Origin of the sequence: Micromonospora sp. BL4 (genome assembly GCF_003667505.1) — a bacterium.
GTDB lineage: Bacteria > Actinomycetota > Actinomycetes > Mycobacteriales > Micromonosporaceae > Micromonospora.
Map to the genome: position 1 here is coordinate 1 of NZ_RCVJ01000053.1, position 55,815 is coordinate 55,815.

The 55,815-nt window shown below is 71.5% G+C and carries 53 protein-coding genes and 1 pseudogene (1 of these 54 only partly in view); 31 read left to right on the forward strand and 23 right to left on the reverse strand.

What is annotated here, in order from left to right; translation table 11 throughout:
* Positions 1 to 238: 238 nt before the first annotated feature.
* Complete coding sequence (locus EAD89_RS30195) at positions 239 to 1,126, reverse strand: hypothetical protein (protein ID WP_147458736.1); 888 nt, start codon at positions 1,124 to 1,126, stop codon at positions 239 to 241.
* A gap of 151 nt (positions 1,127 to 1,277) precedes the next feature.
* A complete protein-coding gene (locus EAD89_RS30200) occupies positions 1,278 to 3,335 on the reverse strand; it encodes a transposase (RefSeq protein WP_147458737.1) in 2,058 nt (685 codons plus the stop codon).
* 327 nt (positions 3,336 to 3,662) lie between these two features.
* Here EAD89_RS30200 and EAD89_RS02590 point away from each other — a divergent pair, with 327 nt between their 5' ends.
* From EAD89_RS02590 to EAD89_RS02595, 3 genes are all read left to right on the forward strand, one after another.
* The gene (locus EAD89_RS02590) at positions 3,663 to 4,805 is read left to right on the forward strand and encodes a helix-turn-helix transcriptional regulator (RefSeq protein WP_121674550.1); all 1,143 of its coding nucleotides are present in this window, start codon (positions 3,663 to 3,665) and stop codon (positions 4,803 to 4,805) included.
* Between the two features lie 113 nt (positions 4,806 to 4,918).
* Positions 4,919 to 5,080: a hypothetical protein gene (locus EAD89_RS30655; protein ID WP_199733387.1), complete on the forward strand. Its 162-nt coding sequence runs from the start codon at positions 4,919 to 4,921 to the stop codon at positions 5,078 to 5,080.
* The gene (locus EAD89_RS02595) at positions 5,067 to 6,221 is read left to right on the forward strand and encodes a helix-turn-helix domain-containing protein (protein ID WP_121674551.1); all 1,155 of its coding nucleotides are present in this window, start codon (positions 5,067 to 5,069) and stop codon (positions 6,219 to 6,221) included. Before EAD89_RS30655 ends, EAD89_RS02595 begins: the two co-directional genes overlap by 14 nt.
* A gap of 19 nt (positions 6,222 to 6,240) precedes the next feature.
* On the opposite strand, the gene EAD89_RS02600 is transcribed toward EAD89_RS02595, so the two are convergent.
* Entirely contained in the window at positions 6,241 to 6,942 is a 702-nt protein-coding gene (locus EAD89_RS02600; RefSeq protein ID WP_121674552.1) for a DUF4396 domain-containing protein, read from the reverse strand.
* Positions 6,943 to 7,116: 174 nt separating this feature from the next.
* Between EAD89_RS02600 and EAD89_RS02605 the strand changes: the two genes are divergently transcribed.
* The 4 genes from EAD89_RS02605 to EAD89_RS02620 all read left to right on the forward strand — a co-directional run bounded on the left by EAD89_RS02605 (position 7,117) and on the right by EAD89_RS02620 (position 9,963).
* On the forward strand, positions 7,117 to 7,512 hold the full coding sequence (locus tag EAD89_RS02605) for a VOC family protein (protein ID WP_121674553.1): 396 nt from the start codon (positions 7,117 to 7,119) through the stop codon (positions 7,510 to 7,512).
* 56 nt (positions 7,513 to 7,568) lie between these two features.
* Positions 7,569 to 8,204 (forward strand): TMEM175 family protein, encoded by a 636-nt coding sequence (locus tag EAD89_RS02610; protein WP_199733388.1) that lies wholly within the window; start codon positions 7,569 to 7,571, stop codon positions 8,202 to 8,204.
* A gap of 267 nt (positions 8,205 to 8,471) precedes the next feature.
* Entirely contained in the window at positions 8,472 to 9,107 is a 636-nt protein-coding gene (locus tag EAD89_RS02615) for a DUF6518 family protein (protein WP_121674554.1), read from the forward strand.
* A 412-nt stretch (positions 9,108 to 9,519) separates the two neighbouring features.
* Positions 9,520 to 9,963, forward strand: a complete 444-nt coding sequence (locus tag EAD89_RS02620; protein ID WP_121674555.1) for a DUF5990 family protein — start codon at positions 9,520 to 9,522, stop codon at positions 9,961 to 9,963.
* Positions 9,964 to 10,000: 37 nt separating this feature from the next.
* Here the strand turns inward: EAD89_RS02620 and EAD89_RS30375 are convergent, their stop codons facing one another.
* The 7 genes from EAD89_RS30375 to EAD89_RS02660 form a co-directional block, all read right to left on the reverse strand.
* The gene (locus EAD89_RS30375; RefSeq protein ID WP_158610697.1) at positions 10,001 to 10,936 is read right to left on the reverse strand and encodes a hypothetical protein; all 936 of its coding nucleotides are present in this window, start codon (positions 10,934 to 10,936) and stop codon (positions 10,001 to 10,003) included.
* A 99-nt stretch (positions 10,937 to 11,035) separates the two neighbouring features.
* The gene (locus EAD89_RS02635) at positions 11,036 to 11,410 is read right to left on the reverse strand and encodes a VOC family protein (protein WP_121674557.1); all 375 of its coding nucleotides are present in this window, start codon (positions 11,408 to 11,410) and stop codon (positions 11,036 to 11,038) included.
* Positions 11,411 to 11,682: 272 nt separating this feature from the next.
* Entirely contained in the window at positions 11,683 to 12,738 is a 1,056-nt protein-coding gene (locus tag EAD89_RS02640; protein ID WP_233578121.1) for a glycoside hydrolase family 43 protein, read from the reverse strand.
* Between the two features lie 82 nt (positions 12,739 to 12,820).
* Entirely contained in the window at positions 12,821 to 15,964 is a 3,144-nt protein-coding gene (locus EAD89_RS02645; RefSeq protein WP_121674559.1) for a GH92 family glycosyl hydrolase, read from the reverse strand.
* A gap of 143 nt (positions 15,965 to 16,107) precedes the next feature.
* Entirely contained in the window at positions 16,108 to 17,310 is a 1,203-nt protein-coding gene (locus EAD89_RS02650) for a hypothetical protein (protein WP_121674560.1), read from the reverse strand.
* Positions 17,297 to 17,818, reverse strand: coding sequence for an RNA polymerase sigma factor (locus tag EAD89_RS02655; RefSeq protein WP_121674596.1), 522 nt, complete (start codon positions 17,816 to 17,818; stop codon positions 17,297 to 17,299). The genes EAD89_RS02650 and EAD89_RS02655 overlap by 14 nt, the downstream gene beginning before the upstream one ends.
* Before the next feature lie 61 nt (positions 17,819 to 17,879).
* The gene (locus EAD89_RS02660) at positions 17,880 to 18,899 is read right to left on the reverse strand and encodes a trans-acting enoyl reductase family protein (RefSeq protein ID WP_121674561.1); all 1,020 of its coding nucleotides are present in this window, start codon (positions 18,897 to 18,899) and stop codon (positions 17,880 to 17,882) included.
* A gap of 95 nt (positions 18,900 to 18,994) precedes the next feature.
* Between EAD89_RS02660 and EAD89_RS02665 the strand changes: the two genes are divergently transcribed.
* Complete coding sequence (locus tag EAD89_RS02665; RefSeq protein ID WP_121674562.1) at positions 18,995 to 19,948, forward strand: helix-turn-helix domain-containing protein; 954 nt, start codon at positions 18,995 to 18,997, stop codon at positions 19,946 to 19,948.
* Positions 19,949 to 20,106: 158 nt separating this feature from the next.
* Positions 20,107 to 20,493: a DUF2267 domain-containing protein gene (locus EAD89_RS02670; protein ID WP_158609771.1), complete on the forward strand. Its 387-nt coding sequence runs from the start codon at positions 20,107 to 20,109 to the stop codon at positions 20,491 to 20,493.
* A gap of 35 nt (positions 20,494 to 20,528) precedes the next feature.
* On the opposite strand, the gene EAD89_RS02675 is transcribed toward EAD89_RS02670, so the two are convergent.
* Positions 20,529 to 22,337 (reverse strand): hypothetical protein, encoded by a 1,809-nt coding sequence (locus tag EAD89_RS02675; protein ID WP_147458738.1) that lies wholly within the window; start codon positions 22,335 to 22,337, stop codon positions 20,529 to 20,531.
* A gap of 268 nt (positions 22,338 to 22,605) precedes the next feature.
* Entirely contained in the window at positions 22,606 to 23,526 is a 921-nt protein-coding gene (locus tag EAD89_RS02680; RefSeq protein ID WP_233578130.1) for an LD-carboxypeptidase, read from the reverse strand.
* A gap of 324 nt (positions 23,527 to 23,850) precedes the next feature.
* Here EAD89_RS02680 and EAD89_RS02685 point away from each other — a divergent pair, with 324 nt between their 5' ends.
* Both EAD89_RS02685 and EAD89_RS02690 read left to right on the forward strand, forming a co-directional pair.
* Positions 23,851 to 24,192, forward strand: a complete 342-nt coding sequence (locus tag EAD89_RS02685) for an MmcQ/YjbR family DNA-binding protein (RefSeq protein WP_121674565.1) — start codon at positions 23,851 to 23,853, stop codon at positions 24,190 to 24,192.
* Positions 24,179 to 24,811 carry a GNAT family N-acetyltransferase gene (locus EAD89_RS02690; protein WP_121674566.1) on the forward strand — a complete coding sequence of 211 codons (633 nt, stop codon included), beginning with the start codon at positions 24,179 to 24,181 and terminating at the stop codon, positions 24,809 to 24,811. The genes EAD89_RS02685 and EAD89_RS02690 overlap by 14 nt, the downstream gene beginning before the upstream one ends.
* 7 nt (positions 24,812 to 24,818) lie before the next feature.
* Here EAD89_RS02690 and EAD89_RS02695 read toward each other — a convergent pair whose 3' ends face one another.
* Entirely contained in the window at positions 24,819 to 26,297 is a 1,479-nt protein-coding gene (locus tag EAD89_RS02695; protein ID WP_121653021.1) for a glutamate--cysteine ligase, read from the reverse strand.
* A 181-nt stretch (positions 26,298 to 26,478) separates the two neighbouring features.
* Here EAD89_RS02695 and EAD89_RS02700 point away from each other — a divergent pair, with 181 nt between their 5' ends.
* Positions 26,479 to 26,817: a DUF3817 domain-containing protein gene (locus EAD89_RS02700; protein ID WP_121674567.1), complete on the forward strand. Its 339-nt coding sequence runs from the start codon at positions 26,479 to 26,481 to the stop codon at positions 26,815 to 26,817.
* A gap of 41 nt (positions 26,818 to 26,858) precedes the next feature.
* On the opposite strand, the gene EAD89_RS02705 is transcribed toward EAD89_RS02700, so the two are convergent.
* Both EAD89_RS02705 and EAD89_RS02710 read right to left on the reverse strand, forming a co-directional pair.
* On the reverse strand, positions 26,859 to 27,719 hold the full coding sequence (locus tag EAD89_RS02705; protein ID WP_121674598.1) for an alpha/beta fold hydrolase: 861 nt from the start codon (positions 27,717 to 27,719) through the stop codon (positions 26,859 to 26,861).
* Between the two features lie 50 nt (positions 27,720 to 27,769).
* The gene (locus EAD89_RS02710) at positions 27,770 to 28,318 is read right to left on the reverse strand and encodes a hypothetical protein (RefSeq protein WP_199723301.1); all 549 of its coding nucleotides are present in this window, start codon (positions 28,316 to 28,318) and stop codon (positions 27,770 to 27,772) included.
* A 142-nt stretch (positions 28,319 to 28,460) separates the two neighbouring features.
* Between EAD89_RS02710 and EAD89_RS02715 the strand changes: the two genes are divergently transcribed.
* Genes EAD89_RS02715 through EAD89_RS02725 form a run of 3 tightly spaced genes read left to right on the forward strand, consistent with a single transcriptional unit; the run spans position 28,461 to position 32,467 of the window.
* Positions 28,461 to 29,585, forward strand: coding sequence for a Vms1/Ankzf1 family peptidyl-tRNA hydrolase (locus EAD89_RS02715; protein ID WP_121653009.1), 1,125 nt, complete (start codon positions 28,461 to 28,463; stop codon positions 29,583 to 29,585).
* The gene (locus EAD89_RS02720; protein WP_121674568.1) at positions 29,578 to 31,332 is read left to right on the forward strand and encodes a thiamine pyrophosphate-binding protein; all 1,755 of its coding nucleotides are present in this window, start codon (positions 29,578 to 29,580) and stop codon (positions 31,330 to 31,332) included. Before EAD89_RS02715 ends, EAD89_RS02720 begins: the two co-directional genes overlap by 8 nt.
* A 49-nt stretch (positions 31,333 to 31,381) precedes the next feature.
* Positions 31,382 to 32,467, forward strand: coding sequence for an iron-containing redox enzyme family protein (locus tag EAD89_RS02725; RefSeq protein ID WP_121674569.1), 1,086 nt, complete (start codon positions 31,382 to 31,384; stop codon positions 32,465 to 32,467).
* A 9-nt stretch (positions 32,468 to 32,476) separates the two neighbouring features.
* Here the strand turns inward: EAD89_RS02725 and EAD89_RS02730 are convergent, their stop codons facing one another.
* The gene (locus EAD89_RS02730) at positions 32,477 to 32,707 is read right to left on the reverse strand and encodes a CDGSH iron-sulfur domain-containing protein (RefSeq protein WP_121653012.1); all 231 of its coding nucleotides are present in this window, start codon (positions 32,705 to 32,707) and stop codon (positions 32,477 to 32,479) included.
* 245 nt (positions 32,708 to 32,952) lie between these two features.
* On the opposite strand from EAD89_RS02730, the gene EAD89_RS02735 reads away from it, so the two are divergent.
* Both EAD89_RS02735 and EAD89_RS02740 read left to right on the forward strand, forming a co-directional pair.
* Complete coding sequence (locus tag EAD89_RS02735) at positions 32,953 to 34,365, forward strand: hypothetical protein (protein ID WP_121674599.1); 1,413 nt, start codon at positions 32,953 to 32,955, stop codon at positions 34,363 to 34,365.
* Positions 34,366 to 34,588: 223 nt separating this feature from the next.
* The gene (locus tag EAD89_RS02740; protein WP_121653013.1) at positions 34,589 to 35,725 is read left to right on the forward strand and encodes a SigB/SigF/SigG family RNA polymerase sigma factor; all 1,137 of its coding nucleotides are present in this window, start codon (positions 34,589 to 34,591) and stop codon (positions 35,723 to 35,725) included.
* A gap of 71 nt (positions 35,726 to 35,796) precedes the next feature.
* Here EAD89_RS02740 and ctaD read toward each other — a convergent pair whose 3' ends face one another.
* From ctaD to EAD89_RS02765, 5 genes are all read right to left on the reverse strand, one after another.
* Positions 35,797 to 37,788: a cytochrome c oxidase subunit I gene (gene ctaD, locus EAD89_RS02745; RefSeq protein ID WP_121653014.1), complete on the reverse strand. Its 1,992-nt coding sequence runs from the start codon at positions 37,786 to 37,788 to the stop codon at positions 35,797 to 35,799.
* Between the two features lie 116 nt (positions 37,789 to 37,904).
* Complete coding sequence (locus EAD89_RS02750; protein WP_121674570.1) at positions 37,905 to 38,633, reverse strand: ATP-binding protein; 729 nt, start codon at positions 38,631 to 38,633, stop codon at positions 37,905 to 37,907.
* Positions 38,634 to 38,800: 167 nt separating this feature from the next.
* On the reverse strand, positions 38,801 to 39,259 hold the full coding sequence (locus tag EAD89_RS02755) for a DUF4383 domain-containing protein (protein WP_121653016.1): 459 nt from the start codon (positions 39,257 to 39,259) through the stop codon (positions 38,801 to 38,803).
* Between the two features lie 85 nt (positions 39,260 to 39,344).
* Entirely contained in the window at positions 39,345 to 40,502 is a 1,158-nt protein-coding gene (locus EAD89_RS02760) for a glycosyltransferase (RefSeq protein ID WP_121674571.1), read from the reverse strand.
* Positions 40,503 to 40,551: 49 nt separating this feature from the next.
* Positions 40,552 to 41,568 (reverse strand): glucosyl-3-phosphoglycerate synthase, encoded by a 1,017-nt coding sequence (locus EAD89_RS02765; protein WP_121674600.1) that lies wholly within the window; start codon positions 41,566 to 41,568, stop codon positions 40,552 to 40,554.
* A 193-nt stretch (positions 41,569 to 41,761) separates the two neighbouring features.
* Between EAD89_RS02765 and EAD89_RS02770 the strand changes: the two genes are divergently transcribed.
* From EAD89_RS02770 to EAD89_RS02800, 7 genes and pseudogenes are all read left to right on the forward strand, one after another.
* Complete coding sequence (locus tag EAD89_RS02770; protein WP_121674572.1) at positions 41,762 to 42,772, forward strand: Gfo/Idh/MocA family protein; 1,011 nt, start codon at positions 41,762 to 41,764, stop codon at positions 42,770 to 42,772.
* Positions 42,765 to 43,853 (forward strand): zinc-binding alcohol dehydrogenase, encoded by a 1,089-nt coding sequence (locus EAD89_RS02775; RefSeq protein WP_121674573.1) that lies wholly within the window; start codon positions 42,765 to 42,767, stop codon positions 43,851 to 43,853. The genes EAD89_RS02770 and EAD89_RS02775 overlap by 8 nt, the downstream gene beginning before the upstream one ends.
* A 52-nt stretch (positions 43,854 to 43,905) precedes the next feature.
* The gene (locus tag EAD89_RS02780) at positions 43,906 to 45,657 is read left to right on the forward strand and encodes an ABC transporter ATP-binding protein (protein WP_121674574.1); all 1,752 of its coding nucleotides are present in this window, start codon (positions 43,906 to 43,908) and stop codon (positions 45,655 to 45,657) included.
* Between the two features lie 86 nt (positions 45,658 to 45,743).
* Complete coding sequence (gene secA2 / locus EAD89_RS02785; protein ID WP_121674575.1) at positions 45,744 to 48,035, forward strand: accessory Sec system translocase SecA2; 2,292 nt, start codon at positions 45,744 to 45,746, stop codon at positions 48,033 to 48,035.
* Positions 48,036 to 48,223: 188 nt separating this feature from the next.
* Complete coding sequence (locus EAD89_RS02790) at positions 48,224 to 48,964, forward strand: GAF and ANTAR domain-containing protein (protein ID WP_121674576.1); 741 nt, start codon at positions 48,224 to 48,226, stop codon at positions 48,962 to 48,964.
* Positions 48,965 to 49,123: 159 nt separating this feature from the next.
* Positions 49,124 to 49,432, forward strand: a pseudogene (locus EAD89_RS31300) (DUF2231 domain-containing protein); the annotation flags it as partial.
* A 319-nt stretch (positions 49,433 to 49,751) separates the two neighbouring features.
* The gene (locus tag EAD89_RS02800) at positions 49,752 to 50,510 is read left to right on the forward strand and encodes a methyltransferase domain-containing protein (protein WP_233578126.1); all 759 of its coding nucleotides are present in this window, start codon (positions 49,752 to 49,754) and stop codon (positions 50,508 to 50,510) included.
* A gap of 36 nt (positions 50,511 to 50,546) precedes the next feature.
* Here the strand turns inward: EAD89_RS02800 and EAD89_RS02805 are convergent, their stop codons facing one another.
* The gene (locus EAD89_RS02805) at positions 50,547 to 51,497 is read right to left on the reverse strand and encodes a DUF3500 domain-containing protein (RefSeq protein ID WP_199733389.1); all 951 of its coding nucleotides are present in this window, start codon (positions 51,495 to 51,497) and stop codon (positions 50,547 to 50,549) included.
* A 32-nt stretch (positions 51,498 to 51,529) separates the two neighbouring features.
* Complete coding sequence (locus EAD89_RS02810; protein WP_121674579.1) at positions 51,530 to 51,922, reverse strand: ankyrin repeat domain-containing protein; 393 nt, start codon at positions 51,920 to 51,922, stop codon at positions 51,530 to 51,532.
* 65 nt (positions 51,923 to 51,987) lie between these two features.
* Here EAD89_RS02810 and EAD89_RS02815 point away from each other — a divergent pair, with 65 nt between their 5' ends.
* From EAD89_RS02815 to EAD89_RS02845, 7 genes are all read left to right on the forward strand, one after another.
* Positions 51,988 to 52,365 carry a signal peptidase I gene (locus EAD89_RS02815; RefSeq protein ID WP_121652266.1) on the forward strand — a complete coding sequence of 126 codons (378 nt, stop codon included), beginning with the start codon at positions 51,988 to 51,990 and terminating at the stop codon, positions 52,363 to 52,365.
* Positions 52,366 to 52,474: 109 nt separating this feature from the next.
* Positions 52,475 to 52,930: a cysteine dioxygenase family protein gene (locus EAD89_RS02820; RefSeq protein WP_121674580.1), complete on the forward strand. Its 456-nt coding sequence runs from the start codon at positions 52,475 to 52,477 to the stop codon at positions 52,928 to 52,930.
* A 232-nt stretch (positions 52,931 to 53,162) separates the two neighbouring features.
* Positions 53,163 to 53,465: a rhodanese-like domain-containing protein gene (locus EAD89_RS31305; protein WP_368666331.1), complete on the forward strand. Its 303-nt coding sequence runs from the start codon at positions 53,163 to 53,165 to the stop codon at positions 53,463 to 53,465.
* Positions 53,466 to 53,515: 50 nt separating this feature from the next.
* Positions 53,516 to 54,082: a winged helix-turn-helix domain-containing protein gene (locus EAD89_RS02830; protein WP_121674582.1), complete on the forward strand. Its 567-nt coding sequence runs from the start codon at positions 53,516 to 53,518 to the stop codon at positions 54,080 to 54,082.
* Between the two features lie 260 nt (positions 54,083 to 54,342).
* Complete coding sequence (locus EAD89_RS02835) at positions 54,343 to 54,948, forward strand: winged helix-turn-helix domain-containing protein (protein WP_121674583.1); 606 nt, start codon at positions 54,343 to 54,345, stop codon at positions 54,946 to 54,948.
* A 41-nt stretch (positions 54,949 to 54,989) separates the two neighbouring features.
* Positions 54,990 to 55,652, forward strand: coding sequence for a uridine kinase (locus EAD89_RS02840; protein WP_121674584.1), 663 nt, complete (start codon positions 54,990 to 54,992; stop codon positions 55,650 to 55,652).
* A gap of 162 nt (positions 55,653 to 55,814) precedes the next feature.
* Position 55,815, forward strand: a 1-nt sliver of a protein-coding gene (locus EAD89_RS02845) for a TraR/DksA C4-type zinc finger protein (protein ID WP_121652166.1). It continues 398 nt past the right edge of the window; only 1 of the gene's 399 nt is visible here; its start codon straddles the right edge of the window (only 1 of its three bases is visible, at position 55,815); its stop codon lies beyond the right edge, outside the window.

Sequence of the window (55,815 nt, forward strand, 5' to 3'; positions counted from 1 at the left end):
CTGCCTGGGGTTGCGCGGCGGGTGCTGTTGGCGACGGGGGAGGGGGTCACGGTGATGCGGGACCGGATCGAGCTGCCGGCGGAGACCGCGGCGATCGTGTCGCTTTGAGGTGTTACGCGTATGGAAGACCTATTTCCTCGGTGGAGGTAGCGATAGTGGTAGCCCACAAAGTTCGTTGTTAACCTCATGCCTTCAATACGCCGTTCCAGTTAACTCGAGCCTGGCGGCGGCCAGGCGTCTAGACATCTTCTGATGCTGCTCCAGCGGTGGTTGAATGGTGAGGTAGCAGAATCGCGAGCGCTACCTCCTTAGCTGCCGCATCCCGTGAATCGATCGATGCCTTATCCAGCAATCTTTCGGCGATCAGATACCTCGACAGTTCGAGTGGCTGGGCGAAGTAGGAGCGGAGGTGATTCGCAGATTCTTCTTGCGCCTTAACGAACGTTCGACCTACGTAAGCGGCGAGTCCCGCCCCGACCGCACCGAGCGCCCCGGCGATTGCGGCTCCGGTGCTGTTCTGCGCGCGGACGATAGCTACTGCTGCAACCACAATTACGGCGAAACCTACTATCATCGCGTATTGTGCGTTCCGAAAACTTTGGCGAGCCTGGGCGGTCGCTATTTCATGATAGTAATCAAGTCGCTTCTGGTTCACGTTCCATAGCTGGAAGAAGTCAGACTCAGATGCGCCCTCGCTGGCCGTTCGGAGCCCTTCTTCCGCCTGTTCGAGACGGTGATGTGCGTTGGAAAGTAACCTCGTGTCCCTAAAGTGTGATAACCGTTGCTTATAGATACGGAGCGCAATGGTGATTCCGACGAAAGACCAAAGCAAGCTGGCAGGGCCGGACTCGTAGGCGTTAAAGAAGTTGTTGGTCCATATCCCAAAAGCGCTACTGACGTTCCCGCTAGGCCTGTTCATGTAGAAGAATGCGAAGCTCAAGATCTGTGAGATCGATATAACCACGACTGCGAGGATTAGGGCCCCACGGCGGTCCCTTGACTTCCTCCAGGCTACCCGTTCCTGGGCTACCTCGAGGTCTGGGAGGGCATCTATCACCTTGGAACTCTCCTGTGACTTCGAAGAGTGGTTTCGTGCTGGTTGTGACTGGTTATCGAGGTCATTCACACTGGGGATGGTCCGTGATCTCGCAACAATCTCACTGCAACTGTCGCCTATCGGACAACATTTTGTGCGGCTCGCACCATCGGGGGCGTTGTCATTGCGGGGGCTTCGGTTGAATCCAGCCCGATAGCCGGGAACACCACCAGACGTACCCTTAAGAAATCGCACGCTGTGTCTCGTCGAGCCGCTCATAAAGATGCGTGTCCTTTGGCTTTCCATTCCGAGCTTGCCGAAGGAAAACCAGCAGGTCTTTGTCGCGTAGTAAGAGTACGATCCCATCTTTGGCTTGGCTCGTTCGCTTTACATGTTCGTAGTAGTGATTCTTCAGTTCACCCCGGTAGCAGATAAACACCAATCTTCCCGCAGCGTTTGTGATGTAATACTGCGCTTGGTGGAAGTCGCTAGCGCTGAGGTTTTCGTAGTTCTTACACTCAAAGATCACTTGGCTCGCTAGGTATCGGGTCTTAACAAGTTCCCAAAATCCGCTTTGGGCCCGGTTGCTGGCGACCCAGTCGCGTCTGATGGTGCCGTCTGCGTCCCGAACCTGGCTAACCACATTATCTAGGACTCGGAAGAAGCAGAGCTTGATAACCTCGCCGACCAGTTCTTCGAATGCAGTAGCGTCTTCATTCCCCGTCGGCAGCGCCTTGAGCTGCTCAATGAGACTGTCAAGCTTTGCTTGGTATTCACTGAATTCAAGAGCTCCGGGAAGTTCAGTCAAGAGGCCGACCTTCTGGAACTGCTCATCACTCGCGAAGTTGCGAACAAGCAGATCGCGAAGATCTAAAGCCTCCCAGTAACTCGGATGTATGACCATATCGGTCGAAGTGGTGACGGGGGGTGGCGTCGTATCGCGAGGGCCCAGAGAGCGATAGACAATTTGCTTATCTTGGCCTGATCGCTTCTTCTGCTCCAAGCCTAAAAATCCGATATTGTAGAGGAGTCGCACAAAAATCTGTGGGTCTGAATGTTCGTATAGCCAAGACTTGCAGGCACTCTCAACCTCTGCATCATGCATCAACCGCGTAAGGAATGCGCCCATTCCTCCGAGAGTCCACCGTTGACCGAGCCCATAGAATCTCCCGAGTACCAGCGATATCTGCGGATAGTTCTCCTGATATTCGTCTCCTAGGTCGTCCAGACGACTGGTGGAGAATCTCCGCCTCGCGTCCTGTAGGTCCTCAATCAGCACCTGTTCGTGCTTGTGGGACTGCGCTGTGTCGAGAGCGAGGCCAGTATAGGTGAGCACATCGCGGGGCCGATGTTGACACAGTGTAAAAACGTGATCCTGTGCATCTTGGCCCTCCTCGAAGAAGAGATTCCAGGTTAAGCCGTTGAGGGGGTATTTTGCGGTCAGTGGAGCATTTAAACGCCGTTCTACCATCTCAAGAAGCTGCTCCCTGCTCCAGTCAAGTCCAACAACACAGGTTTCGAGACGGGCAAACTCGCTGTCAACGATCCGCACCCGCTCGAAAATGTTCTCGCGTAGAAACATCAGAACCCGCATACCTGACATGTTGCTGTTAATTTCCACGCATGCATGCATCATCGCGGCCAGATAGACGACGGCCTGCTCACTCCCGTCCCAGGACTCATCGATGGCATCGAGGAGCACGCTATATGGCGAACGGCCCACCCCCTCTGATTCCATAGCCTTTGCAATCAACTTCGGCCTCTTGATTGCGCGGACCCATTCCTTGTCATCATTCTCGGCCAGGGGCTTTGTTAGTTCTTCTATAAAGGTCAAGGCCCGCAGATCGAAATCCAGATCCCCGGTCTCTTCGATCTCTTCTACTAATGTGGAAGACAGGGAACGCGAGTGAATCCCGCTCGCCTCCTGCCAGGTGAATAACACCTCGTCCTGTAGGCTGCGTCTGAAGGCTGCAACGAGCGACTTGAAGGGGCGCTGCTTCGCGTCTCTGAATTTGTCGAGGGAAAGTAGAGAGCTGCTGGGCGAAAATATTTCGGGGCGAATTACGATTACGTTCGACATCGTTGAGTCGATATACCGGGTGATCGTGGTCTTCCCAGTTCCCCGGCGGCCCACGAAGAAGCAGTGCGGATTGTGGAAGTCGGCCGCGGCATTGAGCGCGGGAGTATGAACGAAGACATCCCGTTGACGCAGAGTGGTATCGTATTCCGCGAACGATTGTCCGAGGTGTACCTTTTCAAGAGTTCGTCGCGGAAGTTTTTGCACTTTTTCTTTGACCATGACTCCGCGTCACCTTCCCGGCGAGAGTGCCAACGGTTCTGAGGATGGTATCGGTCAGACTGAAGTTCCGGCAGCACCTCACGGCCAGCAAAGTCAGCCGGTTTGGCGGCCGTGGCCGCGTTGCAGCGGGCCGTCGCAGGGTTCATGTGACTGGCGACTTGTAGTTGGATTGCCAACGGGTAGAGGGATCGCCGGTCTTATCGGCCACCAGGTTGCCAGATCCGGCCGTTATCGTGGACAACCTCGATCGTGCTGAAGGAGTACGGTGGATGGGCGACCGACTGTTGCTTAGTGATCACCATGGTCGTCTGAGGTAGGAGCCTTGCCGTGCCTCCACGCGCGAACACCATCGTCGATTCACGTTTCATTGCTGAGCTGCGGCGACTTCGGGAAGAGCGGGGCTTGTCCCTTCGGCAACTCGCCGCCGCAGTCAACTACGGCAAGAGTCTGATCCACCAGCTAGAAGCGGGGCAGACGAAGCCGACTGTGGGCATCGCCACCCGACTCGATGACGTCCTTGATGCGCACGGCGCCTTGGCTGCGCTGGTCGTCGATGCTCCTGCTGATATTGAGCGTTTGGCGTATGTGGCGGCGTGCCCGCGCCGGGTCGACCGTGCTGCCGCCGAAGCGCTTGCCGGACTTTTGGCCGGCTACCGCCGCCTAGAGGATGCCATCGGGCCGGGCCCCATCATGGAGCCGGTTCGTGCCCACCTCGACACTGTGACCGGTCTGCTGCGGGAAGCTCGAGACGACCTGCGGCCGCGGATCATCGACGTTGCTGGGCAGTGGGCACAGTTCGCGGGCTGGCTGAGCATCGCCCGGGGTGAGGAGCGCGCTGCCACAGCCTGGAACGCAAGGGCCTTGCGATGGGCCACTGAGGCCGGCAACACGGATCTGATCGCCACCGTGCTGTCCTTTCAGGGGCACCAGGCAGAGTTGCGGCACGACCTGCCGACCATGATCGAGTTGTCGCGGGAGTCACGGCGGGACGAGACGGTGAACACGGCGCTGCGCGCTTACTGTGCAGGGCAGGAGGCCAGGGGGCTAGCCATGGCTGGAGCAGCTAGCGCAGACGTACTCGCGCGGCTGTCGGAGGCGTTGGACCTCTCGGGTCAGGCGGCAGAGGAACCATTGTCCCCTTGGGGCTACTGGTACACACCATCGTTTTTCGCTGTTCAACAGGGCAGTGTCTGGCGTTACTTGGGTGCTGAGGACAGTCGTGCGAACGATCACGCGCTGGAACTGCTGACGGCCGGTGTCGCAGGCGTCAGCGAGGACGCCGGCGGCGCAGAATGGCACGGCCGCAACCTGGTGCATCTCGCCGTCGCTCAGGCGCAGGCCGGGGATGCGGCGGCGGCCCGCGAAACCCTGGCGGCGGCAGACGCCATTGCCCTGGCCACGGCGTCCCGAGAACTCGCCCGCCAGGTGACCGAGGCTGTCCACCATCTTCGACTGTCCGCTATGCCGTAACGGACGCGTTTCGCCTGGTCCGCCACCGATCGTCACATAGACGATGACGGTGGGTGACGGCGTTGGTGCTACTCAGAGACTGATGCCGCGCCCGCTGTTCGATGGAGGTGGGCATGCAAAACGACGAGTCGGCAAACAAGGGCGAGCAGTCCGAAGCTGCCGAGCGAGAAGCCGCCAAACAACGCCTCCTCGCCCAAGCCGAGGCGAAGCGCGTACCGGTGGAGGACACGACCCGCGCGGTCCCGGACCGGCGGTGGCGGCGTGGCCAGCGATGACCTGCCGATCGGCCGCCGGGTGGCACGCTGGCGGGTGCGGCGGTCGATGACCCAGCAGATGCTGGCCGACCGGCTCCGCAGGTCGAAGAGCTGGGTGGACAAGGTCGAGCGAGGCGTCCGCACTCTGGACCGGTACTCGGTGATCCAGGAGCTGGCCCACGTGCTGCGGGTCGAGCCGGAGGTGCTGCTCGGCCAGCCTCGGAGCACGCCTGCTGGCACGCCGGACGGGGTGGACGACATCCGGGCCGCTCTCGCCCGCTACGACACTCCACAAGCCCCAGCCCAGACAACTGAAGAGCTGCGAAGGCAGGTCGGGCACGCCTGGTTGACCTACCAGCACGCGCACTACGCGCAGTTGGTGCGGGTGCTGCCGGGTCTGCTCGACGCCGCCCAGGGCGCGCAGTCAGCGGAGCTGCTGGTGCAGGCGTACCGGATCACCTCGTCGGTGCTGGTGAAGCTCGGCGAGGCCGACCTCGGGTGGCTGGCGGCCGACCGGGCGATGGCCGTGGCGGGCGACGATCCGGTCCTCGCGGCGACGGCGGCCGTGTCGGTCGGGCAGGCGCTGCGCGCTTCGGGCCGCGACCGCCTGGCCCTCGCCGCGACGCTCGCCGCCGCGAACCGCATAACACCGACGCCGCGTCGGTCGGCGGGGGAGTGGGCCGTGGGTGGGACGCTGCTGCTCCAGGCCGCCTTGGCCGCCGCCGGCTGCGGCGACACCCGCCGCGCCGACGAGCTGACCGATCGGGCCGCGGGGATCGCCGCGCAGCTCCGGGTGTACGACGACCCGCACCGGACCAGCTTCGGGCCGATCGTCGTCGAGCTGGCGCGGGTGCTGGTGGCGGTCCTGCGGGGTGACGCCGCCGAGGCGGTGCAGCGGCACGTGGTGGTGATCCGGCGGGAGGCGTGGCGGCGGCTGCCGGCCGAGTATCGGGGCGCGTACCTCGTGGATGCCGCGCGGGCGTACCTCCAGGTTGGTGACCTGCGCGGCGCCGCACGCGCCCTCGTGGACGCGGACAGTGTCGCGCCGGCCGAGGTTCGGTGCCGGCCTCTGGCGCGTACCGTGATCGCCGACGTTGCCCGGGGTCACCCGGCGCCGGCCGGCGTGGCGCGACTGGCGACGCTGGTCGGCCTCACGCGCTGACCGGAAATCGTGCCCGCACCTACTGGTAGGGACGTCGGCTCGGTTCGATTTTGACCCCTCGGCCGAGCTGCCAGGAGGCGGTGGGCCACGCCGCGATGTAGCCGGCTACCAGTCCTATCTGGCCCGAGAACCAGAATGTTGGGTTGTCGGCTCGCATGAGTGGCTCCGGAAAGACGATGTGATGCGCCAGCGTCAGCCAGGCGAACAGGGCGAACTCGAAGGCGGTGATGGTCAGCAGTTCGGCCTTGACGACGGTTGACAGTGCGGGCCAGATCTTCGTGACGCCGCGGCCCGTCGCGCCGAAGTATCGGAAGAGAACAGCTATCGCCACCGCCGTCAGATAGTCGCCGGCGTAATCGACCCACAGCGTCTTGTGGCCATGCTCGGATTTGATGACGTACAGGGCGACCTCGGCGACGACGAAGCCGAGAGCGCAATGGGCGCCGCAGCGAGACACGTTGGTGGCGAGAATGCCGCGCCGGGGCCTTCGGAGCGGATCGTCGTGCTGCGGTCGCGAAAATGCCTCGGGCCTACCCCAGTTCCAGTAGAGCAGGATGGCTGCCGGGCCGATGTAGAGGACGGTCACCGGCCAGACGAGTTCCATGATCTTGACCGGCTGGCGGTGCCCGCGAAGATAGGTGTCGGCAACGACAGTCGCAAGGCTGATGAATCCAACCGCGAGCGACGCCCACGAAAGCGCCAGGAGCCAGGTCGGTTGCATTCCTGCCCCTTCCGCACGCTGGGCGCCGATGCGCCGTCCGTGGCCGGACGTGGGGGACCGCTGACCGGTGTGAAACGACCGAGGGCGTGTAGGTGATACTGGCCGACGCGCGAAGCCTCGCGCTGTCGAACGGGCGACATGATTTGAGCCCTGCTCACACTATCGGGGAGAGTCGTGACAAGTAGGTTCACCGAGTTGACCGTCGACTGCCACGATCCAGAGCGGCTCGCTGCCTTCTGGTGCCAGGTCCTGGATTTCCAGGTGATCGACCGGGGCGAGGGCAAGGTCGAGATCGGCTCCTGGGTGCCGACCGTCGAGGATGTGCGGGCCCGCCAGATGCCGCCCACCGTGGTGTTCATCCAGGTGCCCGAGGGCAGGGCCGGAAAGAACCGACTGCACCTCGACGTCAGCCCGATCGACGGCAGCACCGAGGACGAGGTGACCAGACTGCTCGGCCTCGGCGCCACCAGGACGGATGTGGGCCAGGGCGTTGGCCGGAGCTGGGTGGTCATGGCGGACCCGGAAGGCAACGAGTTCTGCGTCCTGCGCACCCTGGCACCGCAGAACTAGGCCGGCGCGGGCTGCGGTCGAGCACGGCGGAAGCGGACAAATAGCATACTTGGGGCATGCGTTCCAAGAGCGACGCCCCGCGGCTCGCACGTGGTCCGGGCCGACTGGTGGCCTTCAGCGACGCTGTCTTCGCCATCGCGGTGACGCTCCTCGTGCTGGAGATCCAACCGCCGGCAGACTTCGGGCACCTCCTGCGGGGCCTCGGGGCGCTGTGGTCGTCGTACCTGGCGTACGCGCTGAGCTTCCTGCTCATCGGGCAGGTGTGGGTCAACCACCACGTCATGTTCGACCGTGTCCGGCACGTCGACCACCGGGTCTTGTTCTTCAACACGTTGCTCCTGATGGTCATCGCGTTCCTGCCGTTCTCCACGTCGCTCCTCGCCGGCGCGTTGCGCGCGGAGGAGGGCCTACGCACGGCGGTCGTCGTCTACGGCAGCACACTGTGGACGGCGGCCGCCCTGTTCAACGTCACGTGGGCCCATCTCCGCCGCGCCGAACTGCTGGACCCCAGCCTCGGCCCCTTCGCCGCCCGGGCCATCGGCCGCCGATTCGCCCTCGCGCTGCTCTGGATCGGCTCCGGCATCCTCGTCGGCGCGTTCGTGCCGATCGCCGGCGTCGTCATCATCGCCGGCTTCCTCCCCGCCTACTACCTGCCCATCCGAGGCGAGTACGGCGAGGACGACGACGGTTGATTGACTGGCCGGCATCGCGGCCGGGTCGATGGTTTGCCCGCAGATCCCTGGCCCGACCGAGGAGGTGAAGCCCGTGAACGCAGTTCGCACGTGGTGCTGCTGGGTCGGGGTGGACGACACGTTTCTGTCCCGCCACCCGGGCCTGACCTGACCGGTACCGGCGTCCGGCGCGAGGCCGGGCGCCGGTACCGACAACATCACCAGGGCCGGTCGCGCGGACGAAGGGCCGACCAGGTCCGCAGGGCATACTCGGTATGCTCTGCGGCCATGCGACCTGGTGACCGCACGGTGGCGCTCGCCTCCGTGGTGGGCGGATTCCTGCTCGGCTTTCTCGACTTCTGCTGGATCAAGTGGCTGCCGTTTCCCCTGGCAGAACTCGGCAACTCCACCGCCACCTGGGCGGTCGCCGCCTTCTCCTTCGGGTACTGGGTGCGGTCCGGGCGGCTGCGCTCCGCACTCGGCGCCGCATTCCTGCTCGTCGTCGCGGTGCCCAGCTACTACCTCGCGGCGGCACTCCTGCAAGGCGACGACCTCGCCGTGCTCTGGGCGCCGACGTCGCTGGTCTGGATGTTCTTCGGCGTACTCGCCGGAGTGGTCTTCGGCACCGCCGGCACCTGGGCGCGCGGCGCGGGGTGGCGGCAGATCGTCGGGATGGCGCTGCCCGCCGCCGTGTTCTTCGAGGAGGCGGCCCGTTTCGCTCGCAAGGCGACCGACCCCGACCATCCGGCCGGCGCGTGGTGGAACGTGGCCATCGACCTCGCGCTGGGCCTGCTGATCGTGGCGCTGACCGGCGGATCGCTTCGTCGGCGGGCGCTCGCCGTCGCGGTGGCCGTGCCGCTGGCCGGCGCGATTCTGGTGAGCTTCGCGGTGGCCGGCGGGACCGTCTCGTCGGCCGGTTGGTAGGGCGCGCCGCACTCCCGCCAGCGGAATCTCGAACGGCGGCTGCCGCACAGGTACCGGGGCGGCCGAACGCGCCTGTCACCCGTAACCCACAGGGCCGCCGCCGACGGACCAGGTCAGCGTGTGGGTCAGGTCTTGCGAACCGCGCTGGTGAGATGTCGCGGGCGCCGGTCTTTGCGCTGGCCGCGGCCAAGGCCGCTGCGGGTGGATGTGGTCGTTAGGGATATACCTGTGAGTCATAAATATGCCTGTGAGGTATCACGCTCACTTGGGACATGACCCCCGGATCCGCCTCGCGGCGAGCCCTGGCGCCCGGCACCCCGCCAACGAGCACGCAGCGCTAGGACAATCCCGCCACGTCACCCGTTCTCAGCAGCGGAATATCGAACGACGCGGCCGTACTAGGGTCGGTGGAGTGCGGATCCGGATCGAGGGCAGCGACCTGCCGGGGCGGCGGGCCGGTGCGGAAGCCGACGCGCTGCGGCTCGGCAACGTGCACGTCGGGGTCCAGCGCAAGGCCGAGGTGGTTGATCAGGTGCCGGCCGACGCGGCGACGGCGACCTGGTCCTTCGAGGTGTCCAGCCGGGAGATCGACGGGGTGCTGGACGTCGGCGGACCGTGGGTGCATGGCCGCCCCGGAGCGCGGTTCCTGTATCTGAGCTGGGGCGCGGTGACCGACGACGGCTTCGCGATGTTCCGGCGGGCGAAGTTGATGTTCACGGACATCCCGACCGAGCTGCTGCGCGCCGCACACGAGGGCAACGGAACGCTGGCGGGCCGGGTCGGCCTGACCGATGCCACCGGCGGGCCGCTGTGCGCTCGGGTGCGCCCTCCCGGCGTCGCCTGGTCGGTGGAGTGACCACCGGACGGTGACACGGCCTCCGCCGTTGACCCGGTCACCGGCCGCAGGCCTGGCACGCGTCGCGGGTGCGGAGGTGGTAGTCGCTGGACGCCGCGATCAGTCCGAGCCCCAGGACGCAGTACGCCGACATCGCCACCCAGAGGAACGCGTCGGAGAACTCGCTGACCGATCCCGACGACACCTGCACCAACCCCATGCCGAAGTAGGCGACGATGCCCACCCCGAGCCCGAAGCCGGGTACCAGCAACAGCAGCCGAGGGATCGTGCGGCCGGCGAGCAGCGGCACCCACCCCGGCCAGATCTCGCCCCAGCGGTGTACCAGGGCCAGCGGCAACAGGACTCCTGCCAGCACCAGGCCGATCTCCAACCCGATGATGGAGGCGTCCTGCGTGAGACCGTCGAATCCCACCACGGCCTGGGCCGCGAAGCGGGCGACGAGGCCGGCCACCGCGGCGTACGTGGCCCAGCGTGCCCACCGCGCCGGTGCTGAGCGCCGCGAACCCGGTCGGACCGTCCGGCAGCAGTCCTGACAGTCTCCCCGGGTGCGCCGCTGATAGCGGGCGGTGGCCACGCCGAGCAGGGCCGCTCCGGTGACACAACCGAGCCGGCTGGCGAACGCCAGCGGGTCGAAGTACGGGCCGACCGTGAACAGCAGGAAGCCCACCAACTCCGGCAGGAGGATGGCCGCTGCCGCGATCAGTGCCCCGACGACCGTCCAAGCGGCTCCTGCGAGCGCCGGCCGCCAGGTCGTCACCCGCTCCAGAGCAACCGCCAGACCACCCGCGGCCACGCACAACGCCACCGACCGCCAGCCCGTGAAACCGAGCAGATCCGCCCCGAACCTGCCGAAATCCGGAGCCTCACCGACGGTCCACGCCAGACGTACGCCCCCGTATGCCACGGCCCAGCCGAGCACCGCGTACGTCAGGCCGTGGCCACTCCGGCGAGCGATCGATGCCGATGGCGTCATGCACCCGATCCTTCCGACGCCCCGGCCCGGGCGGCCCCCGCCCGCAGGGGAAGTCCGTCCCCCGCGGGAGGGACCTGATACAGCGGCGGTCGGGACCGGCTACAGGTACGGTCGCGTGATGATCTCGATGGCGTGCCCCGCCGGGTCGAAGAAGTAGAACCCGCGCCCGCCGTGCTCGGTGTTGGTCTCACCCTCCCGCTTCATCTGCGGGTCGGCCCAGTACGTGATGCCACGCTCCTCGATGCGCGCCAGGCACCGTGCGAACAGTTCGTCGTCGACGAGGAACGCGTAGTGCTGCATCTGGATGTCCACCGGCGGTTCGGCGAACTGGAGCAGCACACCGCCGTCGAGCAGGACGTTGACGAACGGACCCCACGATGGTGCCTCGGGCAGCTCGAACAGCTCCCGGTAGAACGCGGCCGACGCGTTCCTGTCCTTCGTGGCGATGATGGTGTGGTTGAACGTGACTGTCACCCGTACCGTCTTCCCGGTCGATCCGAAGACCCGGCCGGAAGCCCGTGACGTCCACCAACCGCACCGAATGACAAAGCCCCGAGGGCGCCGACGCCCCGGACTCCGCGCGAGACACACGTACGTCGTGTTGATCTCGGCGTGGCGGCTGACGTAGCCACAACCTCCGGGGGGTAGGCCCATCTGGGGCGCGACCGAACGGTAACACGGCGGCCGCGAAGGCCGACGCCGCGTCCCTGCCACGCTGGTCGGCGTCGGCCCTTGCGGCGTACCGGTCACTCGAAGAACTTGATGCTGAACCCGGTGTCCGTCGTCGGGCCGGGCACGTTGGCGCGGCGGTAGGTAGTGTTGCCCCACCAGCAGAAGGTGCCGGTGTACCAGTAGCGGTTCGCCCAGCTGTACGGGGTGCCCTTGGGCACGGCGTGGAACATCAGGGGGAACCTCGGCCCGGCCGGCGGGCTCGTGGCGATGTCGCCGTTGAGCAGCACGAAACTGTGGTGGCCGGGGCCGTCGACGTGCAGGGTGGGATCCCAGCCGGCCATCATGGTGGCCCGGTTCGAGCCGAACAGGCAGCCGTTGGACTTGTACCAGTCCCACACGTACGTCGGGTCGCCGCCGGCGCGCAGTCGCAGGTCGGCGAGGCAGTACTGGTTGCTCCAGCTGCCGTTGGCGGAGTAGACGATGTGGAGCTGCCCGTTGGGGTCCCTGATCGCCTCCGGGGCCTCGTTGATGTACGGGTTGCCGACGACACGTTCCCAGCTCTCCCGCGGCTGGGAGATGATGAACCGGTTGCCGGTCGGGGTGAGCGGATCGCTCATCCGGCTGAGGTAGATGTTCTGTTCGACGTTGGTGTCGCCGGCCCAGCCGGACCAGACGAACCACCGCTGGCCGTTGAAGGTGAACAGGCTGCCGTCGATGGCCCACTTGCCGCCGGGCAGCGCGAGCTGCCGCTCGGCCGTGTAGCCGCTGGCCGGGGACGCGGAGCTGATCGCGTACATGCGGTGGGCGGGGCCGCGCCCGGCCGAGAAGTAGATGTAGTAGCGGCCGCCGTCGGTGACGATCTCCGGGGCCCAGACCTCGCCCAGGTTGCGGGTGTCCGACCACACCTGTCGTGCCGGTGCGGCGGCCAGCGCGTCGGTCGACGCCGCCTGGCGGACGGCGATGCCGCCGTTGAGCGACTGGACGGAGATGTAGGTGCCGCCGACGCGGATCACGCTCGGGTCGGCGGCCCGCAGGCTGGTCTGTCCGGCCGCCGCCGGCCCGGCGCCGACGGTGGACAAGCCGACGGCGAGCACGACGGCCAGTACGGCGGGAAGGATGCGAACGTTCACGGTGGTGTGCTCCCTGCGCTCGGTGGGGCGGGGCGGGGCGGGGAGGCCGCCTGAGCGGCTCAGGCGGCCACCCCGGGGGTGCTCAGGATCCGTACACCTCCACCTCGTAGAGGCGGGCGGCCTGGTCGGTGGTCTGGGTGGGGGTGAGCACGTTCAGCCGTACGTACCGGCCACTGGCCGAGACCGGATGCTCGCTGGCGTCGGCCGTGTTGCCCCGGACCGGCGCCACGGTTGTCCAGGTGGCAGCGTCGGGGGACACCTGAAGGTCGAAGTCCCGGGTGTTCCAGGCCGGGTTCTCGCCGCCCGCCCCGGCGTGCAGGACGCGGATGCTGGTGATCGAGCGGGTGGCGCCGAGGTCGATCCGCAGGAACTTGCTGGCGCCGGTCGAGCACCACTTGTCGGTGTTGCCGCCCGAGGCGCTGCCGTTGACGGCCTTCTCCGGCCCCTCGGTGCTCGCGCACTGGGAGTCGGCGACGGCCGGTCGGTTCAGCGCGAGGTTGGTCGCCGTCGCGCCGCCGTACACCTCGAACTCGTTGATTCTGGCCGCGTTGTTGCCGTTGTTGGTGGGGGTGGTGATCGCGAGCCGGACGTGGCGGGCGGTGACCGCCCCGATCGGGTGGTAGGTGCGGCTGGACCGGTTGCCGGTCACCGTCGCGCGGGTCGTCCAGGTGGCGCCGTCGGTGCTGGTCTGGATGGTGAAGTCGGCGGTGTTCCAGCCGGTGGTCTCACCGCCGAGCCCGACGTGCTTGACGACGAACGAGCGCACCGTCTGGTTGGCGCCCAGGTCGACCTGGAGGGTCTTCGTTCCGGCGGCCAGCGAACACCACTTGCTGGCGCTGCCGAGCCTGCCGTCGAACGCCTTGTCGGGGCCCTCGGTGCTGTTGCAGGCGGCGGAGCCGGTGGCGGGCTTGCCGGCGGCGAGGTTCGTGCCCAGCTCCGGGGCCGCCGGCGGTGGGGTGAACCCGTCATTGAACGACGGCGGCACGTTGGCCGGGTTGGTGCCCCAGGCCGACGGCGCGCCGCCCATCGTGTACGACAGGGTGCCGCCGGCGGCGATGTCGGCGTACCGCAGCCAGGGCCGCTGCGTCGACGTGCCGTTCACCGACAGGCCCTGGACGTACTGGTTGCCCTGCCCGGCGGCGGGAGCGGTGATCTGCAGGTCGCCGGTGGGCCGGTCGACCAGCATCGAGGGAAAGAGCGGGCCGTGCAGCGCGAGGGTGTCCGCACCCGGCGTCGGCGGGTACATGCCGAGCGCCGACCAGACGAACCACGCCGAGGTGGCGCCGAGGTCGTCGTTGCCGGGCAGGCCGCCGGGGCCGGTGGTGAACGACTCGTTCATGATCCGGCGTACGGCGGCGCTCGTGCCGGCCGGCGCCGCCGCGAAGTGGTACGCCCACGGCACGCCGTGCTCCGGCTCGTTGCCGATGTAGAAGTACGGCTGCGACTGCCCACCGTTGGTCTGGGTGAAGTGGTGGTCCAGCCGCTGGATCGCGGTCTGCCGCCCGCCCATCAGGTTGATCAGACCCGCGAAGTTGTACGGGACCATCCACGTGTACTGCGAGGCGTTGCCCTCGACGAAGTTCGACTGGCTCGCCGGGTCGAGCGGCCAGGGCCAGGTGCCGTCTGCGTTGCGCGGGTGCACGTAGCTCGACTCGGTGTTGAAGGTGTTGCGCCACCACTGGGCGCGCGTCATGTGCGTGTTGTACGTGGCGGTGTCGCCCAGCGCGCGGGCGAACTGGGCGACGGCGAAGTCGCTCGCCGAGTACTCCAACGAGTCCGACGGGTCGCCGTCGATGTACTGGCGTTGCACGTAGCCGCTCTGCCGGCCCCGGATCGGGCTGCCCTGGGTGGTGCCGCCGGCCGAGCTCTTCTTCATCAGCGCCAGGGCCGCGGCGGTGTCGAAGGCACGGACGCCGAACTGGTAGAGGCTGTCCACGATGATCGGCCCGGGATCGCCGGTCATCACGAACGCCTCGTTGTGGTTGTGGGACCACTTCGGCAGCAGGCCGCCCTGCTGGCCGTCGAGCACCATCGACTTGGCGATGTCGGCGGCCTCCTGCGGCGCGAGGTAGGTGATCAGCGACGCCCACGAGCGGTAGATGTCCCACCCGGAGTAGTTCTGGTACACGGGGTGGCTCGCGGTGTGGATGGCGTTGTCGAACCCGCGGTACTGCCCGTTGACGTCGGTGGAGATGTTGGGATTGATGAACACGCGGTACAACGCGGTGTAGAACTTCTGGAGGTCGGCGGCCGTGCCTCCGGTGGCCTGGATCCGGTTCAGCACGGCGTTCCACTGCGCGTCGGCGTTGGTGCGCACGGTGTCGAAGGCGAAGCCGGACTGCTCGGCGGCCAGGTTGGCGGCGGCGCCCGCCTGGCTGACGAACGAGATGCCGACCTTGGCCTGCACGACCGCGTTGCTGGACGTGTCGAAGGTGAGGTAGCCGCCCGAGTTCGTGCCGCTGACGCTGGTGCCGCCGGCGGTGACGGTGCCACCGAGCCAGGTGCCGGTGCCGCTCGGCGCGCGGTCGAACTCCATCCGGTAGAAGATCTGGTACGTCTTCGAGCTGCCGCAGAAGCCACCACCGGTGACGCTGCCGGTCACGGTCGAGCCGTTGATCGCGAGCGAGCCGGCCCGGCTGCCGGTGGCGCTGCGACTGGGGTTGATCAGCACGCGGGCGCTGGTGGTGGCCGGGTACGTCAGTCGCAGCGCCGCCGTGCGGGTGGTGGCCGAGGCCTCGACCCTCGTGTTGCCGTAGTTGCTGAGCACCGCCTGGTAGAAGCCGGGCCTCGCCTGTTCCTGGCTCTTGTTCTGGGTGGCGCGGTACGACGTCCAGGCGGTGCCCGGCGAGGAGCCGAGGGCGCCGGTGATCGGCAGGATGCCGAGGTCCTCGTTGTTGGCGCAGCCGGCCCCGTTGAAGTGGGTGAGGCTGAACTCCTCGATCTGGGTGTCGCTGAACCGGTACCCCGACGGTGAGGCGGTCGGGGTGTCCGGGCTGAGCTGCACCATTCCGAACGGCTGGATCGGGCCGGGAACGGTGCTGCCGCCGGCGCCTCCGCCGACCGGGTTCGGCGCGTTGCTGTCGTCGGTGCCGATGAACGGGTTGACGTACGAGGTGAGGTTGAGCGGCGCCGCGGCGGCGGGCGCGGCGACGGCGACGAGGACGGACGTGCCGGTGATGGCAGTCGCCAGCAGGCTGAGCAGACGGGACGGGCCTGATCGGGGCATGAGGCGGACCCTCCTTCGAGGTGGTGACACCCGGATGACATCGTTGTCATAGATGGGCGTCGAACTCCTGTGTAGGCCCCCGATGAGGAGACTGTCAATGGCCCGGACGTGTGGCGGTGCTGCCGCCACACGTCCGGGCCCGCTCAGGGTGCGAGCGTGAAACGCGTCCAGCTGGTCGCGTCCGTGGTGAGCAGGAAATGGTCCGGCTCACCCGTCGACCCGTCGTCCGGGCCGAAGAGCCAGGCGTACCCGGGGGCGACGCTGATTGATCCGACGGCCGTCCCGTACTCCCGGGCGACTGTGAAGTGCCGCCCGTCGTCCCTGCTGACCAGCAGCGTCGCGCGGCCTTCGGCCCCGGTGCCACCGCTCGGCGTGATCGCCAGCAGGGACCCGTCGGACCCGACCGTGAGGTCCCAGTGCGTCCGGACCGGCAGGTCCGCGCCGGTGTCGGTCCAGGTCTTCCCACCGTCCGCCGTTCTGAGCAGCCGCGTCCCGCCACCCGCCCTCTGGGTCAGCAGGTAACCTTCCCGGTCGTCGACCCCCACGATCGCCATCACGTAGCCGTCCTCACCCACCTCCCAGGTGGTCCAGGTCGCGCCCCGGTCGGAGCTACGGGCGACGGTCGCTCCGGAGGGGCTCGGCGTCTGGTACGCCGCCCAGATCGTGCCGTCGGGGCTGGGGTAGAGGTTAGCGAGCGGACGCCACGACGGCGCCTTGCCGCTCAACCGGTACACGGTCCCGGTCGACGGATCCACCGCCAGCGCCTCCTGTAGCGCTCCACAGCCGAACCCGCAAAAGACCGGCCGGGCCGTCGCCGGGAACGTGGGAACGGCAACGATCGCCTCGTTCGCTTCCCGCCAGGTTCGGCCGTAGTCCGTGGAGAGGCGGGAGTATCCCCTGTCACTGACCAGGTAGGATCGGTCGCTGAGCACGGAAAACTCGAGATCGCCCGCCGTCGGCGTGGGATCGGCCGCGCATCTGGCGCCCTCGAACCGGGCCGCGTCCCAGTCCGACCAGCTCCGGCCCCGGTCGTCGGTGACAGCGAACCGCAGGATGCAGTCGTTCTGCCGCACGTCCACACCGGAGTCGGGACCGGTCAGCGTGAAGTCGCTCAACTGGTTGGGGCGGGGCGACGGTTCCGCCGGCCGCGCCGGCGTGGCCCGGTCCGGCCCCGCCACGAGCGGCACGACGCTCACGCCGGCCAGCGCGAGCAGGGCGGTCGCCACCACCGCCACCGACCGCTGCCTGCGGAAGCGGGCCGTGGAGCGCAACTCTTCCAGGGGCGGCTGCCGGACGGCCTCGGCGATCGTCTCCACGTCGAACCCGGAGAACTCACGAGCGAGCATCGATCCTCCCGGTTTCCGTGGTGTCGGTGGCGTCGGAGTCGGTGAGCAGCGCCGCCAGGGCGGTCCGCCCCCTGGAGAGCCGGGACTTCACCGTCCCGGCCGAGACGCCCAACGTGGCGGCGACCTCGTCCACCGGCAGGTCGACGAGGTAGTGCAGGGCCAGGGCCTGCCGCTGCCCCTCGGGCAGCCCGCGCAACGCGGCGAGCAGGGCCAGGTGCTCCGGCGAGTGGTCGGCGACGGCCGGCGGCGGGCCGATCCGGCGCAACAGCCCATCGAGTACGCGCCGACGCCGGAACCGGCTGCGGGCCACGTTCACCGCGACCCGGCGCAGCCACGCCTCCGGGTTCTCCAGCTCGGCGAAGCGCCGGGGCGCGGCCAGCGCCTTGGTGAACGCCTCCTGGACCGCCTCCTGTGCCTCGTTCAGGTCGCCCGTCACCGCGTACAGCTGAACCACCAGGCGCCGGAAACAGCCGGCGTAGAGCTCGGAGATCAGATCACCGTCGGACACCGCCACCCCCCTTCTTCCACCAGTCCCACCAACGGGCGGGGGAGAAGGTTCCGGTGGCCGGTCAGAATATGTCGAGCGAGATGTGCGCGGACAGCGCGCGGAGGAAGTCGGGCGCGTCGAAGATCGCGCCGGCGGAGGCGACGCCGCTCGTCCTCGTCCGGCCGCCGAGAATGCGATGGACCGCCTCGACGGCGAGGGGTGCGCTGATGGCGTAGATGTCCTGGCCGCTGGCGACGACGCGTCGCCGCGTGTCGCCGGATCGCACGACGACGTCGACGATGAACGTCTGCGCGGACCGGCCGAGCTCGTCGACCACCGCCGGAGCGGGTGTGCCCGGAGCGGCCAGGTCCCGGGCCGCGTCGGTGGTCATGTGCGTGCGTACCTCGGGAATGGACAGATGACTGGGAACCGTGACGACGTCGGCCATCGTGAACTCCCCGAGGACGGGCCGGCGGCCCAGCGGAGCGGGGAAGTCCCATTCCAGCCTCGGCAGGTCACCCGCCTCGACGTAGTCCAGCCGGCCACCGGTGTAGCGGACACGCCGACCGTCGCGCCGCTCCCGGGAGACGGCGCCGGCGGCAAGCGTCCCGGCCGTGGGGTGCCAGCTGCTCAGTCCGTACGCGACGTGCGCCTCGTCGGCCGCCGTCCAGTTCCCCATCGCCGTCGTCACCAGCAGATCGCCGAGTCCGCCGAAGAAGGCCATCGCCGGAACCACCGCGACGCCGGCGGCCCGCGCGCGGTCGGTGAAGTGCGTGAACGTGTCGACGTTGGCCTCGATCTCGGCGGCCACGTCGACGTACGGGATCCCGGCGCGTAGCGCGGCCTCGATCACGGGGGCCGCGGTCGAGGCGAACGGGCCGGCGCAGTTGACGACCGCGGCCGCGCCCTTCAACGCCCGGTCGAGCGAGGCCGGATCGTCGACCGACGCTACCCGGTATTCGAGCCCCGACGCCGCCAACGCCCGAAGCCTGCCCTCGTCGCGACCGACAAGAAGTGGGACGAACCCGCGATCGCGCAACTCCGTCACCACGAACCGCCCGGTGTGCCCGTACGCACCGAAGACCGCAACGTTCCGACTCATTTGACGTTCCCCTCGAAGATCGACTGAGAAGAGCCTCCCGCAGCGGTGAGCCTCGGACCAGTGTCGGGAACGCCATGCCCCGTACACTTTCGGACATGGCCACTGTCGCGATCGCCGCCACCGACGGAATGCTGCACTTCGAGCTCGCCATGGCCTGCGAAGTCTTCGTCCGTGACCCCTCCGGCCAGGCGGACCCGTGGTACGACGTGGCAGTCTGCGGCCCCGGCCCGGTCCGGATCGGCCGGTTCCGGATGGAGCCGGACGGCGGATTGGACCGGCTCGCCCGGGCCGACACGGTGATCATCCCGGCCGTGGAGGACATCGACGCGGACGTACCACCCGAGCTGCTAGACGCCGTCCGCGCGGCCTCCGAGGCGGGCGCTCGGATGGTCTCGCTGTGCACGGGTGCGTTCGTGCTGGCCGCCGCCGGGGTGCTGGACGGGCTGCGCGCGACCACGCACTGGGCCCACACCGAGGCGCTGGCAGCCCGCTATCCCCGGGTGCAGGTCGACCCGGACGTGCTCTACGTCGACAACGGCACCGTGCTCGCCTCCGCCGGCAAAGCCGCCGCGATCGACCTGTGCCTGCACCTGATTCGCCGCGACCACGGCTCGACGGTCGCCAACGCCGTCGCACGCCGCCTGGTCGTGCCGCCGCATCGCGCCGGCGGGCAGGCCCAGTACGTCACCACCCCGGTGCCCGCCCGCGACGACCATCCGCTCGCCAACCTGTTCCCCTGGGCGCTGGAACGGCTGAACCGACCGTTGACCGTCGAGGACCTCGCCCGCAAGGCGAACATGAGTTCGCGCAACCTGGCCCGCCACTTCAGGTCGGCGACCGGCACCACCTCGCTGCACTGGTTGTCGACGCAGCGGATCCGCCGGGCGCAGGAGCTGCTGGAGAACACCGACGACAGCATCGATGCCATCGCCGAGGCGGCCGGCATGGGAACCGCGGCGACGTTGCGCCGACACTTCCACCGCACCGTCGGAGTGCCTCCGGACGCCTACCGCCGCACCTTCCGCAGCGCCGCATCCTCGACCGGCTGATCCGCATGGTTCGCGGCGAGATGCGAGGTCCTTCCCGCCCGACGGCCGGGTGTCCGGGTCGACGGGTGAGCCCGTTTGCGGTCAGGGAGCCTGGGAACTCGCCCCGTTCGTCCGCCGGTAGGCCTGACGGCCGGCCGAGAAGACGGAAGGAGCGGGTCATGGAGTACGAGCAGATGATCGCCACGGTACGGAAGCGCGCGGACCTCGGCGAGAACGAGGCCGTGCGGTCCATCCAGGCCGTCCTGTCGGTGCTCGGCGAACGACTCGCCGGACAGGAGGCCGACCACCTCGCGGCACAGCTACCGGAGGGGTTGGACGCGTCGGTCACCCGTAACCCGCAGGGCCGTCGGTGGGACGTCGGCGAGTTCCTGAAGCACGTCGGTGACCGGGAGCAGGTCGCGAACGCGGACCAGGTACGTCAACACGCCCAGGCGGTGTTGCGTACGGTGGCCGAGGCGCTCGACGACGACCAGCGTCACGACCTGCTCGCGCAGCTTCCCGGCGGCATCACCGATCTCTTCGGAGTTCCCACCCCGCGCGGCTGAGCACCCCGCAAAGCCGCGCCCGCAGGCCGCGCAGGTCAGGTCTTGCGGACCGCGCTGGTGAAGCCCGCGATGAAGAGGGTGGCGAAGCTCCAGGCGAGCAGTTGCAGGATCCAGCCGGCAATGGTGAGGATCTGACCGGCGGCGGCGTCGGTGGGTTGACAGCGGTCGCGGGCGCCGGTCCTGAGCAGTGGGGTGCCGAGGTCGAGGCCGACACCGATCTGGTCGATGGTCGTGCAGGCGGCGGCAGCGCTGGTCGCCGGCTTCTGCGCGAGGCCGCCGTGGTGGCCGCCGACGACGCTGAGGGTGACGGCGAGCGCCAGTGCGGCGAGGAGCATGAGCAGGGCACGCCAGGGCTGGTAGCCGTAGCCGAGGGTGATGCCGATGAGACGACCCCACGCTCGTTCGGCGATGGTCAGCCCGGCGCGCTGGATCTGATCGCGGCGTTGGGCGATGAGGACGGTGCGGGCGTCGCGGTCGTGGCCCACGGCCCGGTAGGCGGCGGCAAGGTGCTGGTAGGGCTGGGCGCTGTAACGGGGCGTGTGCTCGCGCAGCAGGGTCAACCAGCCCGGCAGTGACGCGGGGCGCGGCAGGCCGCTGTAGGTGAGCCCGTCCAGTTCGATCAGCGGTCCTGGACCGCGCGCCGTGCGCGTCATCCGATCGGTGTCGAAGCGGAGACCGCCGGCGATCCTCGCTCCGGCCAGCGCCAGCACCGCCACCTCGTCACCGCCGCTGGTGGCGTCGAATCCGTCATCCAGGAGCACGTCCTGATCGACCCGGGCGCTGCTGAGGTCGAGGGCGGGGCCGATCGTGTTCTCCAGTCGCGCGCCGCCGCAGGCCAGGATTCCGCCGATGTGTGCGCCGGCCAGGCCGATGGTGCCCCACTCGCTGGTGCTGGTGGCGGTGAAGTCGTCGTCCAGGGCCACGTCCCGGTCGACCGTGAGGACGTCGCCGTCCAGGACCGGTCCGGCGGTGTTCGTCAGCCGCGCACCGCCGGCGCTCAACGAGCCGATGTGGGCACCGAGCAGCCGGACGGTGCCCTGCTCGCTGGCGCTGCTGGCGGTGAAGCCGTTCGACAGCAGCACGTCCTGGTCGACCCGGAGGTTGTCGGCGTTGAGCGCCGGTCCGGCGGTGTTCTCCAGCCGTGCCCCACGGCAGTTGAGCTGCCCGCCGATGCGGGCGCCGAGCAGCCGGACGGTGCCGCGTGCGCTGGGACTGCTGGCGGCGAACCCGTCATTGAGGAACACGCTCTGGTCGGCCCGGAGGCCGTCGGCGTCCAGGGCGGGGCCCGAGCTGTTGTCCAACCGCGCTCCGCGGCAGTCCAACGTGCCGACGCGTGCGCCGGCGAGCCGAACGGTGCCGGCGGCGGCATCAGCGGTGGCCGTGCTTTCGTCGAGTGCGAGCACCCACGCGGTGCAGCGGGTGGCGTCGAGTGCCGCGTCCGCGGAACCGGGCGCCTGCTCGATGCGGCACCCGGTCAGGGCCACCGCTGCCAGCCGGGCGTTGCGGAGATTCACGCCGCTGGGCAGGAGGCAGTCGCGCAGCTCCAGCGCCAGCTCACTGGCGATGTTCTCCAGATCGATCTGGCCGGCGATCCGTGCTCCGCGCAGCCGCAGGCCGTGCGGGTCGGGCTCGTCGACCACCCGGCCGCGGACCAGGTCACGGATGACCGAAGCCGAGATCGTCCGGTCGTCGCCCCAGGACCGCATCGCCGCAACACCGACCGGCCCGTCACCGGCCAGATCCAGCACCTCGCCGCAGGCGACGGACTCGATCAGTCGCTGCTCCACCGGACTGTGCGTCGCGCCGTTCGCATCCCGCACCCGCTGCGCGCCCACTGACGTCATGGCACCCATCATCAACGACAGGTACGCGAGCGGCCCGCGCCACCACGCGGCTCGGACGGAAGACGGCCGTGCCACACCCCATCACACCGTCCGCGAGATCGGTCAGGTCGACGACCAGGCTGTTGCCCCGGCGGTCGCCGCGGGCGAGCGTACTCGTTGGGGAAATGACTGTGAGTCATAAATATGACTCTGAGGTATCACGCTTACCGGGGACACCGCCCCGGACCCGCCCTCCGGCGAGCCCCGCACGACGGCTCGGACCAGCCGGCTACCGGGGACGGACTCCCGGCTCCACCGTCAGCGTCCCCGCCACGGCGTCGATCGTGGCCCGCGAACCGAGCGGAACGGTGAGCTGCCCGTTGCCGTGGCCCAGCCGGAGCCCGCCGAGGACCGGTACGCCCAGGTCGTAGAGGCGGTCCTTCAGGACCGCCGCCGCGTCCCATTCGTTCGGACCGCCGACGCTGTTGGTGATCTGCCCGATCACCACCCCGGCGACCCGGGACAGCACACCCACCCGGCGCAACTCGGTCAGCATCCGGTCGATGCTGTACGGCGCCTCGTCCACGTCCTCGAAGAACAGGATGGTGTTGTCGAACTTCGGGGCGTCCGCGGCGCCCAGCGAGGTGGAGATCAGCGTGAGGCAACCGCCGAGCAGGGGACCCGTCGCCCGGCCCGGCACCAGCACGGGCGCCGCCGTCTCGGCAGGGTCCCGGGCGATGGTGACGGGTGCGGTCGTCATCACCGCCCGGCGAAGCGACTCGGCCGACTCCGGGCCGGTGCGGCTGTCGCTCCAGTTGACCATCGGGCCGTAGAAGGTGACCAGCCCGGCCTCGCGCCAGAGCCGGCCGTGGATGCTGGTGATGTCACTGAACCCGACGACCACCCGGGGGTCGCGACGGAGCCCGGCCACACTGATCCGATCGACGATCCGTTGGGTGCCGTAGCCGCCACGGGCGGCGAAGACACCACGGACCCCGGGGTCGTTCAGCGCGGCGTTCAGGTCGGCCAGCCGCTGCGCGTCCGTGCCGGCCAGATAGCCGTACCTGGCGAAGACGTGCGTGCCCAGCTCAACCTCCAGGCCCCAGCTCCGCAGGATCTCCACACCGCGGGCCATGTTGTCCGGGTTGGGAGTGCCGCCGGGCGACACGACCCGGACCCGGTCACCGGGGACCAGCACCGGCGCGCGCAACGCGCGCTTCGGGCCGCCGGGCGCGGCAGACGCCGCCTCGGCCGTGCCGGCCAGCACCGCGGCGCCGGCGGCGCCGACCCCGACACCCAGCACGTGCCGTCGGGACAGGGCGAGGGCCCCGGACGTGGAGGTGCGGTCTGTTCCGGAAGCACGCACAGGCGGTCCCCTCATCGACATCGATGTCCGCGCCGCAACAGCCTACGACACCCGTCGATGGCCGTGGGGGTCCAAAAAGGACGTGTGTTGCATCGCCGGCGGCCTCGCCACCCGTAACCTGACGTCAGCACGGGTTCGACCACCGCGACGACGAGGAGTCCTCGACCCATGATCAGGCTGGCTGACCTCCGTAGCTACGCGATGGCTCTGCCGGAGGTCGTCGAGAAACCGCACTTCCGGCTGCCCGGCTTCCGCGTCGCGGACAAGCTCCTCGCTCATCTGGAGAGGGGCGACGCGCACGCGATCGTCTGTGTCGGGCAGGCGGAGGCCAGCACGGTGGCCGAGGATCAGCCGGACATCTACGAGGAGGTGTGGCGGAACGGCCGGATCTTCGTCGGCCTCCGCGTCGACCTGTCCAAGGTCACCGAGGAGCGCATGCGGGAGCTGATCGAGCACGCCTGGCGCAACCGGGCACCGAAGCGCCTGGTCGCCGCACATGACAACCGCTGACGGCCCCGGCCGCGTCGTCCCTGCCGCCACCGCGGTGGAGAACGAGCGACAGTCAACGCCCGGCGCGCCGTACGCGGGCGGGGAACCCACGGTGCGACTGCGGCCGGTCGCCGAGGCCGACCTGGAGATGTTCCGACGGTTCTGCACCGAGCCGGGGCTGATCGGGCTGGACTGGTCCGGCTTCCGCGACCCGGGCGCACCGGCGCGGCGGTTCGCCGCCGACGGCTGGCTGGGCGCCGACGACGGGCGGCTCATCGTCCAGGTCGAGCCGGACCAGGCCGCCGCCGGCTTGGTCAGCTACGTCTCCGGGTGCTACAGCGGCAGGGCGTCGTACTGGGAGATCGGGATCGTGTTGCTGCCGGCGTGGCGCGGGCGCGGCATCGGCTGGCGAGCCCAGGCGCTGCTCTGCGACTACCTGTTCCAGCACAGCCCGGCGCAACGCATCCAGGCCGGCACCCACCCGGAGAACGTCGCCGAGCAGCGGTCGCTGGAGAAGGCCGGCTTCCAGCTCGAAGGCGTCGTGCGGGCCTGCGAGTTTCGGGCCGGGCGGTGGCGCGACGGGTACCTCTACAGCCGGCTGCGCGACGACCCGTCACCCTGGGACGGACCGGGGGAGTGACGCCCGCCTAGGGAATGGGCCACTCGTGCACCGGCCGGTTGCTGTGCATCAGCGTCACGTAGTGCCGCACCACCTCGCGCAGCGCCGCCGGCCGGTCCAGGTGGTCGGCGGACTCCAGCCGGTGCAGCGTCTCCACCTGCCACGTCGCGCCGTTGCGGCCGGTCAGGCAGCGCTGTTCGATGATGCCGAGCAACCGGTCACGCTCGCCCGGATCGAGCCCCCAGCGGTCCAGGCCGTGGTGCGCCAACGGCAGCAGCCGGCGCAGCACCAGCTCGGTGACCGGCAGGTAGCCGAGACCGGGCCAGAAGACCTGCGCGTCGATGCCGTACCGGGCGCAGCTGGTGAAGTTTTCCTCGGCGGCGCTGAACGACATCTGCGACCACAACGGCCGGTCCGATTCGGCCAGGGCCCGGACCAGTCCGAAGTAGAAGGCGCCGTTGGCGATGGTGTCCAGCACGGTGGGCCCGGCGGGCAGCACCCGGTTCTCCACCCGCAGGTGCGGCCGGCCGCGCGACACGTCGTACACGGGCCGGTTCCACCGGTAGACGGTGCCGTTGTGCAACCGCAGCTCGGCGAGCGTCGGCACCTCACCGGCGGCCAACGCCTGCGCCGGGTCCTCCGCGGCGCACACCGGCAGCAGCGCCGGGAAGTAGCGGACGTTCTCCTCGAACAGGTCGAACACGTTGGTGATCCAGCGTTCGCCGAACCAGACCCGCGGCCGTACGCCCTGCGCCTTGATCTCCTCGGACCGGGTGTCGGTGGCCTGCTGGAACAGCGGGATGCGGGTCTCCCGCCACAGCTCCCGGCCGAAGAGCAGCGGCGCGTTCGCGCCGAGGGCGACCTGGATGCCGGCGATCGCCTGGGCGGCGTTCCAGTAGTCGGCGAACTGGGCCGGGCTGACCTGGAGATGGAACTGGGTGCTGGTGCAGGCCGCCTCCGGGGTGATCGTGTCGGCGGTGACCGCCAGCCGTTCCACCCCGCTGATGGCGATCGGCAGGTCCTCGCCCCGGGCGGCGAAGATCTGCTCGTTGAGCAGCGCGTACCGGGGGTTGTGCGAGAGGGTCTCGGCGGTCAGGTGCTCGGGACGCAGCGTCGGCAGGATGCCGATCATGACCATGTGCGCGCCGATCGCCCGGGCCTTCTCCTCGGCGGCGTTGAGGCTGGCCCGCACGTTCTCCTCGAACTCGGCGGTGCCGCTGCCGGTCAGCCGGCGGGGTGGCACGTTGATCTCGATGTTGAACTGGCCCAGCTCGGTCTGGAAACTCGGGTCGGCGATCGCCGCCAGCACGTCGGCGTTGCGCATCGCCGGCATCGACTCCTGGTCGACCAGGTTGAGCTCGATCTCCAGCCCCGTCAGCGGGCGGTCGATGTCGAACCGCGACTCACGGAGCATCTCGGCGAAGACGTCCAGGCAACGGCGGACCTTGTCCCGGTAGCGGGCCCGGTCCTCCCGGCTGAAGGTGCGTACGCCGACATCCTCGCCCATGGTCACCACCCTGTCACCGCTGGTCCCCCTAACCTCGCACGTGTCGAGCGGGCGGGGAAGACCCGATGGTCCCTTCCTACCCAGCTGTGCGCCCGGTGATCCCTGTCGCGCCCGCGTGGTCCGCTCCGGTGCGACCGCCCCGCACCGCTAGCATTGCCGCTCGAGAGGTGGTGGCGTGGGAATGCGTGAGAAGGTGACCCGGCTCTTCGTCGCGGCGGCGATCGCCGAGGCGTGCTCGTGGCTGGCCCTGCTGGTCGGGATGGCGGTCAAGTACGGTCCGCCGGAGAACGAGCTGGGCGTCAAGATCTTCGGCCCGCTCCACGGCGGCCTGTTCATCGCGTACGCCCTGCTGGTGCTCGTGGTGGCCGGGTTGCAGCGGTGGAGCCTGCCGGCCACGGTCGTGGCGCTGGCCTGCGCGGTGCCGCCGTTCGCCACCCTGATCTACGAGCGCTGGGCCCGCCGTCGCGGCATGCTCGACACCGCCCGCCGACCGGCCCGCGAGCCCGCCCCGGTCGGCTGAGCGGCACGTCGCACTGAGCCGCCACCGGCCGCGCTGACCGGTCAGTCGGCCAGGAAGTCGGCGAGCACCGCAGCGAGGGCCTCCGGCGCCTCCTCGGCCATGTGGTGGCCCGAGTCGACCGAGGTCGCCCGCACGTCGTCGGCCCACTCCCGCCAGATCGCCGCCGGGTCGCCGTGCAGCTCCACCATGTCGTCGCGCTCGGACCAGACGAACAGCACCGGGCAGCCGATCTTCCGCCCGGCGGCGCGGTCCGCGTCGTCGGCCGCCCGGTCCGGCCCGAGGCCGGCCCGGTAGTCCTCACACATCGCGTGGACCGTGGCCGGGTCGTGGATCGCCCGGGAGTAGTCCGCGTACGCCTCCTCGCCCATCTCGGCGGGGGAGCCGCCGTACCAGGCGTCCGGATCCGCGTTGATCACCCGTTCCGCCGGCTTGTCGGTCTGGCCGAGGAAGAACCAGTGCCACCAGCGGGCGGCGAAGCGGGCGTCGCAGCTGGCCAGTGCCGCCCCGATCGGCACCCCGTCGAGCACACCGAGCCGGCTGATCCGGTCCGGATGGTCCAGCGCGGTGCGCATCGCCGCGTACGCGCCGCGGTCGTGGCCGACCACCGCGGCCCGCTCGTGGCCGAGCGCGTCGAGCAGCGCGACCACGTCGCGGGCCATCGCCCGCTTGGCGTACGCGGAGTGGTCGGCGGTCTCCGCCGGCTTCGTCGACCCGCCGTACCCGCGCAGGTCGGGGCAGATCACCGTGTGCCGCTCGGCGAGCAGCGGTGCCACCCGGTGCCAGGTGGCGTGGGTACGGGGATGGCCGTGCAGCAGCACCACCGGCGAGCCGGACCCGCCGTGGCGTACCCGCAGGCGTACCGGACCGACGTCGATCTCTTCGAGGGTGAATCCGGGAAACATGCCGGTGCCGGTGCCCACCCGGGCGGGCCCGGAAACCCGGACACCGCCGATCAGGTCAGCGCGGAGCAGGCCGCGACGCCGGTGAGCAGCAGCGCGCCCAGCACCGCCTGCAACAGCAGCGGCGGGCCGAGATGCGACCAGAGCGTCGCCGTACGCGGGGTGAGCAGCTGCCCGGTGGTGAGGTTGACGATCCGCTCGATGCGGGGCGGCAACTCCGGGTCGCGTTGCGGGCGCAGCGTGAGCTGGACCTGGTCGGCCGGGTGCAGGGCGCTCTGCGGCAGGTGGCCGTGCAGCTCGACCTCGCAGAGCTGGCCGGCGGTGTTGCGCAGCCGCACCGGGGTGACCAGGTATTCCGGGCCCTTCTTCAGCTCCTTCCACCGCCGCCGGGTGCCGCCGCCCCCGGCGGCGAAGAGCGAGCGCAGCAGCAGGGCGGGGAGCGCGGCGAACGCGGCCGCGGCGAGCACCGCGACCAGCACCGGCTGGCCGATGCGCACCTCGCGCGTGTAGCCGTCGAGCAGGCGGACCAACCGCCCGGTGACGATCCGCTCCGTCGGGTGCACGATCCGTCGGGTATCGAGTCCGCTGTCCATCTCCACCACCGAGAGTCCGCTTCCGTTCACGCATCGTATCGACGTCTTCGGTTGAACGACGTGAATGAAACCTGGTCACGGGCTCACGGCCGCGAGGTGACATCCCGGGCGACCCGGGTAAGCGGGGGGCCGAGCTGGAAAGGGGTCGAGCATGCAGCTGTCCTTCCTGCGCCCGCTCTACGACCGACCCGGGCCGTGGTGCTCGGTGTACCTGGACGCCTCCGCCGACACGGAGGACGCCCACGCGGCGCTGGCACTACGTTGGCGTGCCCTGGCGCGTCAACTGACCGACCAGGGCGCGGACGAGGCGACCGTCGCCGCGCTGGACCGGGTGATCCGTGGCCACGACCCGATGGTCGGGGACTACGGGATCGCGCTGTTCGCCACCCGGGGCCGGGTGGTGCTCTCCGAGTACCTCTCCGCCCCACCACTGAGCGACCTGGCCAGTTACGCGCCACTGCCGCACGTGATGCCGCTGCTCGCCCAGCGCGGCGAGCAGGTGGCGTGGGTGCGGGTGCTGGCCGACCGTACGGGCGCCGACGCGATCGCGATCAGCGCCGGCGGAGTGCCCCGGCGGGCGCACGTCGTCGGCCGGGAGACCTTCCCGCTGCGCAAACCGCAGCCCGGCGGCTGGTCCCAGGACATCTACCAGAAGGCCGCCATGGAGGCCTGGCACCACAACGCCGGCGACGTCACCGCGGCGACCGTCCAGCTGGCCGAGAAGGTGGGGGCGGAGGTGGTGGTGATCGCCGGCGACGTACGGGCCACCGGCATGATCGCCGCGCAGATGCCGGAGCGCTGGCAGGACCTGATGGTGCGTACCGATGCCGGCTCCCGGGCCGGCGGCGCCGACCAGACGCTGCTGGACGACCTCACCGTGCAGACCATCGCGGAGGTCGCCGACCAGCGGATCAGCGCCACCCTCGACCGGTTCGGCGTGCAGGAGGACGTGGGCGCCGGGCTCGACGCGGTCGTCGGAGCCCTGCAACGCAACCAGGTGGACACCATGCTCATCGTGGACGATCCGTCGGCCAACGGTGAGCTGTGGATCGGGCCGGAGCCGACCGAGATCGCCGTCGACCCGGGTCAGCTGGCCGCGATGTCGGTGGACGACCCGCAACGCGTCCGCGCCGATGCGGCGCTGGTCCGGGCGCTGGTCGGCACCGACGCGGCGCTGACCGTGCTGGGCCCGGACGAGGCGCCCGAGCTGACCGAGGGCGTCGGCGCGGTGCTGCGGTACGTCGATGCCAGCACGCCCGGGCGCGGCAATGGCTGAGCGCAGCGTGGCCGACCTGGTGGTGGAGCGGCTCCTGGCCTGGCGGGTGCCGCGCGCCTTCGGCTATCCGGGCGCGGCGATCGCCCCGCTGGTCGACGCGCTGGACCGCACGGGCGGCGACCCGGCGTTCGTACCGGCCCGGCACGAGGAGACCGCCGCGTTCATGGCCACCGGGCACGCCAAGTTCACCGGCGGCATCGGAGTCTGCCTGGCCACCCAGGGACCCAGCGCGGTGCAGCTGCTCAACGGCCTCTACGACGCCAAGTTGGACAGCACGCCGGTGGTGGCGATCATCGGCGAGGACATCTCCGGGCCGCTCGGCGGCGCACACCAGGAGATCGGGCTCAGCCGGCTCTTCGGCGACGTGTGCAACCAGTTCGTGCAGTACGGCCGCAGGCCCGAGGACGTACCCGCGCTGCTGGACCAGGCGTTCCGCACGGCGGCGGCGACCCGCAGCCCGACCTGCGTGGTGCTGCCCCGGCAGTTGCAGGAGGCCGTGGTGCCCGACCTGCAACCGCAATCCGTCGGCGTGATCTCGGCGACCCCGGGCGTGCCGCTGGCCCGGGTGCTGCCACACGACATGGACCTCGACGCGGCCGCGCAGCTGCTCGGCAGCGGCCGGCGCACGGCGATCCTGGTGGGCCAGGGTGGCCGGGGCGCGGCCGAGGAGATCACCGAGCTGGCCGACCGGCTCGGCGCCGGGGTGGCCACCTCGCTGCTGGGCAAGCCGGTGCTCGACGAGCGGCTGCCCTTTCACGCCGGGGTGCTCGGCGAGGTCGGCACCTCGGCCGCCGCCGAGCTGATGGGCGGCTGCGACACGCTGCTGATGGTGGGCACCAACGACCCGTGGACCGACTACTTCCCGATGCCCGGTCAGGCCCGCACCGTGCAGATCGACATCGACGGGCGGCGGATCGGCACCCGGTACCCGGCCGACGTGCCGCTCGTCGGTGACGCCGCCGAGACGCTGCGGGCCCTGTTGGCCCGCGTGCCCGACCGGCCCAACCAGCAGTGGCGGGCCACGGTGGAGAGCTCCGTGGACCGGTGGCGGTCGGCCGCCGCCGACCGGGCCGCCGCGCCGGCCGAACCGGTCAACCCGCAGCTGGTGCTCCAGGAGCTGTCCTCCCGGTTGCCGTCCGTCGGCGCGGTCGCGGTGGACGTCGGCTCGGTCCTCTACTGGTACGCCCGGCACCTCGTCCTGCCACCCGGGGTGAACGCGCAGCTGTGCGGCACCTTCGGCTCGATGGGCTGCGCCCTGCCGTACGCGGTGGCCGCGAAGCTCGCCGCCCCCGACCGGCCGGTGGTCGCGCTGATGGGCGACGGCGCCATGCAGCTCAACGGCCTCGCGGAGCTGATCACCGTCGCGCACCTGTGGCAGGAGTGGCGCGATCCGCGGCTGGTGGTGCTGGTGCTCAACAACCGCGACCAGTCCGGCATGGGCGGCGGGCGGCGGACGTCGGCCGACCCGGCCACGAGGCGGCCGGACGTGCCGTACGCCGGCTGGGCCCGGCTGCTCGGGCTGCACGGCGTCCGGGTGGACCGCCCGGAGCTGATGGGTGCGGGCTGGGACGAGGCGCTCGCCGCGAACCGCCCGTGCGTGCTGGAGGCGGTGGTCGACGCCGCGGTGCCGCTGGCGCCGCCGGAGCCGGCGTTCGCCGACCTGCGCGGCCTGTACGCCGACGGCGAGGCCGCCCGGCGGGTCCGCGAGCAGGTGGAGCTGACCGTGAACGCGGAGGGCCTCGTTTAGGCGTGGTCCGCCAGGGCATCAGTAGCGGCCCGAGAAGGCTGGAGGTCACATGCTGGAGCCCGTCGACCGTCGATACGGTCCCGCGCCCCTACCGCAACCGCGGGGTCCGCTCTCCGCGGCGGTGGTCGGGGCCCTGCGACGTCCGCCGCACGATCTGCCGGCGGGCCTCGGCGCCGACCTCGACCCGGCGGACCCGCTCGTCGACGAGGATCTCCAGCTCACCCTGTTCCTCTGCTACGAGCTGCACTACCGGGGCTGGCGCGGGGTGGACGAGGCCTGGGAGTGGCAGCCGACGCTGCTGGCCCTGCGGTCCCGTGCGGAGCGGCCCTTCGAGGCGGCGCTGCGTCGGCTGGCCGCCCCGCCGCCGCTGCCGCCCGCCGGGGTGGCGGCGGGCCTGGCCGAGCTGGTCGCGGCCGATGACGGGCCTCCACTGGCGGCCACCCTCCAGCGGCGTGCCGACCTCGCCCAGTTCCGCGAGTTCGTCGCCCACCGCTCGGTCTACCACCTGCGGGAGGCGGATCCGCACAGCTGGGCGCTGCCCCGCCTCGGCGGCCCGGCCAAGGCCGCCCTGGTGGAGATCCAGACCGACGAGTACGGCAACGGCCGGCTGGACCGGATGCACGCCGAGCTGTTCCGGCGCACGCTCGACCGGCTGGGCCTGGACACCGGCTACGGCGCCCACCTCGACGCGGTGCCCGCGGTGACGCTGGCGACCAACAACCTGATGTCCCTGTTCGGCCTGCACCGACGCCTGCGTGGCGCGCTGCTCGGTCACCTGGCCGCCTTCGAGATGACCTCGTCGGTGCCGAACCGCCGGTACGGCAACGGGCTGCGCCGGCTCGGCCTGGACGAGGTGGCCACCCGCTTCTACGACGAGCACGTCGAGGCCGACGCGGTGCACGAGCAGATCGCCGCGCACGACCTGTGCGGCGGTCTGGTCCGCGCCGAGCCGGCGCTGGCCGGCGACGTGCTGTTCGGGGCGGCGGCTGCCCTGGCGGTGGACCGGCTGTTCGCCGCACACCTGCTGGACAGCTGGGCCGCCGGGCGCACCTCGCTGCGGGCGCCGGCAGCGCTGACCGTCGCGCTGCCCGCGACCGTGACCCCCGCCGCGGGCCCGCTGGCCGGCGTCGCCTGACCGCGGCGGTCACCCCTCCCGGGCGGTGCCCGCGCGGAAGTCGACCATCTTGTGGGTGCCGTCGCAGAACGGCTTGAGCGCCGACTTGCCGCACCGGCACAGCGCCACCGTGCCCCGGCGGGCGTCGATCCGCTCGCCGTCCGGGGTGACCAGGGCGAAGTCGCCGCGGACCAGCAGCGGTCCGTCCTGGTACGGCGTGATCGTGGCGGCGGCGGGCTCGCTCGTGTCCTCGGTGCGCATGAGCCCGGAAGTGCCCGTCCTGGCCCCGGCGAAACCCGAGCCGTCGTACCGCTGCTGCCCTGGCCGGTTCGCCCCCGGCGACCCGCTCCCGCCGCCCGCGGCGGATCCGTCGTCGAACGCCGGTGATGACCGGCGACCCCCGCCGACCAGCGGATTGGTGTCGCCGGGTGGGTGATGCCCCGTTTGAACCCCATCGGGACGGGAAGCCGGGCCGCGTGGTGAGCGAACGAGGCAAGGTGGGGCCGGTGCACAAGGTGCACAAGGGGCTCACGGCCGATGGCGCCGGTCTGGCCGGTGACCGGGTCGTGGCCGTGGGCAGTCCCGCCCGGGTGCTGGTCGCCGCCACCGCCCGGGCGCTGCGGGGCCTGGACTGCGCCGACCTGGGGAACGCCGGGCCGGTGTCGCGCTTCCCCGGCGCCCCGGAGCCGGTCCGCCGCGCCGCGGTCAGCCGGGCCGCCGGCCGGGTCGCGCTCACCATGGCCCAGATCGACGAGGTGGACGCCGGGCGGGTCGCCCGCTGGTTCGTCGACCAGTACCCCCGCCAGCGCTACCCCGGTGTGCTGATCGGCTCCCCGCACGGCGCGGCGGCCCACCTCGCGGTGGCACTCGGGGTGCCGTGGCTGCCGGCCGGATTCGACATGTCCGTGCACTGGACCGGTGGCGCGGTGGACCGCCCGGGGGCGGCGCTGGAGCACGGCGCGGAGCTCGCCGGTCGACTGCTCGCCGGCAACCCCGACGTGCATCTTCGCCAGGTGCACTGTCCCGCCAGTCGTGGCCCGCTGACCGGGGTGACCGTGTCGCTGGCCGCCCGGTGGCGGGCGCTGCCGGCGGCGTACACGCAGTTCCTGGCCGACCGGCTGACCACCGGCGCTCCGGTGCTGCTGGTGCGCGACGCGCGGACGTGGCCGGTGCTGGAGCGCGGCCCGGGGCACAGCTTCCAGGTCGGCTGCCCCGCCAGCGGGCTGGACCCGGTGGACTTCCACCCGGACAGCCACGCGCTGCGGCAGGTTCTGCGCTCCGTCGGCGGGGACGCCGCCCGGTGGGAGCCGCCGGAGATGTCCGTCCCCTCCGGCGCCGCCGAGCACGGCGTGGACTCGGGCTTCGAACTGGCCGCCCGGGACTGGGCGGCCCGCCGGGAGCACCCCCTGCACCGGGTGCTGGTGCCCCGGCCCGCCGCGCTGAGCGCGGCGGTGGCCGACCTGTACCGGCACTGGATGCGCCGCGCCGGCAAGACCGGTGACCGGTTGGTGGTGGAGTGCGGCCGGTTGCTCGATCCGTGGCAGGTGGTACGCGCGGGGCTGGTGCCGTACTGGTGCGAGAACGCCACCCGGCGCAGCGTCGACGAGGCCGAGTGGTGGCTGGCCGGCAGCGAGACGTTCAGCTCGGTGGACGTGCTGCCCGAGCCGCCCGGGGTGCGCTCGCCCGCCCTGGCCGGGCTGCCGCAGTGGCTGGCCGTGGCCGGGTTCGGCCGGCGTCGTCGGGCGTTGGACCGGACCGCCGCCCGGGGTTACCCGGTCACCTCGGTGCCCACGCGCCGGGCCACCGAGGTGCTCCGCGCCCAGCCGTACGACCTGCCCACGCCGCCCCCGATGGGGGCCGCCGAGGCGCTCTCCGTGCTCCGGGACAGCGGCGGCCACCAGGGGTTGCTGGTCTCCTGAGGCGGAGCACGCCGAAACATCCTCGCGAACCCGGGGTCCCGTGATTGAGTACCTACGGAGCGGGAACATCGCTGACTGCGACGGCCTGATTGCGCTGCGCAAAGGCGTTGTCGCCCGCTGGCATCCCAGTCACTGACCCACTTTTCCGGCCCGGTGCGTGGCTCGACCACGCGCACGACCGGTTTCCCGATCCGGGCGGGGGACCTTCCTGAGGGAGGCGCGGATGTTCGGACAGACGAGCACGACCACACCACCACCCACCGATCGCGGTCTGGAGGACCTCGACGCGGCAGCGCTGGCGTACGCGGCCCGAATCGAGGGGCTGCCGCCGGAGCGGCGGCAGGAGGCACGGGACGACCTGGTCCGCTTCGCGCTGCCGTTCGCCGGCCGCCTGGCCCGCCGGTACCGGGGGCGCGGGGAGCCGCTGGAGGACCTGGAGCAGGTGGCCCGCCTCGGGCTGGTCAACGCCGTCGACCGGTATGACCCGGAACGGGGCTCGTTCACCGCGTACGCCGCGATCACCATCGTGGGCGAGATCAAGCGGCATTTCCGGGACCGTACCTGGGGTGTGCACGTGCCCCGCCGGCTCCGCGACCTGATCCTGGAGGTCGGCCAGGCCACCGCCGCGCTGACCAGTGAGCTGTCCCGGGCGCCCACCGTCGCGGAGCTGTCCAAACGACTGGAGACGCCCGAGGAGGAGATCCTCGCCGCGCTGGAGTCGGCGGCCGGTTACAGCCCCGCCTCGCTCAACGCCCCGGTGGGCGGGGAGAGCTCCGCGGAGTTCGGTGACCTGGTCGGCGAATCGGACAACGCGCTGGAATCGGTCGACGACCGGGTGACCGTGAGCGGCCTGCTGCACCGCCTGCCCTGGCGGGAGCGGCGGATCCTGGCCATGCGCTTCTACGGCAACCAGACCCAGGCGGAGATCGCCGCCCGGTTCGGCATCTCGCAGATGCACGTCTCCCGGCTGCTGTCGCGGGCACTGACCTGGCTGCGGCAGGCGATGCTCGCCGACGCGCCGCCGCCGTGGCAGAACGGCGCCGCCGAGCCGGACCCGGGCAAGACCCGGATCTCGGTGAAGCAGAACGGCGACCGGGTGGTCGTCGAGGTCGGCGGCGAGGTCGACCGGGACGGCGCGGACCAGCTGCGCAGGGCGATGCTGGAGGCGGTCACCGGCCAGCCGAGCGAGGTGGTCGTCGACCTGGTTGGCGCGGGCGGCTTCGACGCCGGTGGGATCGCCGCGTTGATGGCCGGGCGGGACGCGGCCGCCCGGACCGGGGTGCCGCTGCGGCTGACCCGGGTCCAACCCGCGGTACGCCGCTCGCTCACCGCCGCCGGCCTGGCGCCCGCACGGGAGTAGCGCGGCCCGCCACCGTACGCGACGAGGGCCGACACCCGCGGGTGTCGGCCCTCGTCAGCGCGTCCTGCTGGTCAGCGCTCCTCGGGGTCCTGGTCGCTGTGCGGGTGCCGCCAGCGCTCGTGCGGCTTCGGCGCGTCCTCGCTGTCCTGGGGCGCGTCGCTCTGCTCGAAGCTCGGCCGGCGGACGCCCTCGGGCTCCGGCACCTCCACGGGCCGGGCGCCGGACTGCGGCGCCGGCTGGAACTCGGTCGCGTCGCGGGCGCCGTGCGCGCCCTCGGCGGCGGGCGACTCCGGGACGTGGTGCTCCACGCGCAGCTCCTCGGTGAAGTGCTGCGGCGGCTTGGTCGTGCGCTGTGGCAGGTCCCGGCCCAGGTCCGCGACGAGCGGGCCGTACTTCAGGTCGAACGCGGGGCGCTCGGAGCGGATCCGGGGCATCCGGTCGAAGTTGCGCAGCGGCGGCGGGCAGGTGGTCGCCCATTCGAGCGAGTTGCCGAAGCCCCACGGGTCGTCGACGGTCACCATCGCCCCGTACCGCCAGGACTTCCAGGCGTTGTAGATGAAGAACAGCGTGGACAGGCCGAGGATGAACGCGAAGATGCTGGAGATCGTGTTCAGCGTGGTGAAGCCGTCGGTCGGCAGGTAGTCGGCGTACCGGCGGGGCATCCCCTCGTTGCCCAGCCAGTGGTGCACCAGGAAGGTGCCGTGGAAGCCGATGAACATGGTCCAGAAGTGCGCCTTGCCGAGCCGGTCGTCGAGCAGCCGTCCGGTCATCTTCGGCCACCAGAAGTAGTAGCCGGCGAACAGGGCGAACACCACCGTGCCGAAGACCACGTAGTGGAAGTGCGCCACCACGAAGTAGGTGTCGTGGGTGTGCCAGTCCGCCGGCGGACTGGCCAGCAGCACCCCGGTGAGTCCGCCGAGCAGGAAGGTGACCAGGAAACCGATGGAGAACAGCATCGGCGTCTCGAAGGTGAGCTGTCCCTTCCACATCGTGCCGATCCAGTTGAAGAACTTCACGCCGGTCGGCACCGCGATCAGGTAGCTCAGGATGCTGAAGAACGGCAGCAGCACCTGGCCGGTGGCGAACATGTGGTGCGCCCAGACCGTCATCGACAGGAAGGTGATCGCGGCGGTGGCCAGCACGATCCCGGTGTAGCCGAAGAGCGGCTTGCGGGCGAAGACCGGGATGACCTCGCTGATGATGCCGAAGAACGGCAGCGCGATGATGTAGACCTCGGGGTGGCCGAAGAACCAGAACAGATGCTGCCAGAGCATCGGCCCGCCGGTCGCGGGGTCGAACACGTGCGCGTTGAGCAGCCGGTCGGCCGACAGCGCCAGCAGCGCGGCGGCCAGCAGAGGGAAGACCAGGATCACCAGCAGGCTGGTGAACAGCATGTTCCACGTGAAGATCGGCATCCGGAACATGGTCATCCCGGGCGCGCGCAGGGTCAGGATCGTGGTGATCAGGTTGACCGCGCCGAGGATGGTGCCCAGCCCGGAGACGACCAGGCCGACGACCCACATGTTCGCGCCCACGCCGGGGGAGTGCTCGGCGCTGCTCAACGGGCTGTACGCGGTCCAGCCGAAGTCGGCCGAGCCGCCGGGCGTCAGGAACCCGCCGACCACCATCAGCCCGCCGAACAGGTACAGCCAGTAGGCCAGCGCGTTGAGGCGGGGGAACGACACGTCCGGCGCGCCGATCTGGATCGGCACGATGAAGTTGGCGAACCCGAACGCCGCGGGCGTGGCGAACAGCAGCAGCATCACCGCGCCGTGCGAGGTGAACAGCTGGTTGTACTGCTCCGAGGAGAGGAACTGCAGCCCGGGACGGGCCAGCTCGCCCCGCATCACCATCGCCTGCAGACCGGCCAGGAGGAAGAAGCCGAACGAGGTGAGCAGGTAGAGCACACCGATCTGCTTGTGGTCGGTCGTCGCGAGGAACTTGATCAACGAGTTGCCGGGGACCGGCGTCCGCAGTGGTCCGGGGAAGCCCCCGAAGCGGGCCGGTGCCAGGATCGCCGGGCCTCGATCGCGACTGGGTTCCGTGGTTACCCGCTTGGGCATGGCTGCTCACCCCGCCGTTGTGACAGAAAGGACGGGTGTGCCTACCCGACCCTCTGACCATAAAACCAGGGCAGAGCGGTAATTTCAGTCAGATAGCCCGAGGGTGGCCGGAACGCTCAGGTTGCCGGCACCATCGCCCACACCGCCTTACCCTGGCCGGCCGGCACGCTGCCCCACCGCTGGGCCAGCTCCCGGACCAGCAGCAACCCGCGCCCACCCTCGGCGCGCAGATCCGCCGCCGCCGGGCGCGCCGCCGCCTGGCTGCCGTCCACCACCGCCAGGTGCAGGTACGGCCGACGCAGGGTCACCGTCACCTGCATCGGCGTGCCGGCGTGCCGGACCACATTGCCGACCAGCTCGCTGAGCACCAGCGCGGCCGGGCCGGCGGCATCGGGGAGGTTCCACCGCGCGCACGCGTCGACGACCAGCTCCCGAGCCCGCCGGCAGGCCTCGGCGACCGGCTCCAGCCGCGCCTGTAGGCGGGGCGGGGCGGCCGCGCCGGCCAGCCGGGTCGCCTCCGCACAGTCCCGCGACACCGGGACGACCCGGCACGTGGTCGACTCGGCCAGCCACCGTTCGGCGTCCGGCGGTGGGGCGCAGACCACCACCGGCACGGCCGGCCACTCGGCGGCCCGCCGGGCCGTCGCGGCGAAGACGGACAGCGCCAGCCGGTCCCGGACGGTGACCTCGGCGAGGTCGACCACCAGCGCATCCGGTTGGGCGGCCAGCGCCTCGTCCAGCACGCGGTACACCGATCGCATGGTGCCCAGGTCCAGCGCACCGCGGAGCCGGACGACCGCCACCGGTGCGGTGTCGCAGACCTCCCAGGTGATCCGGCTGGACATGACGCCCTCACTTCGCTGATGTGTCGGGATCTGCGAACTACCCGAGGCGCAGCCCGGTCAAACCGGACCTACGGGCCGGGCGAGGCAGGTCACGGTGTGGCGGGGCAGGTCACGGGTGGTGTGGCCGGTCAGGGACGGGGGCGGCCGGTCAGGACGGGCGCGGTCGGTCAGGGACGGGCGCGGCCGGTCAGCACGCCCAGCGCGATCATGCCGACACCGAGGCCGAGGTGCAGCCAGTCGTCGGCGTCGTTGACCGGCAGCACGTTCGCCCCGGTGTCGTGGTCCACCGCGAGGCCGTAGAGCCACAGCACCAGGTAGACGGCGCCGCCGCCGATGAGGAACGTCCGGGCGCCGCTGACCGTCCGAGCCAGCGCCAGGCCGGCCACCCCGAACAGCAGGTGCACCAGGTTGTGCAGCACCGACACCTGGAACACCCCGAACAGGTACGCGCCCGAGCCGTGACCGGCGAACCGGAGATCGGCCGTGCCGCTGGTGATGCCCGGCACGAAACCGAGCACGCCGATCAGCAGGAACAGCACCGCCACCGTCCCGGCGGCGCGGCGTACCGGCGGCTTGCCGTCGGCCGGATTGTGCCGGGCCCGGGAGTGCGCCATCGGTCCGACCATCACCGGCTCCTCGCTGCACGGCGGGCATGAGCGCTGCGGGCTACCCGTCGCCGCCGACGGCAAACCCGGCGGCGGGGACGGGCCGTCAGACCGGTTGCAGCCGTGGCGCGCCGGCGAGCTGGCGGACCCGCTGATACAGCTCGACGTACCGCTGAGCCATCACCGCCGGGGTGAATCGCTGCGCGGCCACCCGCCGGCACTCGTCGGCGTCGAGCAGCTCGGCGGCCAGCACCAGCTCACCCAACTCCTCCTCGTCCGTGGTGAGCAGCCCCGTGCGGCCGTGCTCGATCAGCTCCGGCAGGCACCCCCGGGCCGTCGCCACCACCGGCGTGCCCAGGGCGAGCGACTCGACCACCGCCGTGCCGCCCGGCTCCTCCCAGCGCAGCGGGAACAGCGACGCGCGGGCGCTGGCGAGCAGGTCGTCACGCTCCTGACCGGCCACGGTGCCGACCCAGCGGACCAGGTCACCGTCGACGTGGGGCGCCACCTCGTCGAGGAAGAACCGCACGTCCGGGTTCTGCCGGGCCTCGTCGCCGGCCGCAGCAAGATCGGCCGGCCGGTGGTACGGGCCGACGGGCCCGGCCAGCACCAGCGGGAAACCGACCTGATGGGCGAGGCGGGCGCCCACGTCCTGCCCCTTGCCCGGGTTGATCCGGCCGAGGATGAGCAGGTGCTCGCCCTTCTCCGGGCGGGACCGCCGGTCGGCGTTCACGGCGAGCGGGGTGGACAGGTGCACGTGCCCCACCGAGTGCTCCCGCAGCGCCCGCGGAGCCCGGGCCAGCTGGGACGCGGACACACCGTTGACGCGGACCCGCTCGCCGCCGTCCAGGCTGCCGTAGAGCGCGGGGTGTTTGGCCAGGTCCCAGTGCAGGGTGTGCAGGGTCGGCGGGCCGCTCGGCCCCATCGCGGCGAGGGTGGCCAGCCCGACCGCTTCCACATGATCGTGCACCAGGTCGATGTCGTCGCGGGCGTGCAGCTCGCGCACCACCCCGGCCAGGTGCGCCTGCGCGATTCCGCAGACCTGGTTGTACGGCCGCTGTAGCGCGGCGAACTGCCCGTCGGGAAAGACCGACACCTTCTCGTCCACCGTCAGGGTGCTGCTCTCCACCGAGGCGAGCACCACGCGTACGCCGAGTCGCCGCAGCTCCGGCACCAGCGTGGCGATCACGTTCTCGATGCCCCCGTAGCCCGGTGGTGGCACGGACAGCCACGGGCCGGCGTTCATCAGCACGGTGAGACTCATCGGACCCGGCCCTTTCGTGCGACGGCACCCGGGGCGGTCGCCGACGTCCTCACGCCGCGGCCACCCGTCGACGGGGCACCCGGTGGCGCAGCTCGGCCAGCGGCGGGCGCTCCTCGATGGACACGTCGCTGACGACGATCTCGCGGTCGAGGTTCGGCAGCGTGTCGGACCCGCCACGGCGGAACTGGGTCAGCAGCGCCTCCGGTGCCATGCCGGGGCTCGCCCAGCCCCGCCGTTGCAACCGCGACCAGGCGGTCAGCATGATCTGTGCGGACATCCGGCCGAGCGCCGCGGTGTCCTGGTGCCGGTGCTTACGCTCACCGAGGTCGACCTGCGCCAACGCGTCCAGGCCGACCAGGTCGAGCAGGTCGATCAGCATCGCCGTCTCCACTCCGTACCCGGAGACGAACGGCACCTGGGCCAGCACCTCCCGCCGGCCGGCGTACTCGCCGGCGAGCGGCTGCACGAAGCCGGCCAGTTCGGGCCAGAAGAGGTTGAGCAGCGGTCGCGCCATCAACTCGGTCACCCGGCCGCCGCCGTCCTGCTCCACGCTGGCGGTGCCGACCAGGGGCCGGTGGTAGAAACCCTTCACGAAATCGACCGACGGGTCAGTCAGCAGGGGGCCGAGCAGTCCGCTCACGAAGTGCGGCCGGAACTCCCGCAGGTCGGCGTCGATGAACGCCACCACGTCCCCCTCGGCGGCGGCCAGGCCGGCCCAGAGGGCGTCGCCCTTGCCGGCGAGCCGGGGCAGCCCCCGGGTCATCTCGTCCTGGCTGACCACCTCCGCGCCGGCGGCCCGGGCCACCCGCGCCGTGCGGTCGGTCGACCGCGAGTCCACCACGATCAGCTCGTCGACCAGCGCGACCCGATCCATCAGGTGTTCCCGGATGGTCGCCACGATCGCACCGACCGTGGCCTCCTCGTTACGCGCCGGCAGCACCACGCTGACCCGGCTCTCTCCCTTGGCGCGTAGCAGCCGGCGCGCCGGCCAGTCCGCCGCCGACGTGGTCCGGTACGTGGCCCACGCCTCCACCACCGGTGACACGCTCGATGTCGTATCCCGCACGGGCACCCCTCCGAATCCTGGCGGAAAACCGAGTTTGGTTGTTCCCATTCCCCACCATGCGCTAACCGCTTCCAGGGAAACAGCTTGATCACATGGGTGCCTCCGGCGCGTTCCCGGGGCATGAACGTTTGATTGCGCCCACCCCAGGGGACTGCTCCCGGCGGAGATGAAACCTTCTCGAAGGGGATTTCGAATGCGTGAATGCCGGGTGGGTCTGATCGGCGCCGGCGGAGTGGCACAGCGGCACGCCCGCGTGCTGGCCGGGTTCGATGACGTCGAGCTCGTCGGCGTCACCGACGTGGCGCCGGAGGCGGCGTCGGCGCTGGTCGCGCAGCACGGCGGACGGGCCTGCGCCGACGTCGCCGAGCTGCTGGCCGCCGGCCCGGACGCCGTGTACGTCTGCGTGCCACCGTTCGCGCACGGCCCGGCCGAGGAGGCGGTGATCGACGCCGGTGTGCCGATGTTCGTGGAGAAACCCGTCGCGGTCGACCTGGTCACCGCCGAGCGGATCGCCGACCTGATCGCCCGGCGCGGGCTGCGTACCGCCGTCGGGCACCACTGGCGTTACCTGAGCGTGCTCGACCAGGCCCGTGAGCTGCTCGGCGACCGTCCGGTGCGGATGGTCAGCGGCTCCTGGCTGGACAAGGTGCCGCCGGTGGCCTGGTGGTCGCGGCGGGACCGCTCCGGCGGCCCGGTCGTCGAGCAGGCCGCGCACGTGCTGGACCTGATGCGGGCGCTGGTCGGTGAGGTCACCGAGGTCACCGCGTACGGCAACGGCACACCCCCGCCGGTGGACGGCGCCGACATCGACTCGGTGACAACCGCCACGCTGCGCTTCGCCGGCGGCGCGGTCGGCACGCTCAGCGCGGCCTGCGTGCTGGGCTGGAAGCACCGGGCCGGGCTGGAGATCCTCGCGGACGGGCTGGCTCTGTCGATCAGCGAGGACGGCCTGCTGATCCGCGACGCCGACGGTGAACGGCACGTGCCGGCCGATCCGGAGGCCGCCCGGGTGGCGGTCGACCGCGCCTTCATCGACGCGGTGCGTGGCGTCGGCGACGACGTGCGCGTCCCGTACGCCGAGGCGCTGGGCACGCAGCGACTGGCCCTCGCGGTGGCCGACTCGGCCCGCACCGGCGAGACCGTGCGGCTCACCACCCCCGTCGGACCGGCGGTGCTCGCCACCGGGGTGACCGTCGATGCGTGACCGGGTCGTCGTGGTCTCCGCCCCCGGCCGGGTGGAGCTGGTCGAGCAGGACGCCGCCCCGCTGCGCCCCGGCACCTTCCGGGTCGAGACGCTGTTCAGCGGCGTCTCCGCCGGCACCGAGCTGAGCTACGTCAAGGGCACCAACCCGTATCTGCACGTCACCTGGAACGCCGACCTGGGGCTGTTCCAGCCGGGGGAGGCGAGCACCCCGTACCCGGTGACGCGGCTGGGTTACATGCAGGTCGGCCGGGTGGTGGAGAGCGACACCCCGGCGGTCGCGGTGGGCGCGGTGGGCGCGATGACGTACGGGCACCGCACCGGCTGGCTGGCCGACCCGGTCGCCGAGCGGTTCGTTCCGCTCCCCGACGAACTGGACCCGCTGCTCGGCGTCTACGTCGCGCACATGGGCCCGATCTGCGCCAACGGCCTGCTGCACGCCGCCGCCGACCTGCACGGCGCCGGCGTCCGCTCGCTCGGCGACGGGGTGCGCGGCCGGCGGGTCGCGGTGGTCGGCGCCGGCGTGGTGGCGCTGCTGACCGCGCTGTTCGCCCGGCGGCACGGCGCCGCCTCGGTGGTGGTGCTCGACCCCACCCCGCAGCGCCGGCAGGTCGCCGAGGCCCTCGGCCTGGAAACCCTCGACCCGGGTTCGGACGACCCGGCGGCGGTGCTCAAGACCCGCTGGGCGCACACCGCCGGCGACCGGGGCGCCGACGTGGTGTTCCAGTGCCGCGGGCAGGCGTGGGCGTTGCAGCTCGCGCTGCGGCTGCTGCGGCCGCAGGGCACGGTGATCGACCTCGCCTTCTACCAGGGCGGCGCGGACGCGGTCCGGCTCGGCGAGGAGTTCCACCACAACGGGCTGTCGCTGCGCTGCGCGCAGATCGGTCGGGTGCCGCGCGGGCTCGCGCCCACCTGGGACCGGGAGCGGCTCTCCGCCGAGACCGTCGACCTGCTCCGGGCGTACGGGGACGTGATCCGCAAGCACGTGGTGTCGGCGGTGGTGCCGTTCGACGAGGCGCCCACCCTGCTCACCGACCTGGCCGAGCGCCGCCGCCAGGAGCTTCAGGTGGTGCTGACCGGCTGACCTGGCGGCGGAGCGCGCTTCCCGGGTGACGGGACGGGCTACCGTTCCCGCCATGAGCACCCCTGACGCCCGGCCCGTCGGCCTGGCCGCGCTGCTGCCGTACCTGCGGGAACACCGCGGCACGCTCGCCGTGGTGGGCGTCCTGTCGCTGGCCGGTGCGGCGGCGTCGCTCGCCCAGCCGCTGCTCACCCGGTCGGTGCTCGACCGGGTGGGCGCGGGCCAGGCGGTGACCGAGCTGGTGGCGGTGCTGGTGGTGCTGGTGGTGCTCGGCGCGGCGATCGGCGGGCTGCGCGACTACCTCCTGCAGCGCACCGCCGAGGGGCTGGTGCTGGGCACCCGGCGGAGGCTGGCCGGGCACCTGCTGCGGCTGCCCATCGCCGAGTACGACCGCCGGCGCACCGGCGACCTGCTCTCCCGGGTCGGGTCGGACACCACCCTGCTGCGCGCGGTGGTCACCTCCGGGCTCTTCGAGACGGTCACCGGGGCGGTGATGGTGGTCGGCGCGGGCACGGCGATGGTGCTGCTCGATCCGCTGCTGTTCGGCGTCACCCTGGTCGGCGTGGGGCTGGGGCTGGGCTTCGCGGCCACCTTCGCCCGGCGGGTCCGGGCGCTGGCCCGTGCCGCCCAGGAGCGGATCGGCGAGATGACCTCGGCGGTGGAGCGCGCCATCTCGGCGGCCCGGACCATCCGGGCCAGCCGGGCCGAGTCCCGCGAGGCGGACACCGTCACCGGCAGCGCCCGAGCGGCGTACGGGGCGGGGCTGCGGGTGGCCCGGGTGCAGGCGGTCGTCGGGCCGATCGGCTCGGTCACCGTGCAGGGCGCCTTCCTGCTGGTGCTCGGCATCGGCGGGGCCCGGGTGGCCGCCGGCGCGATCACCGTCGGCGACCTCGTCGCCTTCGTCATGTACCTGTTCTTCCTGGCCCTGCCGCTGGCCCAGGTGTTGCGCGCGTACACCCAGCTGCAGACCGGCCTGGGCGCGCTGCAACGGATCGAGGAGATCCTCGCGGTGCCGGCGGAGGGCGCGGCGGACCGGCCGGTGGAGACCGCCGGAACGACGACCCCGCGCCACCCCGCCCCGATGATCGAGTTCGACCGGGTGGGGTTCGGTTACCCGGGCGGCGAACCGGTGCTTCGCGAGGTGAGCTTCGCGGTGCCGGCCGGCACCCGCACCGCCCTGGTGGGCCCCTCCGGCGCCGGGAAGTCGACCCTGCTGGCCCTGGTCGAGCGCTTCTACGAGGTGAGCGACGGCGCCGTGCGGCTGGACGGCACGGACGTGCGGGAGCTACCCCGCGACCTGCTGCGGGCCCAGCTCGGCTACGTCGAGCAGGAGGCCCCGGTGCTGGCCGGCACGCTGCGGGAGAACCTCCTGATCACCACCCCGGACGCCACCGACGACCGACTGCACGAGGTCCTCGACAAGGTCAACCTGGCTCATCTGGCGCACCGCTCCCCGCAGGGCCTGGACGTCCAGGTGGGCGAGGGTGGCGTGCTGCTCTCCGGGGGCGAGCGGCAGCGGCTGGCCATCGCCCGGGCGCTGCTGGCCGGCCCGCCGGTGCTGCTGCTCGACGAGCCGACCAGCAACCTCGACGCGCGCAACGAGATCGCGCTGCGGCGCGCCATCGACGCGGTCGCCGTCCGCCGGACACTGTTGATCGTGGCGCACCGGCTCGCCACCGTGGTCGACGCCGACCAGATCGTCGTTCTCGACGGCGGTCGGGTGGTAGCCGTGGGCACCCACGCCGAGCTGACCGCCACCGACCCGCTCTACCGGGAGCTGGCCACCCACCAGCTGCTGGTCGGCTGACCCGACAGCGCCGGCTTCGACATGCCGCCCGCCGGCCGGGCGACCGGGCGGCAAAAGCCGGCCGGAATCGCGTACCGTTGCCGCTCATGGGTGTGTCGCAACGGTTCAAGAGCAAGTTCCGGCGTTTCCTCCAGCGCCCGGGCTCGACGGTGGATCTTGCTCCGCTGGAGAAGCTGCTGCCGGCGATCGAGGCGCGCGAGGCTGACCTCGCCGCGCTGGACGACGCCGGGTTGACCGAGGCCGCCAGTGCGGCGACCGGCTACGAGGAGATCTGCGCGGTCGGCCGCGAGGCCGCCCGCCGCGGCCTCGACCAGCGGCCGTACGACGTGCAGCTGCTCGGCGCGATGGCGCTGCTGTCGGGCAAGGTCGCCGAGATGGCCACCGGTGAGGGCAAGACCCTGACCGCCACGATCGCCGCGTACGGGCACGTCCGGCTCGGCAACGGGCCGGTGCACGTGCTGACCGTCAACGACTACCTGGCCCGCCGCGACGCCGAGTGGATGGAGCCGGTCTACACCCTGCTCGGCCTGCGGGTCGGCTGGGTCAACGAGGCGTCCAGCCCGCAGGAGCGGCGCGACGCGTACGCCTGCGACGTCACCTACGTCTCGGTCAGCGAGGCGGGCTTCGACTACCTGCGCGACCAGCTGGTCACCGACGTGGCCGACCGGGTGCAGCCGCCGCTGGCCACCGCGATCGTGGACGAGGCCGACTCGATCATGATCGACGAGGCCCGGGTGCCGATGGTCCTCGCCGGCTCGGTGCCGGGCGAGCAGGACCCGGTGCACGCCGCCGCCGCGCTGGTGCGCGGGCTGCGCAAGGGCAAGCACTACACGATCCCCGAGGACGGGCGCAGCGTGGCCTTCACCGCCGCCGGCCTGGCCGCCGTCGAGGCCAAGCTCGGCATCGACCTGTACGACGAGGAGCACGTCACGCAGCTCTCCGCGGTCAACGTGGCGCTGCACGCGCACGCCCTGCTGCACCGCGACGTGGACTACATCGTCCGGGACGGCTCGGTCGAGCTGATCGACGAGATGCGCGGTCGGGTGGCCCAGCGCCGCCGCTGGCCGGACGGGCTCCAGGCGGCGGTCGAGGCCAAGGAGGGCCTGGACGCCACCGCCGAGGGTGAGGTGCTGGGCACCATCGCGATGCAGGCGTACATCGCGCTCTATCCGAGGGTCTGCGGGATGACCGCCACCGCGGTGCTGGTCGGCGACCAGCTGCGGGAGTTCTTCAACCTTGAGGTGGCGGTGATCCCGCCGAACACCCCGTGCGTGCGCGAGGACGAGCCGGACCGGATCTACGCCACCCGGGCGGAGAAGGACGAGGCGCTGATCGACGAGATCCGCCGCTGCCACGAGGTGGGGCGGCCGGTGCTGGTCGGCACGCTGGACGTCAAGGAGTCCGAGGGGCTGGCCGCCGGGCTGAACGCGGCCGGGGTGCCCTGCGTGGTGCTGAACGCCAAGAACGACGACGAGGAAGCGGCGATCATCGCCGAGGCCGGCGCGTACGGGGCGGTGACGGTCTCCACCCAGATGGCCGGCCGGGGCGTGGACATCCGGCTCGGCGGCAGCGACCAGGCCGACCAGGAGCGGGTGGCCGAGCTGGGCGGTCTCTACGTGATCGGCAGCGGCCGGCACGACAGCCGCCGGGTGGACGACCAGCTGCGCGGCCGGGCCGGCCGACAGGGCGACCCGGGCGGCTCGGTGTTCTTCGTCAGCCTGGAAGACGACCTGGTCGTCCGGCACGCCGCCGACGCGGTGCCGGCGTCCCCGCGGATGAACGCGGACGGCCTGGTCACCGACGACGAGGTGGATTACGCGGTGGAGCACGCCCAGCGTGTCGCCGAGGGCGTCAACCACGAGATCCACCGCAACACCTGGCGCTACAGCGTGGTGATCGAGCAGCAGCGCAAGGCCCTGGCCGAGCGTCGGGAACGGCTGCTGACCAGCGACGTGGCCGCCCTGATGCTGCTGGACAAGATGCCCGAGAAGGCCGGCGAGATGGACGAGGACCTGCTCGCCCGGGCGGCCCGGTCGATCGCGCTCTACCACGTGGACCGGCTCTGGGCCGAGCACCTGGCCGAGCTGTCCGAGGTCCGGGAGGGCGTGCACCTGCGGGCGCTGGGCCGGCTCGACCCGCTGGACGAGTTCCACCGGGCCGCGGTGCCGGCGTTCAACAACCTAATCCCGGAGATCGAGGCGCGCACCCTCGCCACCTTCGCCGAGACCGAATTCGACGAGGACTGGCAGGCCGACGACGGCGCTCTGGTCCGCCCGACCGCGACGTGGACCTACCTGGTGCACGACAACCCGTTCGGCTCCGAGCTCGACCGGCTGATCGCGTCGATCGGGCGGCGGCTCAGCGGCGCCTCGCGCTGAGCGTCGGTTCAGCGGCTTCCGGGGTCCCTGTAGCGCATCCGCGCGCCGCAGGGGCCCCGATTTACGCCGTTTCGACCCGGCTTTGCGAGGGTAGTAGGGCTGGTCGGTCCAGTCGGGAGAGAGCAGACGATGACACAGGTGACGATGCTCGCCGAGCAAGCGCGGGGGCGTACGGGGGCTGCGGACCGGTGAACCTGGACACGCGGGAGCCGATGCTGCAGAGCCTCGGTGTACTGGAGACTGCCGCGCTGCTGCGCGAGCTGACCGCCGGCCTGATCACGCTGACCGATTTCGATGAGGCGCTGCTGGCGCTGGTGCGGGTCACCCGGGACGCGGTGCCCGGCGTGCGCTGGTGCGGGTTCACCGCCCTGCGCGCCGGCGAGCCCGCCGGGGCGGCGGCCTCCGACGAGCGGCTGGCCGGCCTGGACGACCTGCGGCACGGGCCCGACTCGCCGGCGATGAGCGCGATCCGGCGGCGGGAGATGATCCTCGCCGTGGACCTGGCCGGGGAGCCCCGCTGGCCGGCCTGGACGGCGCGCGCCCGCGACCTCGGCGTCCGCGGCGTGATCTCCGCGCCGGTGGACATCGACGACCAGGTGATCGGGGCGATCAACCTGTACGCGGCCGCGCCGGATCTGCTCACCCCCCAGCACCAGTTGACCGCGATGCTGCTGGCCGAGCACGCCGGCCTGCTGCTGGCCGCCGTCCGGGACCGAAGCCGCCAGCTCGCGCTCGCCGGCGAGCGGGACGCCTCGCTGCTGCACGAGGGAGTGGTGGGTCAGGCCATCGGCGTGATCATGACGCAGCGCGGGTGCCCGCCGGCCGAGGCGCTGGAGGTGTTGCGCACGGCCGCGTCCTCGTTGGCCATCCCGCTGCGCGAGGTGGCGGAGCGGCTGGTCCGGACGGTCTCGCGGCAACGCGACAACTGATCCGACCGCGGTGCCCGTTCTCCCGGTCGGTGGCGAGTCGGTCGTCCCTGTTTCGCCGTTGCAGACCTCGGGTAGCACTCTGGTACTGGTGAGCTGCGCCGACCCGGGGGAGGACCGATGCAGAGCCGGCTGCGCGTGCAGGGGCACCCCATCCAACCGATGCTGGTGACGTTCCCGCTCGGGCTCTTCGTCAGCGCCACCATCTTCGATCTCACCGACGTCATCGGTGGGCCGGCCTTCCTCGGCGAGGTCGGCTACTGGACCAGCGTCGCCGCCCTGTTCGCCGCCGCGATGACCGCGGTCGCCGGCATGGTCGACCTGTGGGACGTACCGGGTGACCGCACCCGCCGCACCGCCGTCGCCTTCAACCTGGTGAACGCGACGATGGCCGCCATGTTCCTGCTCACCTGCCTGATCCGGGCGCAGTCCCCGCAGCGCGGCGCGTCGGTCGCGATGCTCGTCACCGAGCTGGTCGCGCTGGCCGTCGGCGGGGTCGGCGTGCACCTGGGCGCCCGGCTGATGCGCCAGTTCGACGCGCGCCGCCGCGCCGAGGTGGGCACGTTCGACGCGCTCGGCGGGGTGACCGGGCCGCCCGCCCGCTGGATCCGGGCCGCGCGCCCCTGCTGGTTGATCAACTCGGTATCGGCGATGTCGCGGTGTCCCGGCCGACGGATGCCCCGATGTCGGCGATACCGAGTGGATCACCATGCGACGGGCCAGCCGCGCGTGCCGGGTGCGGCGGCAAATGCGTTGCCGGCGGTACGGGCGTCCGGCGAGGCTGGTCGCCGTGGAAACTGCGCGCGACGTCGAGGATCTGATCGCGGAGGCGGCCGCCGCGCCGGTCGACGGCTGGGCTTTCGACTGGCTGGCCGGTCGGGCCACCGAGGAACGCCCACCCTGGCGGTACGCCCGGTTGGTCGCCGACCGGATGGCGCACGCCGACGCGGCGCTGGACGTGGACACCGGCGGCGGCGAGGTGCTCGCCGAGGTGCCCCGGCCACCACGGCTGCTGACGGCCACCGAGGCGTGGCCACCCAACGTGGAGGTCGCCCGGCGTACCCTGCGGCGGGTCGGTGCGCGGGTCGTGGCGGTGGCCCCGGCCGCGCCGCTGCCGTTCCGCGACGCCTCCTTCGACCTGGTGGTCAGCCGGCATCCCGTCCACACCGACTGGGCGGAGACCGCCCGCGTGCTGCGTCCCGGTGGGACGTTCCTGTCCCAGCAGATCGGGGCGGGCACCATGCGGGAGGTGAGCGAGGCGATGCTCGGCCCGCTGCCGCCGCCGACCCAGCGGCACCCGGAGCAGGCGGTGGCCGCCGCCCGGGCCGCCGGTCTGATCGTCGTCGATCTGCGCCGGGCCACGCTGCGGGCCGTCTTCCACGACGTCGGCGCGGTGGTGTGGTTCCTGCGCAAGGTGATCTGGACCGTGCCCGGCTTCACCGTGGACCGCTACCGTCCGCAGCTGCTCGCCCTGCACCACCGCATCACCACCGAGGGTCCCTTCCAGGCCCACGCCCAGCGCTTCCTCATCGAAGCGACCCGCCCCTGACCGCCCCGCCCCGCCGATCACGAGGACCGGACCGGGTCAGTGCGGGTGGGTCCGGTGGTGGGCGGCCAGGACGTCCGCGCCGAAGTCGCTCGCCGGGCGGCGGAGCACGGTGTGCGCGTGGTTGCCGTCCTCGGCGGTGTTGTCGTACTCGATCAGCAGGTCGTCGCCCTGCACCCGGTAGTAGTGCCGCTGCCCGGCACGGGTCGGGCCGGCCCAGGCGAAGTGCAGCTGGCCGCCGTCGAGCCGGCGGGCCTCCCGAACCGCCAGCTCCGGTGACAGCCGGTCCAGGTAGAGCGCGACCACCTGGTCCAGCAGCGCCCGGCCGGTGGGCCCGAGCCGGTTCGCCGGCACGCCGAGCGGCTCGAACGGGCCGTCAACCCGCCCGCGGGTGGCGCTGACGATGTCCGCCGGGGCGTCGTCGGCGATGATCGCGGCGGCCCGCTCGGCCGGGCCGAGCGCGTCGAGCAGCGCGCGGGCCAGGTCCTCCTCGGGACCAAGCGGGCGGGAGACGGGCCGGCCGGCGTACCGGACCGCGGCCGGGTTGGCGCCGAAGAAGATCGGGGCGGGGGAGACCTGGTCGTCCACCACCGTCATGCTGACCGACAGGTGGTGGCCCTCCAGCCGCCACGCCCAGCGGTCGTCGCGCGCGGGATCGCCGAACACCGCGACCCAGTAGTCGCCGCTGTGCCGCCCCCGTCCCCAGCCCTCGGCCCGGTCCAGCACCTCCTCCAGCGCGACGATCGCCATCGCCTGCGCGTACGCCGAGGGGCTGAGCGCGGTGGCCAGCAGCCGGTGCGCGGCCTTGCGCCCGGCGATGTCCAGCTCGGCGAGGCAGGCGCCGGGGCGGGGCCGGGGCCGGTACTCCAGCCAGCGCCGGGCCGCCTCGTCGTCGAACGGGTGCACGGCCTGGTCGCGCGCCGCAGGGTCGAGCGCGGCCAGCAGCGCGGTGCCGGCGGCGCGCATCTGCTCGGGCAGGGGATCTTCCACCGACCCTGTATACCGGCCCCGCGGGGCTGGTGTCAGCCGGCCCGCAGCAGCTCCGTCATCTCCGGCAGGTCGAAGAACTGCGCCGTCTCCGCCGCGGACGGGTTGCCGTGCTCCGGGTCGGCGCCGGCGGCGAGCAGCGCGCGGACCGCCTCGGTGCTGCTGCGGAAGACCGCGGCGGCCAGCGCCGTCTGGCCCCGGTCGTTGCTCCGGGAGTGGTCCGCGCCGCGATCCAGCAGGGCGGCGACCGTGGCCGGGTGCGCGTGGTACGCGGCCAGGATCAGCAGCGTGTCGCCCTTGTCGTTGGTCAGGTTCACCGGCAGGCCGGCGTCGACCTGCGCGGCAAGCTCCTCCGTGGAGCCGGCGCGTGCCAGGTCGAACATCCGGTGCGCGAACGCCAGCGTCTCGGCGTCGAGGTCCTCGGTCACCGGTCCAGGTTAGTCGCCGGGGCCCTGATAGGTTGCTCGGCCGGTGCGCGGTGGGGTGGGGTCCGATGGGTGAGACGGTGTACGTGGGCAACGCCGGTGTCGACGGCGCCGGCAACGCGGGTTGGCTGCTCGGGCACTTCGCGCCGCCGGGGGAGGTCCTGCACAGCACCGACGTCGAGGTGAAGTGGGGTGTGCACCCGCCCGGGGAGGCCCGCTCGCGGTGGGCGACCGGTGAACGGCGGACCACGCTGCTGGTGCTGGTCGAGGGACGGTTCCGGGTGGAGCTTCCGGACCGGACGGTGCGCCTGGCCGCGCCGGGCGACTACGTGGTGTGGGCCCGGGGGGTGGACCACTCCTGGTACGCCGAGTTCGCCTCCGTGGTGCTGACCGTGCGGTGGCCGTCGCTGCCCGGCTACCGGGTGGAGCCGCCGATCCTGCGCTGAGCCGGCCGCGGTCGTGCCGGCGTCCCGACAGGTGGAATTGCCTACTAAACCTATAGGGTTTGCCGGCTAGAGTACGGGGGCACCCGCCGAACGACCCGCGAGGACCGTCATGAGCCACCACCGTCCGGAGCCCGACCTGCTCGCCCTCGCAACCCGCTGGGCCGATCCGGCCACCTGGCCGGTGGCGTTGCGCTTCGATCCCGCCGAACGCTGGTACGCCCGGCTGGCCGCCGACGCCGAGCACGAGGTGTGGGCGCTGAGTTGGCTGCCCGGCCAGGGCACCGGCCTGCACGATCACGGCGGCTCCGCCGGGGCGTTCCGGGTCGTCGCCGGGGCGCTCACCGAGGAGACGGTCGGCGGCGGTCGGTTGCGCCCGCGCCTGCTGCCCACCGGGGCCGGTCGCCGCTTCGGTCCCCGGCACGTGCACGCGGTGACCAACCGGGGCGCGACGCCGGCGGTCAGCGTGCACGTCTACCGGCCGGCGCTGCGCCGGATGACCCGCTACCACCTCCTCGACGGTCGGCTGCGCGTCGCCGAGGTCGCCGAGGCCGGCCGGTCCTGGTGACCGCCGGGCAGCCAGCACCCACCCCCCAGCACCGGAAGGAACCGAGAATGCAGATGACCGCCGAGCGCTGTCCCGCCCCCGTGCCGCGCCGGGATCCCGGGGCATCGACGAGATCCTGGCCGCCGCGCGTGCCCGGCTCGACCGGCTCGACCCGGAGCGGGCGCACCTCGCGTACCGGGCCGGCGCGCTGCTGGTCGACATCCGGCCGGCCGCTCAGCGGGCCGCGCACGGCATCGTCCCGGGCTCGCTCGCGATCGAGCGCAACGTGCTGGAGTGGCGCTTCGACCCGCGCTGCCCGGCCCGCCTGCCGCAGGCGGTCGACTACGACGTGCCCGTGGTGATCCTCTGCCAGGAGGGCTACACCTCGTCGCTGGCCGCCGCCGCCCTGCGGGACATCGGCCTGCACCGCGCCACCGACGTGTTCGGTGGATTCGCCGCCTGGCGGATCGCCGGTCTGCCCGCCCTCGGCCCGACCCCGCTGCACCGAGCGTCCCCCCTCGCGCCGCCGGTCACCGCCGGCCCGGCGCGCCGCTGACCGCCACGCCGCACCGGGCGTGGCGGGCGTACCGCCACTCAGGAGGCATCATGTCCGTCGTCGCCATCCCCTCGCGCCCCCATTCGGCACGTCGTCCCGACCGGGCCGCACCCGCCCGCCCACGCGCCGTCCCGAGCCTTACCATCACCCTCGACCTCGCCCCGGGGCCGCTGAGCCCACGGCTGGCCCGGCTGGTCCAGCTGCTCGGCGAGCTGGCCGAGGCGGGGGAGGGCCGACTGCGCGCGGTCGACGATCTTCCACGGGAGCCGCGACCGGCTCCCACCGACCGCGCGGAGCCGTCCGCCGCCATCGACGCGGACCAGGTGTCCATCCTGGCCGGCTCCCGGATCGTCCGCCGGGGCGACCGGGTCGTCCCGCTGACCCGCATCGAGTACGAGCTGCTGCTGTTCCTGGCCGAGCGACCGCGCCGGGTCTTCACCCGCCTCCAGCTGCTGGCCAACGTCTGGGGTTACGAGCACGCCGTGGCCCGGACGGTGGACGTGCACGTCCGACGACTGCGCGCCAAGCTGACCGGGGTGCCGGTCGTCACCACCGTCTACGGCGTGGGTTACCGGCTGGCCGACGAGGCGCCGATCACCGTGGACCGCAGCCGCTGAACATCGCTCGACTTTCAACGTCGCGGGCGGCGAAACGGCCCCGGGGGAACCGGGCGGGGACCCCCGTATCGGGTCATCCTGGCGGCTCTGCTGTAATCATCGGGCGGCGTACGCAGAGCGAGCAGACGGCTCCTATGTGTTCGTCAATTGTCACATTCATGCAACGCAGCCGCCTCTTGACCCTCGCCCGGACGCCGGGAAGCATCGATGAAGCGGCGTCCCGGGCCGTGGGGAGATACCCGGACCAGCCAAGGAGGACCATGTCGGTCAGCCCCGCTTCGTCGCGCGCCGGATGGCATACGTCCCAACCCGCGGTGCCCGGTCGGCCACCGGGCGGCCAACGCCGCCCGGCGAACACCGCCGCGCCCGTGCTCACCGTGACGCTGTCCATTCCGCTGGCCTGCGAGGAGTCGCTGACCCCGCCGGCGCGCCGGCTGCTCGAGGCGGCCCGCGAGCTGCTGGAACGGGGCGAGGCCGTCATCACCAACTCCGTCCCGGTCGAACGCCGCGCCGACGCGGTGCCGGCCAACCGGTCGCCGGCCAGGCCGCTGAGCCCGACCATCCCGGCCCTGCACATCCTCGCCTCGTCTCGTTCGGTGCTGCGCGACGACGAGCCGCTGCCCCTGACCCGGCTGGAGTTCGACCTGCTGCTGCACCTGGTCGCGCACCCCCGGCGGGTCTTCACCCGGCTGCAACTGCTCAACGCCGTCTGGGGCTACGAGCACGCCGGCGTCCGCACCGTCGACGTGCACGTGCGCCGGCTGCGCGGCAAGGTCGGCGTCGACGTCCCCCTGGTCACCACCGTCTACGGCGTCGGCTACCGGCTGGCCGACGACGCCCGCGTCACCATCGACCGCACCGGCTGACCGGCGGCGCCGTCCCGCCCGACCCGGGGCAGGATGGTCCGGTGCGCATCCGCCCCATCTCGCCCGACCTGCTCGTCACCGAGCTGACCGGCCGGCTGGCCGACGACGCGACCCGCGCCGCGACCGCCGCCACCGGGCCCGCGCGCCTGCGCGTGGCCGTGGACGGCGCCCCCGCCGCCGGCCCGGACGCGCTGGCCGCCGCGCTGGTCGAACCGTTGCGCGCCCGGGGCCGACCCGTGCTGCACGTACGCGCCACCGACTTCCTCCGCCCCGCGTCGCTGCGCTTCGAACTCGGCCGCACCAACCCGGACGCCTACTACGAGGGCTGGGTGGACGAGGCCGGGCTACGCCGGGAGGTGCTCGACCCGGCCGGCCCCGGCGGCACCGGACGACTGCTCCCCTCGCTCTGGGACGCCGCCGCCGACCGGGCCAGCCGCGCCCGGTACGTCGACCTGCCACCGGGCGGCGTGGTCCTGGTCAGCGGCGCGCTGCTGCTCGGCGGCGGCCTGCCCTTCGACATCACCGTCCACCTGGAGCTGTCCGCGGCGGCGCTGCGCCGGCGTACCGAACCGGCCCAGGACTGGACCCTGCCGGCCTTCGACCGGTACGCCGAGGAGGTCGTTCCGGCCAGCTTCGCCGACGTCGTGGTACGGGCCGACGACCCCCGCCGACCGGCGCTCGTGGAGCCCGGCGCCGACGCCTGACAACCGCCGAAAATTCGCCGGTTTGATCGACTGTTCCGGCGGGTACTCGCCCGGCTCACAGAGCGCGGGTGACCGCCCGCGCACCAGACGCGACCGCGACCGGGGCCAGGTGCCGCCGGCTTCCCGGTTCACCTTGATCAGGCCCAGGAAAGGCAGGCAGCGA

Bases quoted from the DNA above. Each gene is read 5' to 3' on its own strand.
- EAD89_RS30200 (WP_147458737.1), bottom strand. From the start codon at position 3,335: ATGGTCAAAGAAAAAGTGCAAAAACTTCCGCGACGAACTCTTGAAAAG.
- EAD89_RS30655 (WP_199733387.1), top strand. From the start codon at position 4,919: ATGCAAAACGACGAGTCGGCAAACAAGGGCGAGCAGTCCGAAGCTGCC.
- EAD89_RS02600 (WP_121674552.1), bottom strand. From the start codon at position 6,942: ATGCAACCGACCTGGCTCCTGGCGCTTTCGTGGGCGTCGCTCGCGGTT.
- EAD89_RS02610 (WP_199733388.1), top strand. From the start codon at position 7,569: ATGCGTTCCAAGAGCGACGCCCCGCGGCTCGCACGTGGTCCGGGCCGA.
- EAD89_RS02615 (WP_121674554.1), top strand. From the start codon at position 8,472: ATGCGACCTGGTGACCGCACGGTGGCGCTCGCCTCCGTGGTGGGCGGA.
- EAD89_RS30375 (WP_158610697.1), bottom strand. From the start codon at position 10,936: ATGACGCCATCGGCATCGATCGCTCGCCGGAGTGGCCACGGCCTGACG.
- EAD89_RS02645 (WP_121674559.1), bottom strand. From the start codon at position 15,964: ATGCCCCGATCAGGCCCGTCCCGTCTGCTCAGCCTGCTGGCGACTGCC.
- EAD89_RS02650 (WP_121674560.1), bottom strand. From the start codon at position 17,310: ATGCTCGCTCGTGAGTTCTCCGGGTTCGACGTGGAGACGATCGCCGAG.
- EAD89_RS02660 (WP_121674561.1), bottom strand. From the start codon at position 18,899: ATGAGTCGGAACGTTGCGGTCTTCGGTGCGTACGGGCACACCGGGCGG.
- EAD89_RS02665 (WP_121674562.1), top strand. From the start codon at position 18,995: ATGGCCACTGTCGCGATCGCCGCCACCGACGGAATGCTGCACTTCGAG.
- EAD89_RS02670 (WP_158609771.1), top strand. From the start codon at position 20,107: ATGGAGTACGAGCAGATGATCGCCACGGTACGGAAGCGCGCGGACCTC.
- EAD89_RS02675 (WP_147458738.1), bottom strand. From the start codon at position 22,337: ATGACGTCAGTGGGCGCGCAGCGGGTGCGGGATGCGAACGGCGCGACG.
- EAD89_RS02685 (WP_121674565.1), top strand. From the start codon at position 23,851: ATGATCAGGCTGGCTGACCTCCGTAGCTACGCGATGGCTCTGCCGGAG.
- EAD89_RS02690 (WP_121674566.1), top strand. From the start codon at position 24,179: ATGACAACCGCTGACGGCCCCGGCCGCGTCGTCCCTGCCGCCACCGCG.
- EAD89_RS02695 (WP_121653021.1), bottom strand. From the start codon at position 26,297: ATGGGCGAGGATGTCGGCGTACGCACCTTCAGCCGGGAGGACCGGGCC.
- EAD89_RS02700 (WP_121674567.1), top strand. From the start codon at position 26,479: ATGCGTGAGAAGGTGACCCGGCTCTTCGTCGCGGCGGCGATCGCCGAG.
- EAD89_RS02705 (WP_121674598.1), bottom strand. From the start codon at position 27,719: ATGTTTCCCGGATTCACCCTCGAAGAGATCGACGTCGGTCCGGTACGC.
- EAD89_RS02715 (WP_121653009.1), top strand. From the start codon at position 28,461: ATGCAGCTGTCCTTCCTGCGCCCGCTCTACGACCGACCCGGGCCGTGG.
- EAD89_RS02720 (WP_121674568.1), top strand. From the start codon at position 29,578: ATGGCTGAGCGCAGCGTGGCCGACCTGGTGGTGGAGCGGCTCCTGGCC.
- EAD89_RS02725 (WP_121674569.1), top strand. From the start codon at position 31,382: ATGCTGGAGCCCGTCGACCGTCGATACGGTCCCGCGCCCCTACCGCAA.
- EAD89_RS02730 (WP_121653012.1), bottom strand. From the start codon at position 32,707: ATGCGCACCGAGGACACGAGCGAGCCCGCCGCCGCCACGATCACGCCG.
- EAD89_RS02740 (WP_121653013.1), top strand. From the start codon at position 34,589: ATGTTCGGACAGACGAGCACGACCACACCACCACCCACCGATCGCGGT.
- ctaD (WP_121653014.1), bottom strand. From the start codon at position 37,788: ATGCCCAAGCGGGTAACCACGGAACCCAGTCGCGATCGAGGCCCGGCG.
- EAD89_RS02750 (WP_121674570.1), bottom strand. From the start codon at position 38,633: ATGTCCAGCCGGATCACCTGGGAGGTCTGCGACACCGCACCGGTGGCG.
- EAD89_RS02755 (WP_121653016.1), bottom strand. From the start codon at position 39,259: ATGGTCGGACCGATGGCGCACTCCCGGGCCCGGCACAATCCGGCCGAC.
- EAD89_RS02760 (WP_121674571.1), bottom strand. From the start codon at position 40,502: ATGAGTCTCACCGTGCTGATGAACGCCGGCCCGTGGCTGTCCGTGCCA.
- EAD89_RS02770 (WP_121674572.1), top strand. From the start codon at position 41,762: ATGCGTGAATGCCGGGTGGGTCTGATCGGCGCCGGCGGAGTGGCACAG.
- EAD89_RS02775 (WP_121674573.1), top strand. From the start codon at position 42,765: ATGCGTGACCGGGTCGTCGTGGTCTCCGCCCCCGGCCGGGTGGAGCTG.
- EAD89_RS02780 (WP_121674574.1), top strand. From the start codon at position 43,906: ATGAGCACCCCTGACGCCCGGCCCGTCGGCCTGGCCGCGCTGCTGCCG.
- secA2 (WP_121674575.1), top strand. From the start codon at position 45,744: ATGGGTGTGTCGCAACGGTTCAAGAGCAAGTTCCGGCGTTTCCTCCAG.
- EAD89_RS02815 (WP_121652266.1), top strand. From the start codon at position 51,988: ATGGGTGAGACGGTGTACGTGGGCAACGCCGGTGTCGACGGCGCCGGC.
- EAD89_RS02820 (WP_121674580.1), top strand. From the start codon at position 52,475: ATGAGCCACCACCGTCCGGAGCCCGACCTGCTCGCCCTCGCAACCCGC.
- EAD89_RS02830 (WP_121674582.1), top strand. From the start codon at position 53,516: ATGTCCGTCGTCGCCATCCCCTCGCGCCCCCATTCGGCACGTCGTCCC.
- EAD89_RS02835 (WP_121674583.1), top strand. From the start codon at position 54,343: ATGTCGGTCAGCCCCGCTTCGTCGCGCGCCGGATGGCATACGTCCCAA.